The sequence below is a fragment of the Pseudonocardia wallangbongensis genome (assembly GCF_054486945.1).
In genome coordinates, this window is record NZ_JBRERS010000020.1 from 1 (window position 1) to 55605 (window position 55605).

At 73.0% G+C, this 55605-nt stretch carries 55 protein-coding genes and 1 pseudogene (1 of these 56 only partly in view); 18 read left to right on the forward strand and 38 right to left on the reverse strand.

What is annotated here, in order from left to right:
- Positions 1-436: 436 nt before the first annotated feature.
- Positions 437-1303 carry a zinc metalloprotease HtpX gene (gene htpX / locus ACU436_RS39620; protein ID WP_459032288.1) on the reverse strand — a complete coding sequence of 289 codons (867 nt, stop codon included), beginning with the start codon at positions 1301-1303 and terminating at the stop codon, positions 437-439.
- A 126-nt stretch (positions 1304-1429) separates the two neighbouring features.
- Here htpX and ACU436_RS39625 point away from each other — a divergent pair, with 126 nt between their 5' ends.
- The 3 genes from ACU436_RS39625 (at position 1430) to ACU436_RS39635 (ending at position 5287) form a co-directional block, all read left to right on the forward strand.
- Positions 1430-2185: an enoyl-CoA hydratase gene (locus ACU436_RS39625; protein ID WP_459032289.1), complete on the forward strand. Its 756-nt coding sequence runs from the start codon at positions 1430-1432 to the stop codon at positions 2183-2185.
- 130 nt (positions 2186-2315) lie between these two features.
- The gene (locus tag ACU436_RS39630) at positions 2316-4214 is read left to right on the forward strand and encodes a 2-oxoacid:acceptor oxidoreductase subunit alpha (RefSeq protein ID WP_459032290.1); all 1899 of its coding nucleotides are present in this window, start codon (positions 2316-2318) and stop codon (positions 4212-4214) included.
- Positions 4214-5287 (forward strand): 2-oxoacid:ferredoxin oxidoreductase subunit beta, encoded by a 1074-nt coding sequence (locus ACU436_RS39635; RefSeq protein WP_459032291.1) that lies wholly within the window; start codon positions 4214-4216, stop codon positions 5285-5287. The genes ACU436_RS39630 and ACU436_RS39635 overlap by 1 nt, the downstream gene beginning before the upstream one ends.
- A 68-nt stretch (positions 5288-5355) precedes the next feature.
- Here the strand turns inward: ACU436_RS39635 and ACU436_RS39640 are convergent, their stop codons facing one another.
- The 21 genes from ACU436_RS39640 to ACU436_RS39740 all read right to left on the reverse strand — a co-directional run bounded on the left by ACU436_RS39640 (position 5356) and on the right by ACU436_RS39740 (position 27107).
- Complete coding sequence (locus tag ACU436_RS39640; protein ID WP_459032292.1) at positions 5356-5802, reverse strand: hypothetical protein; 447 nt, start codon at positions 5800-5802, stop codon at positions 5356-5358.
- A 177-nt stretch (positions 5803-5979) separates the two neighbouring features.
- Positions 5980-6549: a sunset domain-containing protein gene (locus tag ACU436_RS39645; RefSeq protein ID WP_459032293.1), complete on the reverse strand. Its 570-nt coding sequence runs from the start codon at positions 6547-6549 to the stop codon at positions 5980-5982.
- 101 nt (positions 6550-6650) lie between these two features.
- Entirely contained in the window at positions 6651-7049 is a 399-nt protein-coding gene (locus ACU436_RS39650) for a hypothetical protein (RefSeq protein WP_459032294.1), read from the reverse strand.
- A 152-nt stretch (positions 7050-7201) separates the two neighbouring features.
- A complete protein-coding gene (locus tag ACU436_RS39655) occupies positions 7202-8203 on the reverse strand; it encodes a polyprenyl synthetase family protein (protein WP_459032295.1) in 1002 nt (333 codons plus the stop codon).
- 22 nt (positions 8204-8225) lie between these two features.
- Positions 8226-9818, reverse strand: coding sequence for an NADH-quinone oxidoreductase subunit NuoN (nuoN, locus tag ACU436_RS39660; protein WP_459032296.1), 1593 nt, complete (start codon positions 9816-9818; stop codon positions 8226-8228).
- Positions 9815-11419: an NADH-quinone oxidoreductase subunit M gene (locus ACU436_RS39665; RefSeq protein ID WP_459032298.1), complete on the reverse strand. Its 1605-nt coding sequence runs from the start codon at positions 11417-11419 to the stop codon at positions 9815-9817. The genes nuoN and ACU436_RS39665 overlap by 4 nt, the downstream gene beginning before the upstream one ends.
- Positions 11416-13368: an NADH-quinone oxidoreductase subunit L gene (gene nuoL / locus ACU436_RS39670; protein ID WP_459032370.1), complete on the reverse strand. Its 1953-nt coding sequence runs from the start codon at positions 13366-13368 to the stop codon at positions 11416-11418. Before nuoL ends, ACU436_RS39665 begins: the two co-directional genes overlap by 4 nt.
- Positions 13369-13465: 97 nt before the next feature.
- Positions 13466-13765, reverse strand: coding sequence for an NADH-quinone oxidoreductase subunit NuoK (gene nuoK / locus ACU436_RS39675; protein ID WP_142106723.1), 300 nt, complete (start codon positions 13763-13765; stop codon positions 13466-13468).
- On the reverse strand, positions 13762-14595 hold the full coding sequence (locus ACU436_RS39680; protein WP_459032299.1) for an NADH-quinone oxidoreductase subunit J: 834 nt from the start codon (positions 14593-14595) through the stop codon (positions 13762-13764). The genes nuoK and ACU436_RS39680 overlap by 4 nt, the downstream gene beginning before the upstream one ends.
- Positions 14592-15134 carry an NADH-quinone oxidoreductase subunit NuoI gene (nuoI, locus tag ACU436_RS39685; RefSeq protein ID WP_459032300.1) on the reverse strand — a complete coding sequence of 181 codons (543 nt, stop codon included), beginning with the start codon at positions 15132-15134 and terminating at the stop codon, positions 14592-14594. The genes ACU436_RS39680 and nuoI overlap by 4 nt, the downstream gene beginning before the upstream one ends.
- Entirely contained in the window at positions 15135-16415 is a 1281-nt protein-coding gene (gene nuoH, locus ACU436_RS39690; RefSeq protein ID WP_459032371.1) for an NADH-quinone oxidoreductase subunit NuoH, read from the reverse strand.
- 23 nt (positions 16416-16438) lie between these two features.
- On the reverse strand, positions 16439-18892 hold the full coding sequence (locus tag ACU436_RS39695) for an NADH-quinone oxidoreductase subunit G (protein WP_459032301.1): 2454 nt from the start codon (positions 18890-18892) through the stop codon (positions 16439-16441).
- Positions 18889-20214 carry an NADH-quinone oxidoreductase subunit NuoF gene (nuoF, locus tag ACU436_RS39700; RefSeq protein WP_459032302.1) on the reverse strand — a complete coding sequence of 442 codons (1326 nt, stop codon included), beginning with the start codon at positions 20212-20214 and terminating at the stop codon, positions 18889-18891. The genes ACU436_RS39695 and nuoF overlap by 4 nt, the downstream gene beginning before the upstream one ends.
- A 5-nt stretch (positions 20215-20219) precedes the next feature.
- Entirely contained in the window at positions 20220-20975 is a 756-nt protein-coding gene (nuoE, locus tag ACU436_RS39705; protein ID WP_459032372.1) for an NADH-quinone oxidoreductase subunit NuoE, read from the reverse strand.
- 14 nt (positions 20976-20989) lie between these two features.
- Positions 20990-22309, reverse strand: coding sequence for an NADH-quinone oxidoreductase subunit D (locus ACU436_RS39710; RefSeq protein WP_459032303.1), 1320 nt, complete (start codon positions 22307-22309; stop codon positions 20990-20992).
- On the reverse strand, positions 22306-23142 hold the full coding sequence (locus ACU436_RS39715; RefSeq protein ID WP_459032304.1) for an NADH-quinone oxidoreductase subunit C: 837 nt from the start codon (positions 23140-23142) through the stop codon (positions 22306-22308). Before ACU436_RS39715 ends, ACU436_RS39710 begins: the two co-directional genes overlap by 4 nt.
- Positions 23143-23148: 6 nt before the next feature.
- Positions 23149-23697, reverse strand: a complete 549-nt coding sequence (locus ACU436_RS39720; protein ID WP_459032305.1) for a NuoB/complex I 20 kDa subunit family protein — start codon at positions 23695-23697, stop codon at positions 23149-23151.
- A gap of 1 nt (position 23698) precedes the next feature.
- A complete protein-coding gene (locus tag ACU436_RS39725) occupies positions 23699-24064 on the reverse strand; it encodes an NADH-quinone oxidoreductase subunit A (protein WP_345605953.1) in 366 nt (121 codons plus the stop codon).
- Positions 24065-24167: 103 nt separating this feature from the next.
- The gene (locus ACU436_RS39730) at positions 24168-25463 is read right to left on the reverse strand and encodes a geranylgeranyl reductase family protein (RefSeq protein WP_459032307.1); all 1296 of its coding nucleotides are present in this window, start codon (positions 25461-25463) and stop codon (positions 24168-24170) included.
- 93 nt (positions 25464-25556) lie between these two features.
- The gene (locus ACU436_RS39735) at positions 25557-26243 is read right to left on the reverse strand and encodes a demethylmenaquinone methyltransferase (protein WP_459032308.1); all 687 of its coding nucleotides are present in this window, start codon (positions 26241-26243) and stop codon (positions 25557-25559) included.
- A gap of 126 nt (positions 26244-26369) precedes the next feature.
- The gene (locus tag ACU436_RS39740) at positions 26370-27107 is read right to left on the reverse strand and encodes an SDR family oxidoreductase (RefSeq protein WP_459032309.1); all 738 of its coding nucleotides are present in this window, start codon (positions 27105-27107) and stop codon (positions 26370-26372) included.
- A 152-nt stretch (positions 27108-27259) separates the two neighbouring features.
- Here ACU436_RS39740 and ACU436_RS39745 point away from each other — a divergent pair, with 152 nt between their 5' ends.
- Complete coding sequence (locus ACU436_RS39745) at positions 27260-27946, forward strand: TetR/AcrR family transcriptional regulator (protein ID WP_459032373.1); 687 nt, start codon at positions 27260-27262, stop codon at positions 27944-27946.
- An 11-nt stretch (positions 27947-27957) separates the two neighbouring features.
- Here ACU436_RS39745 and ACU436_RS39750 read toward each other — a convergent pair whose 3' ends face one another.
- Both ACU436_RS39750 and ACU436_RS39755 read right to left on the reverse strand, forming a co-directional pair.
- A complete protein-coding gene (locus ACU436_RS39750; protein ID WP_459032310.1) occupies positions 27958-29064 on the reverse strand; it encodes a glycosyltransferase in 1107 nt (368 codons plus the stop codon).
- Between the two features lies 1 nt (position 29065).
- Positions 29066-30220: a glycosyltransferase family 4 protein gene (locus ACU436_RS39755; protein ID WP_459032311.1), complete on the reverse strand. Its 1155-nt coding sequence runs from the start codon at positions 30218-30220 to the stop codon at positions 29066-29068.
- Positions 30221-30374: 154 nt separating this feature from the next.
- Between ACU436_RS39755 and ACU436_RS39760 the strand changes: the two genes are divergently transcribed.
- From ACU436_RS39760 to ACU436_RS39770, 3 genes are all read left to right on the forward strand, one after another.
- Complete coding sequence (locus tag ACU436_RS39760; protein ID WP_459032312.1) at positions 30375-31208, forward strand: inositol monophosphatase family protein; 834 nt, start codon at positions 30375-30377, stop codon at positions 31206-31208.
- A gap of 86 nt (positions 31209-31294) precedes the next feature.
- Positions 31295-32143, forward strand: coding sequence for a DMT family transporter (locus ACU436_RS39765; protein WP_459032313.1), 849 nt, complete (start codon positions 31295-31297; stop codon positions 32141-32143).
- 10 nt (positions 32144-32153) lie between these two features.
- Entirely contained in the window at positions 32154-32558 is a 405-nt protein-coding gene (locus ACU436_RS39770) for an MmcQ/YjbR family DNA-binding protein (protein WP_459032314.1), read from the forward strand.
- Between the two features lie 12 nt (positions 32559-32570).
- Here ACU436_RS39770 and ACU436_RS39775 read toward each other — a convergent pair whose 3' ends face one another.
- A complete protein-coding gene (locus ACU436_RS39775; protein WP_459032315.1) occupies positions 32571-33059 on the reverse strand; it encodes a DUF3592 domain-containing protein in 489 nt (162 codons plus the stop codon).
- 97 nt (positions 33060-33156) lie between these two features.
- Here ACU436_RS39775 and ACU436_RS39780 point away from each other — a divergent pair, with 97 nt between their 5' ends.
- Genes ACU436_RS39780 through ACU436_RS39800 form a run of 5 tightly spaced genes read left to right on the forward strand, consistent with a single transcriptional unit; the run spans position 33157 to position 38502 of the window.
- The gene (locus tag ACU436_RS39780; RefSeq protein WP_459032316.1) at positions 33157-34398 is read left to right on the forward strand and encodes an isochorismate synthase; all 1242 of its coding nucleotides are present in this window, start codon (positions 33157-33159) and stop codon (positions 34396-34398) included.
- Between the two features lie 36 nt (positions 34399-34434).
- A complete protein-coding gene (locus ACU436_RS39785; RefSeq protein WP_459032317.1) occupies positions 34435-35142 on the forward strand; it encodes a GntR family transcriptional regulator in 708 nt (235 codons plus the stop codon).
- Positions 35139-36146, forward strand: coding sequence for an ADP-ribosylglycohydrolase family protein (locus ACU436_RS39790; protein ID WP_459032318.1), 1008 nt, complete (start codon positions 35139-35141; stop codon positions 36144-36146). Before ACU436_RS39785 ends, ACU436_RS39790 begins: the two co-directional genes overlap by 4 nt.
- Positions 36143-37588 (forward strand): purine-cytosine permease family protein, encoded by a 1446-nt coding sequence (locus ACU436_RS39795; RefSeq protein ID WP_459032319.1) that lies wholly within the window; start codon positions 36143-36145, stop codon positions 37586-37588. The genes ACU436_RS39790 and ACU436_RS39795 overlap by 4 nt, the downstream gene beginning before the upstream one ends.
- On the forward strand, positions 37585-38502 hold the full coding sequence (locus ACU436_RS39800) for a PfkB family carbohydrate kinase (RefSeq protein ID WP_459032320.1): 918 nt from the start codon (positions 37585-37587) through the stop codon (positions 38500-38502). The genes ACU436_RS39795 and ACU436_RS39800 overlap by 4 nt, the downstream gene beginning before the upstream one ends.
- Positions 38503-38581: 79 nt before the next feature.
- On the opposite strand, the gene ACU436_RS39805 is transcribed toward ACU436_RS39800, so the two are convergent.
- On the reverse strand, positions 38582-39241 hold the full coding sequence (locus tag ACU436_RS39805) for a VC0807 family protein (protein ID WP_459032321.1): 660 nt from the start codon (positions 39239-39241) through the stop codon (positions 38582-38584).
- Positions 39238-40605, reverse strand: a complete 1368-nt coding sequence (locus ACU436_RS39810) for a carotenoid oxygenase family protein (RefSeq protein WP_459032322.1) — start codon at positions 40603-40605, stop codon at positions 39238-39240. Before ACU436_RS39810 ends, ACU436_RS39805 begins: the two co-directional genes overlap by 4 nt.
- A 73-nt stretch (positions 40606-40678) precedes the next feature.
- On the opposite strand from ACU436_RS39810, the gene ACU436_RS39815 reads away from it, so the two are divergent.
- Positions 40679-41209, forward strand: coding sequence for a PadR family transcriptional regulator (locus ACU436_RS39815; RefSeq protein WP_459032323.1), 531 nt, complete (start codon positions 40679-40681; stop codon positions 41207-41209).
- Here ACU436_RS39815 and menD read toward each other — a convergent pair.
- Together menD and ACU436_RS39825 are read right to left on the reverse strand one after the other, a co-directional pair.
- Positions 41206-42834, reverse strand: coding sequence for a 2-succinyl-5-enolpyruvyl-6-hydroxy-3-cyclohexene-1-carboxylic-acid synthase (gene menD, locus ACU436_RS39820; RefSeq protein ID WP_459032324.1), 1629 nt, complete (start codon positions 42832-42834; stop codon positions 41206-41208). The two genes, ACU436_RS39815 and menD, sit on opposite strands and share 4 nt — an antisense overlap.
- A gap of 115 nt (positions 42835-42949) precedes the next feature.
- Positions 42950-43666, reverse strand: coding sequence for a PIG-L deacetylase family protein (locus ACU436_RS39825; protein WP_459032325.1), 717 nt, complete (start codon positions 43664-43666; stop codon positions 42950-42952).
- Between the two features lie 101 nt (positions 43667-43767).
- Between ACU436_RS39825 and ACU436_RS39830 the strand changes: the two genes are divergently transcribed.
- Complete coding sequence (locus tag ACU436_RS39830; RefSeq protein ID WP_459032326.1) at positions 43768-45087, forward strand: MGH1-like glycoside hydrolase domain-containing protein; 1320 nt, start codon at positions 43768-43770, stop codon at positions 45085-45087.
- Between the two features lie 633 nt (positions 45088-45720).
- Here ACU436_RS39830 and ACU436_RS39835 read toward each other — a convergent pair.
- From ACU436_RS39835 to ACU436_RS39850, 4 genes are read right to left on the reverse strand one after another with little or no spacing between them, the layout of a single operon-like run.
- The gene (locus tag ACU436_RS39835) at positions 45721-46542 is read right to left on the reverse strand and encodes an alpha/beta fold hydrolase (RefSeq protein ID WP_459032327.1); all 822 of its coding nucleotides are present in this window, start codon (positions 46540-46542) and stop codon (positions 45721-45723) included.
- Entirely contained in the window at positions 46529-46930 is a 402-nt protein-coding gene (locus ACU436_RS39840; RefSeq protein ID WP_459032328.1) for a MerR family transcriptional regulator, read from the reverse strand. The genes ACU436_RS39835 and ACU436_RS39840 overlap by 14 nt, the downstream gene beginning before the upstream one ends.
- Complete coding sequence (locus ACU436_RS39845) at positions 46927-48135, reverse strand: MFS transporter (protein ID WP_459032329.1); 1209 nt, start codon at positions 48133-48135, stop codon at positions 46927-46929. The genes ACU436_RS39840 and ACU436_RS39845 overlap by 4 nt, the downstream gene beginning before the upstream one ends.
- A gap of 36 nt (positions 48136-48171) precedes the next feature.
- A complete protein-coding gene (locus ACU436_RS39850; RefSeq protein WP_459032330.1) occupies positions 48172-48717 on the reverse strand; it encodes a hypothetical protein in 546 nt (181 codons plus the stop codon).
- A 91-nt stretch (positions 48718-48808) separates the two neighbouring features.
- Here ACU436_RS39850 and ACU436_RS39855 point away from each other — a divergent pair, with 91 nt between their 5' ends.
- Genes ACU436_RS39855 through ACU436_RS39865 form a run of 3 tightly spaced genes read left to right on the forward strand, consistent with a single transcriptional unit; the run spans position 48809 to position 52227 of the window.
- Positions 48809-50062 (forward strand): SLC13 family permease, encoded by a 1254-nt coding sequence (locus ACU436_RS39855; RefSeq protein WP_459032374.1) that lies wholly within the window; start codon positions 48809-48811, stop codon positions 50060-50062.
- Positions 50063-50066: 4 nt separating this feature from the next.
- On the forward strand, positions 50067-50576 hold the full coding sequence (locus ACU436_RS39860) for a universal stress protein (protein ID WP_459032331.1): 510 nt from the start codon (positions 50067-50069) through the stop codon (positions 50574-50576).
- A 13-nt stretch (positions 50577-50589) separates the two neighbouring features.
- Complete coding sequence (locus tag ACU436_RS39865) at positions 50590-52227, forward strand: ABC-F family ATP-binding cassette domain-containing protein (protein ID WP_459032332.1); 1638 nt, start codon at positions 50590-50592, stop codon at positions 52225-52227.
- A 95-nt stretch (positions 52228-52322) separates the two neighbouring features.
- Here ACU436_RS39865 and ACU436_RS39870 read toward each other — a convergent pair whose 3' ends face one another.
- The 3 genes from ACU436_RS39870 to ACU436_RS39880 form a co-directional block, all read right to left on the reverse strand.
- Positions 52323-53327 carry an aldo/keto reductase family protein gene (locus tag ACU436_RS39870; protein ID WP_459032333.1) on the reverse strand — a complete coding sequence of 335 codons (1005 nt, stop codon included), beginning with the start codon at positions 53325-53327 and terminating at the stop codon, positions 52323-52325.
- A 90-nt stretch (positions 53328-53417) separates the two neighbouring features.
- On the reverse strand, positions 53418-53723 hold the full coding sequence (locus ACU436_RS39875) for an adhesin (protein WP_459032334.1): 306 nt from the start codon (positions 53721-53723) through the stop codon (positions 53418-53420).
- Between the two features lie 45 nt (positions 53724-53768).
- A complete protein-coding gene (locus ACU436_RS39880) occupies positions 53769-54596 on the reverse strand; it encodes an aldo/keto reductase (RefSeq protein ID WP_459032335.1) in 828 nt (275 codons plus the stop codon).
- Between ACU436_RS39880 and ACU436_RS39885 the strand changes: the two genes are divergently transcribed.
- Entirely contained in the window at positions 54595-54921 is a 327-nt protein-coding gene (locus ACU436_RS39885; protein ID WP_459032336.1) for a hypothetical protein, read from the forward strand. The two genes, ACU436_RS39880 and ACU436_RS39885, sit on opposite strands and share 2 nt — an antisense overlap.
- Positions 54922-54957: 36 nt before the next feature.
- Here ACU436_RS39885 and ACU436_RS39890 read toward each other — a convergent pair.
- Positions 54958-55326 (reverse strand): annotated as a pseudogene (locus ACU436_RS39890) (hypothetical protein); the annotation flags it as partial.
- Positions 55253-55605, reverse strand: the 3' portion of a protein-coding gene (locus tag ACU436_RS39895; RefSeq protein WP_459032337.1) for an FmdB family zinc ribbon protein. The gene runs 82 nt beyond the window's last position; only the last 353 of its 435 coding nucleotides appear in the window; the start codon falls outside the window, past its right edge; the stop codon is at positions 55253-55255. The pseudogene ACU436_RS39890 and the gene ACU436_RS39895, both read right to left, overlap by 74 nt.

Sequence of the window (55605 nt, forward strand, 5' to 3'; positions counted from 1 at the left end):
GCCCGACAGGGCGCCCTTGAACTGTGAGAAGCGGCCCCACACACTGCGGGGCGTCCTGCTCACCACTGTCACCGATGTCCCAAGACATCGGTGTCACCGATGTGGTCGGACATGACACCGCACCCGGGCGGCACTGTGACCGCACTCGACGATCACGGTCGCCGCGCCTCGGAACGCAGCGCCCCCGCCCGCCGGCCGGGTCGGCTGCGGTGAGCAGTACGCCACGGTCGCGGTTCTCGCGCTGGTGTGCGGCTCGGGCCGATCACACGCCGCGAGAAGCACCTCAGCGTCGCTGCGGCCGCAGCGGGGTGCTGGTCGCATCGATCATGGGTCGCTGCGGTGGGCGCGCCGTACCCCGCCGGCGAGACCAGGTATCGCGTCGCCGAGCGCTGCTCGCTGCGAGGCCGCGCCGGCGACCTGGGTATCGGCCCGACGCTCACGGCCTGCGCAGGTGCATCTGCTCCAGCCGCCGGATCCGCTCCCTCAGGGGCGGGTGGGTGGAGAACAGGCGCGTGAGCTGCTCCCCCGCCCGGAACGGGCTGGCGATCATCAGGTGGGACTGCGACACCAGCTGCGGGTCGGGCGGCAGCGGCGCGAGCTGGGTGCCCCGCTCCAGCTTGCGCAGCGCGGACGCCAGCGCGAGGGGGTCGCCGGTGAGCTGTGCCCCGCTCGCGTCGGCCTGGTACTCCCGCGACCGGCTCACGGCCATCTGCACGACCCCGGCCGCGATCGGACCGAGCAGCGCGATCAGCAGCACGGCGATGGGGTTGGGCCGGTCCTCGTCGCCTCCGCCGAACAGGCCTGCGAACATCGCGATGTTGGCCAGGAAGCTCACCATCGAGGCGAGCGCCCCCGCCACCGACGAGATGAGGATGTCGCGGTTGTAGACGTGGGAGAGCTCGTGGCCGAGCACGGCGCGCAGCTCGCGCTCGTCGAGCAGCTGGAGCAGGCCGGTGGTGGCGCACACGGCGGCGTGGCGGGGGCTGCGGCCGGTGGCGAAGGCGTTGGGCGCCGCCGTGGGGCTCACGTAGAGCCGCGGCATCGGCTGGCGGGCGGTCCGTGACAGCTCCGCCACGATCCGGTACATGACCGGGTGCTCCGGCTCGGTGGTCGGCCGGGCGTGCATCGCGCGCAGCGCGAGCTTGTCGGAGTTGAAGTACGCGTAGCCGTTGACGCCCAGGGCCAGGAACAAGGCGATCACGAGGCCCGTGCGCCCTCCGAGGAGCGAACCGACGAGCAGGACGAGCGCCGACAGACCGCCCAGCAGCACGGCGGTCTTCAGCCCGTTCATCGACTTGTGCACGTCCCGGGTCCTTCCTCCCCCGAGTACTCGAACGAGCAACCCTCTGGCCGTGTTCCGCGCCCAGCGCCCGTGGACCGTGAGCGACGCCTCTGCGCGGGGTTGCGCCATCCGGGGCAGGATGCGGGCATGGCCACCGACGTCCGCACCGAGACCACCGACGGCGTCGCCGTCCTCACGCTCTCCTACCCGGAGCGGCGCAACGCGTTGAACATCGAGCTGTCGGCGAAGCTGGCCGCGGCCGTGCGCGCCGCGGCCGCCGACGACGCGGTCGGCGCGATCGTCGTGACCGGCGAGGACCCGGCGTTCTGCGCGGGTGGCGATCTCGGCGAGCTCGCCACCGCCGACCCCGAGACGCTGAACACCGTGTACGCCGGCTTCCTCGCCGTCGCCGAATGCCCGCTGCCCACGATCGCGGCGGTGAACGGCGCGGCGGTCGGCGCGGGGCTGAACCTCGCACTGGCCTGCGACCTGCGGCTGGCCGGTCCGCGGGCGCGGTTCGAGTCCCGGTTCCTGCCGCTCGGGCTGCACCCGGGCGGGGGCTACACCTGGATGGCGCAGCGGGTGCTGGGCGCACAGGGCGCTGCCGCGCTCACGCTCTTCGGCGAGGTCGTCGACGCCGCCGAGGCCGAGCGGATCGGCCTGGTGCACCGGCAGGTCGACGACGTGGTGGCCGCCGCCGTCGAGGTCGCGGGCCGGGCCGCGGCCGCGCCGCGCGACCTCGTGCGCACCACGAAGGCCACGCTGCGGCTCACCGCGGGGATGGCCTCCCAGGCCGAGGCCGTCGAGGTCGAGGTGCGGGCCCAGGCCGAGTCGGTGCGCTCCCCGGCGTTCCGCGACCGCCTCGCCGCCCTGCAGAAGACGATCAGCAGGTCGGGCCGGTAACGCGATGTTTCCACCAGGCGAGGAGTTCGGGTGTGACGTGGACCGGGTGGCGACGACACCCCGACACAGGGCGAGCTAACGTGGCAATGCAACACAAAGCACGCCCCGTCGACCCGAGGACCGACCTCGAATGACTTCTGACACCGCCGTCGACCAGCTACCAGCACCGTCCGGCGGCGGACGTGAGGTGGTGGAGCGCGACCGCGTCGTCATCCGTTTCGCCGGCGACTCCGGCGACGGCATGCAGCTCACCGGAGACCGCTTCACCTCCGAGACCGCGGCGTTCGGCAACGACCTCTCCACGCTCCCGAACTTCCCCGCCGAGATCCGGGCGCCCGCGGGCACCCTGCCCGGCGTGTCGTCGTTCCAGCTGCACTTCGCGAACTACGACATCCTCACGCCGGGCGACCGCCCCGACGTGCTCGTCGCGATGAACCCGGCCGCGCTCAGGTCGAACGTCGGCGACCTGCCTCCGGGCGGCATCCTCATCGTCAACACCGACGAGTTCACCAAGCGCAACCTCACCAAGGTCGGCTACGAGGCCAACCCGCTCGAGGACGGCTCGCTCGAGCAGTACGCGGTGCACCCGGTGGCGATGGCCACGCTCACCCGGGGGGCGCTGGAGGAGACCGGGCTGTCGAAGAAGGACGCGGAGCGGGCGAAGAACATGTTCGCCCTCGGCCTGCTGTCCTGGATGTACCACCGCCCGAGCGAGAGCACCGAGCGGTTCCTGCGGGAGAAGTTCGCCCGCCGCCCCGACCTCGCCGAGGCCAACATCCTCGCCTTCCGCGCCGGGCACGCCTACGGCGAGACCACCGAGGCGTTCGCGGTCACCTACGAGGTGGCCCCGGCCAAGCTCGATGTCGGCACCTACCGCCAGATCACCGGCAACACCGCGCTCGCATACGGGATCGTCACCGCCGGGCGGCTGTCCGGGCTCCCGGTGTTCCTCGGGTCGTACCCGATCACCCCGGCCTCGGACATCCTGCACGAGCTGTCCAAGCACAAGGCGTTCGGCGTCACCACGTTCCAGGCCGAGGACGAGATCGCCGGAGTCGGCGCGGCGCTCGGTGCGGCGTTCGGCGGGGCGCTGGGCGTCACCACCACCTCCGGCCCGGGCATCTCGCTCAAGTCCGAGACGATCGGGCTCGCGGTGGCGCTCGAGCTTCCCCTGCTGGTCGTCGACGTGCAGCGGGGCGGGCCGTCCACCGGCCTGCCCACCAAGACGGAGCAGGCCGACCTGCTGCAGGCCCTGCACGGCCGCAACGGCGAGGCGCCGCTGCCGGTCATCGCGCCGCGCTCGCCCGGCGACTGCTTCGACGCAGTGCTCGAGGCCGTGCGGCTCGCCGTCACCTACCGCACGCCGGTGATCCTGCTGTCGGACGGCTCGCTGGCCAACGGGTCGGAGCCGTGGCGGGTGCCGGACGCCGCCGACCTCCCGGCCTTCGAGCCCGGCTTCGCCACCGAACCCAACGCCACCGACGGTTCCGGCGAGTTCTGGCCCTACCTGCGGGACGCCGACACCCTCGCCCGCCCGTGGGCCGTGCCCGGCACGCCGGGGCTCGAGCACCGCATCGGCGGCCTGGAGAAGGCCGACGGCCACGGCGGCATCTCCTACGACCCGGACAACCACGACCGGATGGTCCGGCTGCGCGCCGCCAAGATCGACGGCATCACCGTGCCGGACATCGAGGTGGACGACCCCGACGGCGACGCCGAGCTGCTCGTGCTGGGCTGGGGCTCCACCTACGGACCGATCGGCGCGGGTGCCCGCCGGGTGCGTGCGCTCGGCCGCAAGGTGGCGCAGGCACACCTGCGGCACCTCAACCCGCTCCCGGCCAACCTCGGCGACGTGCTCGCCCGCTACCGCACCGTGGTGGTGCCGGAGATGAACCTCGGGCAGCTCGCCACGGTGCTGCGGGCCCGCTACCTCGTCGACGTCAAGAGCTACACCAAGGTCGCCGGCGTGCCGTTCCGGGCCGAAGAGCTGCAGGACCTGTTCCTGGACTACCTCAACGGGGTGCGTTAATGACTGCCATCGACCTCGGGCTCCCCTCCCTGGGCGGGCTCGACGGGGTCCCGACAACCGACGAGAAGCAGACCGCCAAGGACTTCACCTCGGACCAGGAGGTGCGCTGGTGCCCGGGCTGCGGCGACTACGCCGTGCTCGCCGCCGTGCGCCAGTTCCTCCCGTCCCTGGGGATCAAGCGCGAGAACACCGTGTTCGTCTCGGGCATCGGGTGCTCGTCGCGGTTCCCGTACTACCTCAACACCTACGGGATGCACTCGATCCACGGGCGTGCCCCGGCGATCGCCACCGGCCTCGCCACCTCGCGCCCCGACCTCTCGGTCTGGGTCGTCACCGGTGACGGCGACGCGCTGTCCATCGGCGGCAACCACCTGATCCACTCGTTGCGCCGCAACGTCAACCTGAAGATCCTGCTGTTCAACAACCGGATCTACGGCCTGACGAAGGGCCAGTACTCGCCCACCAGCGAGGAGGGCAAGGTCACGAAGTCCACTCCGATGGGCTCGCTCGACCACCCGTTCAACCCGATCTCGCTCGCGCTCGGCGCCGAGGCCACCTTCATCGGGCGCGCCCTCGACTCCGACCGCAAGAGCCTCACCGAGGTGCTCGGCGCGGCCGCCGCCCACCGCGGCAGCGCGCTCGTCGAGATCTACCAGGACTGCCCGATCTTCAACGACGGCAGCTTCGACGTCCTGCGCAAGGGCGAGGAGGCCGAGGAGCGGGTCATCCCGGTCCGCCACGGCGAGCCCATCCGCTTCGGCCCGGCCGCCGACGACGGGCTGGGTAGCTACGCCGTCGTGCGCGAGGGCTTCGGGCTCACCGTCGCGAAGATGAACGAGGTGGACGCCGACCAGGTCGTCGTCCACGACGCCACCGACATCAACCTGGCGTTCGCCCTGTCCCGCTTGTCGGACCAGGACCTCAACCACACGGTCACCGGCATCTTCCGCAACGCCCACCGCATCGCCTACGACGACGCCGTGCGCGCTCAGGTGGCCGATGCCAAGGCGAAGGGCACTGCCGACCTGCAGGCCCTGCTCACCGGACGCGACACCTGGACGATCGCCGGCTGAGACCGCGGCCGACGCGGACGGGCCCCACCGGTATCCACCGGCGGGGCCCGTCCGCATTCAGGCGCCGATCAGCCGAACAGCGACGTCACCAGCGACTCGATCAGGCCGAGCGGGCCCGCGGCCGGCTCGTCCTCGACCGGGGCCGGAACGGTCTCGGCCGGGTCCGTCTCCTCGTCGGAGTCGGTCGTGGAGTCCGAATCCGAGTCGTTGTTGGCGTCCTCCGAGTCGTTCGTGGAGTCCGACTCCTCGTTCGTGGAGTCCGACTCCTCGTTGGTGGAGTCCGAGTCCGACTCGTTGGTCGTGTCCGACTCGGGCTCCGAGGTCGAGTCGGCGTCCGAGGTGGAGTCCGAGTCGTCGTCCGGGGCCGGCAGGGTGGTCGTCGCCGGCCCGGCGAGCGACGCGATCGGGGGGAGCGGGGCGATCTGCGCGTCGGCCTCGGAGGCCGACGCGACGCCGGCCGAAGCCAGAACCGCGAGAACCGCGGTCGCACCAACAGTCAGGGTCTTCTTCAGCATCGTTTCCTCACCATCACAGACAGCGTCTGCGATTGCGGTTGTCACCTGTTCGGGGAGCTGGGGAGCCGCGGGAGAGGCTAGGGGGAACTCACTGGCAGTGACACGCGAGTCACTCGATCGAGTGGCGATCCATATCTGAAGCGGATCTTGCTTCGTTTACGGTGCGATTCGCGTGACTCACGCGTCCCACCCGGTGAAGCCGGCAGCGCGGGCTTCACCCGCCGTGTGGAACCAGGCGTCCCCGCGGGTGCGCACGTAGTAGGGCGAGTCCGGGGTGTGGTAGCGCCGGGACCCCTCGTTCGCCTTGACCTGGTGGTCCGGGGACGGGCTGGAGCCGTCCGCCGCCGGGAGCAGCGAGCCGGGGTAGGGGCCGGGACGTGCGGCGGCGGCCGACACCGCGGCGGCTGCCGCCGCGAACGAGCCCCCCTTGCCGACGAGACCGGAGTCGATGGCCGCCAGCGCCGAGCCCGCCGGCTCGGGTGCCCGCGGCCCCGGAGGTGTGCTCTCACCGGGTCCGGGCGGCGGCTGCTCCTCCCGGGGAGCCGGGATGCTCACCGCCGCATCACGGGACCCATCCGCGTCCTCCCGGGCTGCTGCGCGCTCGCCTGCCGCTGCGGGAGCAGCGGCCCCGGTGTTCGCCGACGCCGCGCCGGCGTCCCGGTTGCGCCGGGAGCGCAGCCGGGCCATCGCGACGAACAGCGCGACGAGGACGACGGCCAGCACCACCCACCACCAGTTCTGACCCACGTTCGCACCCCTTCCTGCGAGCGGCCGGACCGGTGCATATCACGATCCGTAGGGGCTGCGCAGGGGCCTGCGGCACCCGACCACCCGGCCGGGTGCCGCGATCACCTGCTTTCCCCCGCCGGAGGATCGTCGACGGGGCCGCCCTGGGCGGGGATCTCGGGAGCCGGCCGGGCGTCCGGGAGAGGCGCTCCACCGGCCACCCCGAGGCGGTCCAACGCCCCGGCGGCGCTCGAGCCGGCGCGCGGGGCCGCTTGCTCGTTCCGGTGCGTGTCGAGGTTCGCCAGTGCCGGCTCCACCGGAGAGGGCAGCGGCTCGGGCCGCCCGGAAGGTTCGAGCCGGGGCAGGCGGGCGGCCCGGTGGTGGATCCGGGGCGGGGCGGGTCGGAACAGCGGGTGGACGGGGGGCCGCGAGCGCCCCCGGACGAACAGCCACGTGACCGTGGACCCGGCGAGGAACGCGACCGCGCAGGGGAACCAGACCTGCGCGAACGTCTCGACCATGGAGCCTCCTACCCGATGGTGCTCTCGGAGGGCGTCGAGGCGCGTGCCACGGCCACTCCCTACTCTCCGCAGTTGTCCCCTTACGGTGACACGAACATGCGATGCAGGGCCAGTGCCCGTCGTGAAGCGGATGTGCCGCTCGCGGGTGGGAGCTACGCCGTGCGGTCCACCACGTACGTCGTGAGGGACGCCAGGGCCTCCGTGGCCGGGCAGGACGGCAGCTTGCCCAGCTCCGCGCGGGCGGTGGCCGCCTGGTCGGCCAGGACGTCGCGGGCGCGGGCCAGGCCACGACCGGTGCGCAGCAGCTCCAGCGCCTCGTCCACCTCGGCGTCGTCGGTGATCGGGCGGGAGAGCAGCGTGCCGAGGCGGTCGACGTCCGGGCCGGTGTCCTGGAGGGCGTAGAGCATGGGGAGGGTGTGGACGCCCTCGCGCAGGTCGGTGCCGGGGATCTTGCCGGAGCTGTCGGACGGCGAGGCGATGTCGATGACGTCGTCGGAGATCTGGAAGGCGGTGCCGATGGCGGAGCCGAAGCGGCGCAACGCCTCCACGTGCTCCGGCGCGCACCCGGAGAACATGCCGCCGTACCGCCCGGAGGTGGCGATCAGCGAGCCGGTCTTCTCCGCGATGACAGCGAGGTAGTGCCGCACCGGGTCCTCACCCGCGCGCGGGCCGCGCGTCTCGCGCATCTGGCCGGTGACGAGCTCCGCGAAGGTCTCGGCGATGATCCGCACGGCCGCCGGCCCGAGGTCGGCCACGAGCCGCGACGCGTGGGCGAACAGGAAGTCGCCGGTGAGGATGGCCACCGAGTTGTCCCAGCGGAAGTTCGCGCTCTCCGCCCCGCGCCGCATCGTGGCCGAGTCCATGACGTCGTCGTGGTACAGCGTGGCGAGGTGGATCAGCTCGACCACGGCAGCGGCCGTGAGCACGTCCTCGTCATCGGGCCGGGGCCCGACCTGCGCCGCGAGCAGCGTGAAGAGCGGGCGGAACCGCTTGCCCCCCGCGTCGATGAGATGCATCGACGTCTCGCTGACGAACTGGTAGTCGCTGTGCACCTCCCGGTGCAGCAAGTCCTCCACGCGGGACAGCCCCTCCGCCGTGGCGGCGGCGAGCGCCGGGTCTGCGAGCTCGACGCCCGCGATCGCGTTCGCGTTCACACCCTCCAGCTTTTCACGCTCCTCAGCCGACGAGGCCGCCGCCTGCAGCCCAGTTCAGTGCCAGGGTCGGCGCGATACCGAGGAGTAGCGTGACGATCACACCGAGCGTGATGGCCGCGGTGGTGAACGCACCGGGCACGGTGACGGTCGGGCCGTCCGCGGCCGGCTCGCTGAAGTACATCAGCACGATCACGCGGATGTAGAAGAACGCGGCCACGGCGCTCGCCACCAGCGCGATCACCACGAGGGGCACCATGCCGTCGCCCAGCGCCGCGGCGAACACCGCGAACTTGGCGGTGAACCCGCTCGTGAGGGGGATCCCGGCGAGCGCGAGCAGCAGGAACGTCATCACGCCTGCGACGACCGGTGAGCGCTTCGCGAGGCCGGCCCACTGCGAGAGGTGGGTGGCCTCACCGTCGGAGTTGCGCACGAGGCTGATGACGGCGAACACCGCGATGGTCGTGAAGCCGTAGGCGAGCAGGTAGAACAGCGTGCTCGAGACGCCCGCTTCGGTGATGGCCATGGCGCCCAGCAGCAGGAAGCCCGCGTGGGCCACGGACGAGTAGGCGATCATGCGCTTGATGTCGGTCTGGGTGAGCCCGAGCACGGCACCGATCACCATCGACGCGATCGCGACGGCCCACAGCACGCCCCGCCACTCCCACCGGGTGTCGCCGAACGCGACCTGCAGCACGCGCAGGATCGCCCCGAAGGCGGCGACCTTGGTGCAGGCCGCCATGAACGCCGTGACCGGCGTGGGGGCACCCTGGTAGACGTCCGGGGTCCAGGTGTGGAACGGCCCGACCGAGCCCTTGAACATGAGGCCGACCACGAGCAGCGCGAGCCCGCCGAACAGCAGCGCGTCGGACGCGGCCGAGCCGGCCGATGCCTCCGCGATCTCGGAGAGCCGCACCGAGCCGGCGTACCCGTAGATCAGCGCGAGCCCGTACAGGAAGAACGCCGACGCGAACGCGCCCAGCAGGAAGTACTTGACGGCCGCCTCCTGCGAGATCAGCCGGCGGCGCCGGGCGAGCCCGCACATCAGGTAGAGCGGCAGGGACAGCACCTCGAGCGCCACGAACATCGTGAGCAGGTCGTTCGCCGCGACGAACGTCATCATCCCGGCGAGCGCGAAGAGCGTGAACGGGAAGACCTCGGTCTGCATCGTCGGCGGGAGCCCCGGCGCACCGTAGGAGCGGTCCTCCGGCAGCTCGGGGAAGCCTCCCGTGCCACCACCGACCGCCGCGCGCGAGGCCGCCGACGCGAGGAAGGCCCCGCCCGGCTCCACCGAGCGGTCCGCGATCAGCAGCACGCTGGCCAGCCCGAGCGCCAGCAGCGCGCCCCACAGGAACAGCGTCGGCCGGTCCACGGCGAGCGCGTCGGCGATCGTGGTGATGCCGTCGGGCCCGCTGCCCGCGTACAGGCCGAGGGCGAGCCCGGCACCGCCGAGCGCGGCGATGCTGAGCACCACCTGTGCCGGCCACCGCTGGTGGCGGGGCAGGAACGCCTCCACGAGCACGGCCAGGCAGGCCGCGGCGAGCACGATCAGCAAGGGCGCGACCGCGGCGTAGTCGATGGGGGGCACGCTGAGCGCGCCCTGGGCGAGCGGGGTCACCGGATTCCTCCCACCGGGTCGGGGAGACCCACCTCGTTCATGGTGGCCACCACCGACGGGTTGATGACGTCGAGCACCGGGCCCGGGAAGAAGCCGAGCGCGATGATCAGCACGATCAGCGGCGTGAGCACGGCGATCTCCCGGCCGGACAGGTCGGGGAACGCGCCCCTCTTCGCCGCGGCCTCCGGGGCGATCATCGTGCCGGGGCCGCTCCCACGCTCGAGCGCTCCCAGCACCGCGGCGCCGCGCACCGGGCCCTGCATGGTCTGCTGGTAGACCCACAGCACGTACAGCGCCGCGAAGATGATCCCGACGGTGGCCACGATCGTGTAGACCGGCTCCCGCGGGAACGAGCCGACGAGCACCAGGAACTCGCTGACGAACGAGTTGGTGCCGGGCAGGGCGAGCGACGCGAGCCCCGCGAGCAGGAACGTGCCCGCGAGCAGCGGCGCGAGCTTGTGCACGCCGCCGTAGTCACCGATCAGCCGGGACCCGCCGCGGGCGATGAGGAAGCCGATCACGATGAACAGCATCCCGGTGGTGATCCCGTGGTTGACCATGTACAGCGTGGCCCCGGCGAACGCCTGGCTGGAGAACGCGAAGATGCCCAGCGCGATGAAGCCGAAGTGGGCGATCGACGTGTAGGACACGAACCGCTTCAGGTCGGTCTGCGCCACGGCCAGCAGCGCGGCGTAGATGATCCCGATCACCGCGAGCACGAGCACGAGCGGGGCGAGCCGCTGCGACGCGAGCGGGAACAGCGGCAGGCAGTACCGCAGGAAGCCGAACGTGCCGACCTTGTCCAGCACGCCGACGAGCAGCACACCCGCCCCGATCGGGGCCTCGGCACCGGCGTCGGGGAGCCAGGTGTGGAACGGCACCAGCGGCGCCTTGATCGCGAACGCGACGAAGAACCCGAGGAAGAGCCAGATCTGCGTGGACTCCGGCACCGTGGCGGCGATCGACTGCAGCTCGACCCAGGAGAAGGTGGCCTCGCCGAGCTGGGTGCCGCTCACGACGTACAGCCCGATCACCGAGGCCAGCATGATCAGCCCGCCGAACAGCGAGTACAGGAAGAACTTCACCGCGGCGTACTGCCGGCGCGGCCCGCCGAAGCGCCCGATGAGGAAGTACATCGGGATCAGCATGGCCTCGAAGAACACGTAGAACAGGAACACGTCGGTGGCGGCGAACACCCCGACGAGCAGGCACTGCGTGGACAGCAGCAGCGCGAAGAAGCCGGACTCCGTGCGGCCCTCGGGGATCTCCTGGTTCCAGGAGAAGCCCATGACGATCGGGATGAGCACCGCGATCAGCGCCAGCATCACCAGCGCGATGCCGTCGATGCCGAGGGCGAAGTCCGTGCCGAACGCCGGGATCCACGGCACGGACAGCTTCAGCTGGAACCGCGAGCCGGTCCCGACCGCCGCGGGCGAGTACGCGAGCCAGGCGATGGCGGTGAGCACCAGCGACGCCAGCGCGAAGACCATCGCGGTGACCTTGGCGCCACGCGGGTTGCCCGTCATCGGCGCCACGACCAGCGCGCCGACGAGCGGCACCACCAGCAGGATCAGGAGAAGCACGCTTCCTCCGTCGTTCATGCGAACCGCACCGCCAACAGCGCCGCGACGACGAGCACCCCGCCGCCGAGCATGGACAGGGCGTACGAGCGGACGAAGCCGGTCTGCAGCCTTCGCAGCCGCCCCGAGCTGCCCCCGAGCAGGGCGGCGGTGCCGTTGACCACCCCGTCGACGCCGCGGTTGTCCAGGTAGACCAGCGCCCGCGCGAGCCAGGTGCCCGGCCGCGCGATGAGCGCCTCGTTGATCGCGTTGGCGTACAGGTCCCTGCGGGCCGCACGCACCGGCAGCGACACCGGCTCGGGCCGCTCCACCGGGGTGGGCCTGCGGCCCACCGCCAGCCAGGCGATCAGCACACCGAGTGCGGAGAACCCGACCACCAGCCACGGCACGTACTCGTGCGCGATCGCGCCGCCGTGCGGCTCCTCGAGCTCACCCAGCGTCGGGGCGAGCCAGTCGACGAGCAGGTGGCCGTTGGAGAGCACGTAGCCTGCGCCGACCGATCCCAGCGCCAGCACGATCATCGGGATCGTCATGACGGCGGGCGACTCGTGCGGGTGGTAGTCCTCGCCGTCGGCGCTCTTCAGCTTCTCCCAGCGCTTCTCGCCGAAGAACGTCATGAACATGAGCCGCGTCATGTAGAACGCGGTGAGGCCGGCCGCGAGGGTGGCCGCGCCGCCGAACACCCAGCCCTGCCAGCCGGGCTGCCCGAACGCCGCGCCGATGATCTCGTCCTTCGAGAAGTACCCGGACAGGAACGGGAAGCCGATCAGCGCGAGGTAGCCCAGGCCGAACGTCACGAACGTGACCGGCATGTAGCGGTAGAGCCCGCCGTAGCGGCGCATGTCGACGTCGTCGTGCATCGCGTGCATCACCGAGCCGGCCCCGAGGAAGAGCCCTGCCTTGAAGAAGCCGTGGGTGAGCAGGTGGAAGATGCCCAGCGCGTAGCCGGCCGGGCCGAGCCCGACGGCGAGGATCATGTAGCCGATCTGGCTCACCGTGGAGTAGGCGAGCACCTTCTTGATGTCGTCGTAGGCGCAGCCGATGATCGCCCCGATCAGCAGGGTGATCACGCCGACCAGTGCGACGATCAGTCGCCCCGTCTCGGTGAGGTCGTAGATCGGGTTCGTGCGCGCGATGAGGTAGACGCCCGCCGTGACCATCGTTGCCGCGTGGATCAGCGCCGAGACCGGCGTGGGGCCCTCCATCGCGTCCGGGAGCCAGGACTGGAGCGGGAACTGGCCGGACTTGCCGCACGCGCCGAGCAGCAGCAGCACGGTGATCGCCAGGATCGTGCCGGCGGAGAGCTCACCGATCCGCTCGAAGACCTCGGTGTACTGCAGCGTTCCCAGGTTCGCCCACAGGATGAAGATCGCGATCGCGAGCCCGACGTCGCCGACGCGGTTCATGAGGAACGCCTTCTTCGCCGCGGTGGCCGCGGACGGGCGGTCCTGGTAGAAGCCGATCAGCAGGTAGGACGCCAGGCCGACGCCCTCCCAGCCGAGGTAGAGCATCACGAAGTTGTTGCCGAGGACGAGCAGCAGCATCGCCGCGACGAACAGGTTCAGCTGCGCGAAGAAGCGCCGCCGGCCCGGGTCGTGGTTCATGTAGCCCACCGAGTAGAGGTGGATCAGGCCACCGACACCGGTGATGAGCAGCACGAACGTCAGCGACAGCGGGTCGAGCCGCAGCCCGAAGTCGATCGACAGGTCGCCGACGCCGATCCACTCGAAGAGCGACAGCTCCCGGGTGCGCTCCTCGGGGGCGAGGTTCGTGGTCTCCAGGAAGATCAGCAGGCCGATGACGAACGACGCGACGATCGTGAGCACGCCCAGCCAGTGGCCCCACGCATCCGCGCGGCGCCCGGCGACGAACAGCACGAGCGCCCCTGCGGCCGGGAGCACGAACAGCAGCCAGGCCAGCGAGGCCGTGCCGGTTGCCGCCGCGACGTGGGGCAGCTCGGCGGCGAGCAGCCCGGTGGCCGATGTCGGGGTCACCGGGACACCTCGGGTTGCCGGCAATGGCGTTGGCTGAGCACGGGGAGCACTCCTTGGTTCTGCACTTCGGGGCCTAGTACTTGAGCAGGTTCGCGTCGTCGACCGACGCGGTCCGGCGGGTACGGAAGATCGACATGATGATCGCGAGGCCGACGACTACCTCCGCAGCGGCCACGACCATCACGAAGAACGCCATGACCTGGCCGTCGAGCTCGCCGTGGATGCGGGCGAACGTGACGAGCGACAGGTTGACGGCGTTCAGCATCAGCTCGATGCACATGAACACGACGATCGCGTTGCGCCGCACCAGCACACCGACCGCGCCGATCGAGAACAGCAGCGCGGAGAGCAGCAGGTAGTACGTGGGGGTCACTTGGACTCCTCCGCGGTGTCGTCGTGCCGCCCGCCGGTGAGGGCGTGCGCGTCGGTACCGGGCTCGTCCTCGACCTCGCGCACCGGCGTGGCGTCGATGATCGCCGAGATCGACTCCGGCGCGATCGAGCCGTCGGGCAGCACGGCCGGCACCGCCACCGAGTTGCCGGTGGCGTAGACACCGGGACCGGGCAGCGGGGAGATGCGGTCGTGCTCGCCGCGCAGCCGCGCCTCGACGGTGGCCCGCTGGCCGCGCTTGGCGTGGCCGCTGCCCTGCGCGTACGCGAGCACCATCGCCCCGAGCGCCGCCGTGATGAGCAGCGCCGAGGTGAGCTCGAACGCGAACAGGTAGTCGGTGAAGATCTTCGCGCCGAGCCCGGTGACGTTGCCCGAGTAGCCCGGTCCGTCCGCCGGCAGGCCGGTCGGGGTGACGGAGGTGAGCGAGCTCCCGACGGCGCCCACGAGGAGCACCGCCAGCCCGAGGCCGAAGACGAGCGCGGCCATGCGCTGCCCGCGCAGCACCTCGACGACCGAGTCGGAGCTGTCCCGGCCGACGAGCATCAGCACGAAGAGGAACAGCATCATGATCGCGCCGGTGTAGACGATGATCTGCACGAAGCCGAGGAACGGCGCCTGCTGCACGATGTAGAAGATCGCGAGGCTGAACATCGTGCCCACCAGCGCGAGCGCCGAGTGCACCGCGTTGCGGGCGAACACCATGCCCAGCGCGCCGAGCAGCGAGATCGGGCCGAGGATCCAGAAGACGACGGCCTCGCCGGTGCTGACGGCGCCGGGGTCGGGCGCGGCCTGCGCGAGGAGATCGAGAGTCACTTGACCTGCTCCCCCACCGGGTCGTTCTCGGCTCCCTTACGCGCCAGAACGGGCCCCTGCACGTAGTAGTCCTGCTCGTTGTCGCCGAGGCGCATCGGGTGCGGCGGCTGTTCCATCCCGGGCAGCAGCGGCGCCATCAGCTGTTCCTTGGTGTAGATCAGGTCCTGCCGGTTGTCGTCGGCCAGCTCGTAGAAGTTGGTCATGGTGAGCGACCGGGTGGGGCAGGCCTCGATGCACAGGCCGCAGCCGATGCAGCGCAGGTAGTTGATCTGGTAGATCGCGCCGTAGCGCTCACCGGGCGAGTAGCGCTCCTCCTCGGTGTTGTCGCCGCCCTCGACGTAGATCGCGTCGGCGGGACACGCCCAGGCGCACAGCTCGCAGCCCACGCACTTCTCCAGCCCGTCCGGGTGCCGGTTGAGCTGGTGCCTGCCGTGGTAGCGCGGCGCGGCAGGCGGGAAGTTCTCGGGGTACTCCTCGGTGACGACCTTCTTGAACATCGTCCCGAAGGTGACGCCGAAGCCCTTGAAGAAGTCGAACATCTACTCGGTCTCCTTCCCACTGAGAGCGGGCGTGCGCTCCTCCGTGGTGTTCTCCACCCGGCGGGGACGCAGCTTGTGCCGCGGTGGGGTGGGCACCACGAGGTCCAGCGGCGGCACCGGGTAGTCCGAGGCCGGCTCGATCGGCGCGGGCCCCTCCACCTTGCGGTCCGGCACCAGGAACGCCACCAGCACCACCACCGCCAGCGCGATCCCCAACCCGATCATCAGCGCCGCCACCTGACCACCGCTGGTGCGCCAGGTGCGGATCGCGAAGATCGCCAGGATCCACAGCAGCGAGCCGGGCACCAGCACCTTCCAGCCCAACCGCATGAACTGGTCGTAGCGCAGCCGCGGCAGCGTGCCCCGCAGCCAGATGAAGATGAACAGGAACACGAACGTCTTGATCAGGAACGCCACGAACTGCAGCCAGCCGCTGGAGTTCAGGAACGACAGCGGCCACGGCCACATCCCGCCACCCAGGAACAGCGTGGTGGCCATCGCCGAGACCGTCACCATGTTCACGTACTCGGCCAGGAAGAACAGTGCGAACTTCAGCGACGAGTACTCGGTGTGGAACCCGCCCACCAGCTCCGACTCCGCCTCCGGCAGGTCGAACGGGGCCCGGTTGGTCTCCCCCACCATCGAGATCGTGAACACCACGAAGCTCGGCGCCAGCAGCAACAGGTACCAGCCACTGGCCTGGGAGGCCACGATGTCCGCGGTGGACAGCGACCCCGCGTACAGGATCACCCCCACGATCGACAGGCCCAGCGCGATCTCGTAGGAGATCACCTGCGCCGCGCTGCGCAACGCCGCCAGCAGCGGGTACGGCGAGCCCGAGGCCCAGCCGCCCAGCACGATCCCGTACACCCCGATCGAGGAGCAGGCCAGCACCACCAGCACGCCGACCGGCAGGTCCACCAGCTGCAGCACCGTCGGCTCGCCGAAGATCGACACCTCGCCGCCGAACGGGATCACCGAGAACGCCACGAACGCGGGGATCGTCGAGATGACCGGGGCGATGAAGTACACCCGCTTGTCGGCCATCACCGGCATGATGTCTTCCTTGAAGGCGAGCTTGAGCCCGTCCGCCAAGGACTGCAGCCAGCCACCGGGGCCGGTGCGGTTCGGGCCGGGACGCTGCTGCATCCGGCCCACCACCTTGCGCTCCCAGTTGATCATGAAGAGCGTCAGCACCACACCGATCGCGAACAGGGCCACGACCTTCAGCAGGATCAGCCACAGCGGGTCGTCCGCCAGCAGCTCCTGCGTGTGGGTCAAGCCCTGCGCCAGCACCTCGCCGGTCACGCCGTCACCCCCACCACGTCGCCGTGCCCGGCACCGAGGACGGCGCGGACGCGGGAGTCACCCGAGTTGCCCGGCAGCCAGACCACGCCGTCGGGCAGGTCGGCCAGCGCCACCGGAAGCGTGATCTCGCCGCGGTCGGTGCTCACCGTGGCCGGGTTGCCCTCCGTCACCCCGAGCCGCTCGGCCGTGGCGGCGTTGAGCCGCACGTAGGCCGGGCGGGCGGTGCCGGCCAGCGCCGGCTCGTCGATCGTCAGGGTCGAGCCGTCGAGCAGCTGGCGCCAGCTGCCGAGCACCGCCTGCCCGTACGAGGGCCGGAGCGGCTCGCCCGCCGGGAGCTTCGGTGCGGCCGGGGCGGCACCCGCCCAGCTGCCGAGCCGGAAGAGCTCGCCCGCGGCGGCCGCGGGCGTCTGCGTGAACAGGTCGATGTCCATCTCGACGGCGAGGGTGTCGAGCACCCGGCAGTCCGGGAGCACGCCGCTAGGGTCGAGAGCCGGGCCGAACTCGCGGCGCCGCCCCTCCCAGTTGAGGTAGCTGCCTGCGCGCTGGGCGTCCGGGGCCACCGGCAGCACCACGTCGGCCAGCTCGGTGACGGCCGACTCGTGCAGCTCCAGGCTCACGAGGAACCCGACGTCGCGCAGCGCGGCCAGCGCCGACTCGGGGTCTGCGAGGTCGTACGGGTCGACACCGCCGACGACCAGCGCCGCGAGCTCACCGGACGCGGCGGCGGCGAGGATCTCGTCGGTGTCACGGCCCGGGGCGGCCGGCAGCGTCCCGGCCGGGAGGCCCCACACCTTCTCGACCTCGGCCCGCGCGGCGGCGTCGGCCACCGGGCGGCCACCGGGCAGCAGCGAGGGCACCGCGCCCCCGTCGACGGCGCCACGGTCGCCCGCGCGGCGCGGCACCCAGCCGATCGCCGCGCCGGTGCGCTCGCCGAGCGCCGCGACCGCCGAGTACAGCCCCGGCACCTCGGCGGCCCGCTCGCCGACGAGGATCACTCCCCCACCGCGCAGCGCCTCGACGACGTGGTCCGGCAGGTCGGCCAGCACCGCGGCCTCGGCCCCCGGAACCGCCGGGATCAGGTTGTCCTTCGCGGCCGGGGACGCCGCGCCCGTCTCGAGCGAGGTGCGCTCGACCGCGGGAGTGGTCCACTGACCGAGGTGGAACACCCGCTGGCCGTGCTTGCGGGCCGCCTTGCGCAGCCGCAGGTAGACGACCGGCGCCTCCTCCTCCGGCTCCAGCGCGACGCAGAGCACGCCGGGCGCGGCCTCGAGGCGGGTGTAGCTGAGGGTCTCGGGGCCCTTCCCGACCACCTGCGAGGCCAGGAACTCCAGCTCCTCCGCCGAGTTCGCCCTGGCCCGGAAGTCGATGTCGTTGGTGCCTGCGGCGACGCGCGCGAACTTGCCGTACGCGTAGGCGTCCTCGAGGGTGAGCCGGCCGCCGGCCAGCACGCCGATCCCGCCGTCACGGGCCGCCAACAGGCCCTGCGCCGCGACCCGAAGCGCCTCGGTCCACGACGACTCGGCCAGCTGCCCGTCGGCACCGCGGACCAGCGGGCGGGTGATGCGGCCCTTCGACTTCAGGTACCGGAACCCGAACCGGGTCTTGTCGTCGATCCACTCCTCGTTGACCTCGGGGTCGTTGCCCGACAGCCGGCGCAGCACCGTGCCGCGGCGGGTGTCGACGCGGATGGCCGCGCCACTCGAGGTGTGCTCGTCGACGCCCGTCGTGGACACGAGGTCGAACGGGCGGGAGCGGAACCGGTAGGCGGCGCTGGTGAGCGCACCGACCGGGCAGATCTGGATCGTGTTGCCGGAGAAGTAGCTCTGGAACGGCTTGTCCTGCGCCACCCCGATCTGCTGCTCGGAGCCGCGCTCCAGCAGGTCGATGAACGGGTCTCCCGCGATCTCCTCGGAGAAGCGGGTGCAGCGCTGGCACAGCACGCAGCGCTCCCGGTCGAGCAGCACCTGCGTGGAGATCGGCAGCGGCTTCGGGAACGTCCGCTTCGTGTCGACGAAGCGGGAGTCGGTGCGGCCCGTGCTCATCGCCTGGTTCTGCAGGGGGCACTCGCCGCCCTTGTCGCAGATCGGGCAGTCGAGCGGGTGGTTGATGAGCAGCAGCTCCATCACCCCCTCCTGGGCCTTCTGGGCCACCGGAGAGGAGTGCTGGGTCTTGACGACCATGCCGTCGGCCACCGTCATGGTGCAGCTGGCCTGCGGCTTCGGCATCGGCCGGCCGCCCATCTCCACCTCGACGAGGCACTGGCGGCACGCGCCGGCCGGGTCGAGCAGCGGGTGGTCGCAGAACCGCGGGACGATGATCCCGAGCCGCTCGCACGTGCGGATGAGCAGCTCACCCTTGGGGGCGTCGACCTCCCGGCCGTCGATCGTGAGGCGGACGTGGCCCTCGGGGACGGGCCGCGCCTCCTTCTTCTCCTCGGGGGCGATCGTCATGCCTTGGCTCCAACCAGATCGTCCAGCTGTTCCGGACGCTGCACCCCGGGCTGCTCCGCGATGAGGTCCAGGAACTCCTGGCGGAAGTACTTGATGGCGCTCGTGATCGGGCTCGTCGCGCCGTCACCGAGGGCGCAGAACGAACGACCGAGGATGTTGTCGCAGATGTCGAGCATCGTCTCGACGTCGGCCTCGGTGCCCTCGCCGTGCACCATCCGTTCGAGGATCTGCACCAGCCAGAACGTGCCCTCGCGGCACGGCGTGCACTTCCCGCACGACTCGTGCTTGTAGAACTCGGTCCACTTCATCACGGCCCACGGCACCGAGACGGTCTCGTTGAAGACCTGCACGGCCGTGGTGCCCAGCATCGAGCCCGCCGCGGCGGCGCCCTCGAAGTCGAGCGGGACGTCCAGGTGCTCGGCGGTGAAGATCGGGGTGGACGAGCCGCCCGGCGTCCAGAACTTGAGCGGAACGCCGTCCTTCATGCCGCCCGCCAGCTCCAGGAGCTGGCGCAGCGTGATACCCAGCGGCGCCTCGTACTGGCCGGGCCGCTCGACGTGGCCGGACACCGAGTAGATCTTCGGGCCGGGGCTCTTCTCCGAGCCCATCGTGCGGAACCAGTCGCTGCCGCCCATCACGATGGCGGGAACCGAGGCGATGGTCTCGACGTTGTTCACCACTGTCGGCGAGGCGTAGAGCCCCGACGTGGCAGGGAAGGGAGGCTTGAGCCGAGGTTGGCCGCGACGTCCCTCCAGCGAGTCGAGCAGTGCCGTCTCCTCGCCGCAGATGTAGGCGCCGGCGCCGGCGTGCACCACGATCTCGAGGTCGAAGCCCGAGCCGAGGATGTCCTGGCCGAGGTAGCCCTTGGCGCGGGCCTCGTCGACGGCGCGCCGCAGGCGGCGGATGCAGTGCAGCGCCTCTCCACGCACGTAGATCGCGCAGAAGTTCGAGCGGATCGCGAAGCAGGTGATGATGCAGCCCTCGATGAGCGAGTGCGGGTCCGCCATCATCGTCGGGATGTCCTTGCAGGTGCCCGGCTCACCCTCGTCGGCGTTCACCACGAGGTACTTGGGCTTGGCTCCCGGCCCGGTGGCGCCCTGGGGGATGAACCCCCACTTCAGGCCGGTGGGGAAGCCCGCGCCGCCGCGGCCACGCAGCCCGGAGTCCTTCACCAGCTGGATGAGCTGGTCGGGCTGGGCGGTGAGCGCGTGGCGGAGGGCCTGGTAGCCCTCGAGCTGCTCGTAGGTGTCGATCGACCACGAGCGCGGCGACTGCCAGCGCCTGGTCAGCACCGGTGTCAGTTGGTCCACAACAGCTTCCATCCGGGCTACTTCCCCTCCGGCAGAACAGGGAACGCGGGCGGGTTGTCGGGCATCGCGGGAGCCACCCAGCCGCGCTCCGAGGCGAGTTGCGCGCCGCGCACCGACTCCGGCGCGACCGACGGGCCCTCCACGCTCGCGACGAGGTCCGGGAAGACCCCGGCGAGCTCCAGCTCCACCGTGCGGAAGTCGGTGAGCGGGGCACCCCGGGTGGGGTGGGGCTTCTCGCCCTTCCGCAGCGCGTCCACGAGCTCCTCGGCCGACTCCGGCGTCTGGTTGTCGTAGTACTCGTAGTTGACCTGCAGCACCGGCGCGAGGTCGCAGGCCGCGAGGCACTCGGCGTGTTCGAGCGTGATGGAACCGGTGGTGCCCGGCTCGCCCGCGGTCTCCTCGTGGCCGACGCCGAGCTTCTCCGCCAGCCGCTCGTAGATGTCGTCGCCGCCCAGCGCCGCGCACAGGGTGTTGGTGCAGACGCTCACGATGTGCTCGCCGCACGGAGTGCGCTTGTACATCGTGTAGAAGGTGGCCACCGCCGAGACCTCGGCCGTGCTCAGCTCCAGCGCGTCCGCGCAGTAGCGGATGCCGTCCTGGCTGACGTGGCCCTCGACGGACTGCACCAGGTGCAGCAGCGGCAGCAGCGCCGACCGCGACTGCGGGTACCGCGCGATGATCTCCTTGGTGCGCTGGCGGGTGAGCTCGTCGAACCTCTCGACGACCGGCCCGGCGTCCTCGACCACGGACTCGAAGACGACCTCCTCCGGCATGCCCTCTGGCAACGTCACCGGTCCACACCTCCCATGACGGGGTCGATCGACGCGACGGACGCGATGACGTCCGCGACCATGCCGCCCTCGCTCATCGCCGGCATCGTCTGCAGGTTCACGAAGCTGGGGTCCCGCAGGTGGACGCGCACCGGCCTGGTGCCGCCGTCCGACACCAGGTGGACGCCGAGCTCGCCGCGCGGCGACTCGACCGCCGTGTACACCTGGCCCGCCGGCACCGAGAAGCCCTCGGTGACCAGCTTGAAGTGGTGGATCAGCGACTCCATGGACTGGCCCATGATCTTGCGGACGTGCTCGAGGCTGTTGCCCATGCCGTCGGCGCCGATGGACAGCTGCGCGGGCCAGGCGATCTTGCGGTCCTCGACCATCACCGGGCCCGGCTCCATCTTTGCCGCCGCCTGCTCGATGATCCTCAGCGACTGGCGGATCTCCTCGACCCGCAGCCGGTAGCGCGCGTAGCAGTCGGCCTCCGTGGCCACCGGGACGTCGAAGTCGTACTCCTCGTAGCCGCAGTACGGCTCGGTCTTGCGCAGGTCCCACGGCAGGCCGGCCGCGCGCAGGATCGGGCCGGTGGCGCCGAGCGCGAGGCAACCGTCCACCGGCAGGTAGCCGACGTTCTCCAGGCGCTGACGCCAGATCGGCTGGCCCGTGAGGAGGTTGTCGTAGTCGGGCAGCCGCTCACGCATGATCTTCACGAAGTCGGCGACCCGCTCCTCCCAGCCGTCCGGGAGGTCCTGGGCGAGCCCCCCGGGGCGGACGAACGCGTGGTTCATGCGCAGGCCGGTCAGGAACTCCAGCAGGTGGAGCACCTCCTCGCGCTCCCGGAACCCGGCCGTCATGCCGGTGAGCGCACCGAGCTCCATACCACCGGTGGCGAGCGCGACCAGGTGCGAGCCGATGCGGTTGATCTCCATCAGCAGCACGCGGGCCACCTGGGCCCGCCGCGGGGCCTCGACGCCGAGCAGCTTCTCCACGGCGAGGCAGTAGCCGACCTCGGTGAAGATCGGCGACAGGTAGTCGGCGCGGGTCACGAACGTCACGCCCTGGGTCCAGGTGCGGTACTCGCAGTTCTTCTCGATGCCGGTGTGCAGGTAGCCGATCACCGACCGGGCCTGCTGCACCGTCTCGCCCTCGAGCTCCAGCACCAACCGCAGCACGCCGTGCGTCGACGGGTGCTGCGGACCCATGTTGATGACGATGCGATCGTCGTGCTCCTCGTCGAGGAGCGTGTCCCAGTCGCCACCGGTGACCGTGTAGACGGTGCCTTCGGTGGTCTCGCGCTCCGCGGCGTACGCGTCGAATGTGTCGTTGCTCATGTGTACGCCCTCCGCTCATCGGGCGGAGGGATCTCCGCGCCCTTGTACTCCACCGGGATCCCGCCGAGCGGGTAGTCCTTGCGCTGCGGGTGGCCGTCCCAGTCGTCCGGCATGAGGATCCGGGTCAGGGCCGGGTGGCCGTCGAAGACGATCCCGTACATGTCCCAGGTCTCGCGCTCGTGCCAGTCGGCCGTGGGGTAGACCTCGACGACGCTCGGCACGTGCGCGTCCTCGACGTCGACCGACACCTCGAGGCGGATGCGGCGGCGGTAGGTCATCGACGTCAGGTGGTAGGTGACGTGCAGCCGCTGCGGCACGTCCTCGCCGTAGTCGACGCCGGAGACCGAGGAGCACAGCTCGAAGCGCAGGGCGTCCTCGTCGCGCAGCGTGCGGCAGATCTCGAGGATCGACTCCCGCCGCACGTAGAAGGTGATCTCGCCGCGGTCGATGGTGATCTGCTGCACGGCGTCCCGCGGGATGCTGTGCTCGTCCAGCGCCTCGGCGAACTCGTCGGCGAAGTCGTCGAACCAGCCGCCGAAGGGCCGCTCGGCCGGGGCGGGCACGTGCGCGGGGAGCCGGAGACCGCCGAACCCGGACGTGTCGCCCGAGCCGGAGACGCCGAACATGCCGCTCCGCTCGCGGGTGGGCCCGATGCGGGTGCCGCCCTCCGGGGCGGCCTCATCGCCGGTCCGCTCGACCTCGCCGCCGCGGGCGGTCTCGGCCCCGCCGGCGCGCGTTGCGGCCTCGTCCGCGCCGCTGCGCTCAGCCGAGGACTGCGGTCCGCCGGTGCGCTCGGCGTCGTCCTTGGACGTTCCGGTGTTCTCGTCAGGCATGACCCGTCACTTCTTCGCGTACTTGATCGACGACGGGACCAGCTCGGTCTTGTGGCCGCTCGCGGCCAGCTCAGCAGCCCGCCGGTGGCCGAGCGGCTCGTCCATGATCTTTGCGTGGATCTTGAGGATCGCGTCCATCAGCATCTCCGGCCGCGGCGGGCAGCCCGGCAGGTACATGTCGACGGGCACGACGTGGTCGACGCCCTGCACGACCGCGTAGTTGTTGAACATCCCGCCGGACGACGCGCAGACGCCCATCGCGAGCACCCAGCGGGGCTCGGGCATCTGGTCGTAGATCTGGCGCAGGACCGGCGCCATCTTGTTGCTCACCCGGCCCGCGACGATCATCAGGTCGGCCTGGCGCGGCGAGGCGCGGAAGACCTCCATCCCGAAGCGGGCGAGGTCGTAGCGGGGCGCGCCGGTGGTCATCATCTCGATGGCGCAGCAGGCGAGCCCGAACGTGGCGGGCCACAGCGACGACTTGCGCGTCCAGTTGACCAGCTTCTCGACGCTGGTCAGCAGCACGCCGCTGGGCAGGTGCTCTTCGAGACCCATCTCAGTTCCAATCCAGCCCGCCACGCCGCCACACGTAGACGTAGGCGAAGCCGACCGTGACGATGAACAACACGATCTCCACCAGCCCGAACAGGCCGAGCGCGTCGGCGCTCACCGCGAACGGGTAGAGGAAGACCATCTCGATGTCGAACAGGATGAACAGCATCGCCGTGATGTAGTAGGCGACCGGCATCCGGCCCCCACCCACCACGGGCTGTGGCGACGGCTCGATGCCGCACTCGTAGGCGTCGAGCTTGGCGCGGTTGTAGCGGCGGGGGCCGACGTAGGGGGCCGCCGTCACCGAGAACAGGGCGAACGCACCTGCCAGGGCGAACAGCAGCACCAGCGGGAGGTAGGGATCGAGCATCCGTTCACCCTCGTCGTTGTCGTCTCGTTGTTGTCGAATCGCTCTATTGATTCCGCCGGGGACCCTAGGTCGGGCGTTGCGCCGATCCGGACCCAGGCGAGCCTTACTTCAAGCTCGGTGTGAGCCTGGTCATCGCCGTGATCACGCGGTCGCCGACCGCGCCGTCACTCGGGTCGTACAGGTTGGCGAGCAGCTTCAGGATGAACCGCATGAGCGTGACTCGCGGAAGGCCGTACTTCGTGGCCATTCCCATGATCGTCGGGTTGCCGATGAGCTTCGAGAACAGGTTGCCGATCCGGTAGTAGCTGCCCAGCGCCTGGCTCATCGCCACCGGGTAGCCGGCGAGCGCCGCCTCCGCGGACGCGCCGGAGCGCGCGTGGGCCTGCACCGCGCAGCGGGCCGCGATGGCCGCCGACTCCATCGCGTAGGCGATGCCCTCCCCGTTGAACGGGTTGACCGTGCCGCCCGCGTCGCCGACCAGCAGCAGGCCGGGCCGGTAGTGCGGGGTGCGGTTGAAGCCCATGGGCAGCGCGGCGCCGCCGACGGTGCCGACCGCGTTCTCGTCGCGGTAGCCCCACTCCGCAGGCGTGCCGTCCAGCCACGACTTGAGCAGCGCGCGGTAGTCGGTGTTGCCGTACGCCTTCGAGGTGGACAGGATCCCGAGCCCCACGTTCGACGTGCCGTCGCCCATCCCGAAGATCCAGCCGTAGCCGGGCAGCAGCTTCGGGTTCGCCGGGTCGGAACGGTCCCACAGCTCGAGGTGGCTCTCGAGGTGGTCGTCGTGGGTGCGCGGCGAGTTGTAGTAGCGCCGCACGGCCACGCCCATCGGGCGGTCCTCGCGCTTGGCCATACCCAGTGAGAGGGCGAGCCGGGCGCTCACACCGTCGCAGGCGAGCGTGAGCGGTGCGCGGAAGGAGACCGGCCGCTTGCCCTTGCCCTTCCCGACGGTGCCGGTGACGCCGACGATCCGCCCGGTGCGCTGGTCGGTGACCGCCTCGGTGACCGTGGTGTCCTCGTGCAGCCGGGCGCCGAGCTTCTCCGCGTGGCGCACGAGCAGCTCGTCGAAGTCCTGGCGGGGCCGCACGGCGCCGAAGTCGGGGAAGTTCGCGAGCGTGGGCCAGGCCAGCTCCAGCGTGGTGCCGCCGCCCACCACGCGCAGGCCCTTGTTGTGCAGCCAGCCGTTCGCCTCGGAGCAGTCGATCCCGAGGTCGATGATCTGCTTCATGCCGCGCGGGGTGAAGCCGTCGCCGCACACCTTCGGCCGGGGGAACGTCGACTTCTCCAGCAGCAGGACGTCCAAACCGGCCCTGGCGAGGTACGCGGCGGCGGTGGATCCGGCGGGACCCGCGCCGACGACGATGACGTCGGCGTCCGATGTGGTGGGTTCGGGGACGGCCATTCGGCTCCTTGTGAACGGATTCACGAAGTCGTAGCCGAGTCTAAGCACCCTGGTCCGGGGACGCGCCCCCAGGTCGGTCCGGAATGCCGGATGTCACGGCCGAGTGGCGCGGTGGAGGGCCACGGCGCCCAGCGCGAGGTCCCTCCAGGCGACGCCGGTCCAGCCCGCCCTCGCGATGCGGCGGGCCAGCTCGGGCTGGGCCGACCAGTCCCGGATCGACTCGCCCAGGTACGCGTACGCCTCCGGGTTGCTGGACACCCGCCGGGCGATCGCGGGCAGCACGTGCGCGAGGCCCACGTGGTAGGCCACCCGGAACGGCGCGACGGTCGGCCGCCCGAACTCGCACACCACCAGGCGCCCGCCGGGACGCGTGACGCGCGCGAGCTCGGCGAGGGCGGCGTCGGGTCCGGCGACGTTGCGCAGCCCGAAGGAGATCGTGACGGCGTCGAAGGCGCCGTCGCGGAACGGCAGGTGCAGCGCGTCGGCCGCGACCTTGGGCACCGGCCGGTGGGCGCCCGCCCGCAGCATCCCGAGCGAGAAGTCGGCCGCCACGCACCACGCGCCTGAGCGCCGCAGCTCCACGGTCGAGACGGCGGTCCCGGCGGCGAGGTCGAGCACCCGCTCCCCCGGGCGCAGGGCGAGCGCCTCCCGCGTGATGCGCCGCCACCGCCGGTCCTGACCCGCCGTGAGCACGGTGTTGGTCAGGTCGTAGCGGCGCGCGACGCCGTCGAACATCGTGGCGACGTCGCGCGGGTCCTTGTCGAGGTCGGCCCTGCTCACGCCGGGAACGCTACGCGGGGCGCGGGAGGTCCCCGAGCCCGATGCGCCGGTAGAACTCCGCGCGGATGCGGTCGCCGCTGGACGCCCCGGTGACGACGATGTTCTTCGACATGATCGATCTCCTGTTCAGATGATTCCGCCGTTGGCGTAGAGGACCTGTCCGTTGACCCAGCGGGCCGGGCCGGCGAGGAACGCCGCGGCCTCGGCGATGTCGGCGGGGACGCCGAGCCGCTCCAACGGGGCCATCGACGCCATGTGGTCGACCACCGACTGCTCCTTGCCGTCCAGGAACAGCGGGGTGGCGGTCGGGCCGGGCGCGACGGCGTTGACGGTGATGTCGCGGCCGCGCAGCTCCCTCGCGAGGATCAGGGTCATCGCGTCGACGGCGCCCTTGCTGGCGGCGTAGGCGGTGTACGAAGGCAGCGCGATCTTCGTCACGGACGTGGAGAAGTTGATGATCGCTCCACCGCGGCGCACCCGGCGGGCGGCCTGCTGGTCCACCACGAAGGTCCCGCGGATGTTGGTCCGGTGCATCCGGTCGAGGTCGTCGAGGTCGAGCTCGGTGAGCGGGGAGAGCAGCATGATCCCGGCCGTGTGCACGACCACGTCGACGCCCCCGTAGCGCCGTTCCGCCTCGTCGAAGAGGGCCGCCACCTCGGCCTCGTCCGCGACGTCGGCCCGGGCCGCGCTCGCGGTGCCCCCGGCGGCGACGATCGCGTCCACCGTCTCCTCGGCCCGTCCCGGGTTGCCCGCGTAGTGCACCAGCGCGCTCATCCCGTCCGCGGCGAGGCGCTCGGCGACCGCTCGCCCGATGCCGCCGGAACCGCCGGTCACGATCGCGACGCGCGGAGTGCTGTCCGTCATGGTCCCGCTCCTTCGTAGCAGTGTTCCGTTCGAACGAGATCGACGCTAACACCACCGTCGTATCCGCGCTACGCTTTCGGAGGACTGCCGCTATGACGCGCGTAACACTCATACGGATCCGCTGTTAGTAACGCTACGATCAAGCCGTGGACATGCGCGCACGGATGCTCGAGGCGGCCGAGGAACTGCTGAACGCCTCACCGGACCGCGACATCGCCACGCGGGCGGTGTGCGAGGCGGTGGGCGTCGGCGCACCCGTCCTCTACCGGCTCTTCGGGGACAAGAACGGGCTGCTCAGCGCCCTGGTGGACCACGGGTTCGACCGCTACCTGGCCACGAAGCGGGCCGCCGAGCCGTCCGCGGACCCGGTCGAGGACCTGCGCAACGGGTGGGACACCCACGTCGAGTTCGCGAGGTCGCACCCGGCCGTCTACCGGCTGATGTTCTCGCCCGGCTTCGCCACGGTGCCCACCGCCGCCCAGGAGGCGATGCGCCTGCTGCGCGAGGTCCTCGACCGGTGCGCCGCAGCGGGCAGGCTGCACGTCGAGCCCGGGACGGCCGCCCAGATGATCATGTCCGCGAACATCGGGGTGGCGCTCAACCTGGTGACGCAGCCCGAGAACTACCCCGACCCGGACCTGTCCCGGCGGGTGCGCGACGCCGTCCACGCCGCGGTGCTCGTGCCGGACCACCCGGACCCCGGAGACGGCCCCGACGCGCTCGTGGTCGCCGCCCTGCAGCTGGCCGCCGTCCTGCGCAACCGCCCGACCGAGCTGGGTGAGCCCGAGACCGCGCTCCTGCTGCACTGGCTCGACACCCTGGCCGGCGCGACGGCATGAGGGCGCGGACGTCAGGACGCCGCGAGCATCCCCAGCATCCCGGCCACCGACGCCGGCCAGCCGAACTGCTCCGCGCGCGCCCGCGCCGCCGCACGCCGGGCGGCCTCGTCGGCGGCGAGCAGGGTCGTGACGCCCGCGGCGAACGCGTCCGGCCGGTCCAGCGCCGCAGCACCCGACGGGCCGACGATCTCCGGCAAGGCGGACGACGCCGACACCACCACGGGCGTGCCGCTCGCGAGGGCCTCCAGCGCGGACAGCCCGAACGTCTCGTGCGGGCCGGGGGCGAGCGAGACGTCCGCCGACGCCAGCAGCCGGGCGAGCCGGGTGCGGTCGCGGACGAAGCCGACGAACGTCACCGGCAGCCTGGCGGCCCGCCGCTCCAGGGCGGGGCGGCGGGGCCCGTCACCCGCGACGACCAGCCGCACCCGGTGCCCCGCGGCGCGGAGGGCGGCCACCGTGTCGATGCTGCGCTCGGGGTGCTTCTCCGGCGAGAGCCGCCCGCAGTGCACGAGGAGGGTGTCGGCGCCGTCGGCGAGACCGGAGCGCAGGCCCGGGTCGTGGTGCCGGGGCGAGAACGCCGTGAGGTCGACGCCGAGCGGGACCTGGGCGACGTTGCACGCGCCGATGCGGTCGAACTCCGCCCGGGCGAACGACGTCGTGCAGACGACGGTGTCGTAGGCGGCGGCCATCCGGGCGTTCGCCACATCGGCGACGTGCCGGGCCGCGGCCCCGGGTAACAGGAACTGCGCGAGCAGCCGGTCGAGGCGCTCGTGGGAGATCACCACGCTCGGCACGCCGTGGCGCGCCGCCCACGCCCCCAGGCCGCGCAGCGTCAGCCGGTCGGACACCTCGATCGCGCCGGGGCGCAGCCGCTCGAGCAGCCGCTGCACCCGCCACGGGTCGACCGCCCGGTAGCCGCCGGTGCCGGGCAGCCCGGGCGCGGCGATCGTGATCCGCCGGATCCCGCTGGGCAGGAGCTCGTCCGCGGACCGCCGGCCCGGCACCACGAGCACGACCTCGTGCCCCTGCGCGCCGTAGCCCGCGCCGAGGTGGTGCAGCGCGGTGCGCAGGCCACCGGAGCGCGGGCCGTAGAAGTTCGCGAGCTGGACTATTCGCAACTCAGGCCGCCGCGGCGGTGCGCCCGCCGACGACCTCGGCGTAGTGGGCCACCAGCTCGTCGCACACCGCCGACCAGGTGCGCCGCAGCACCGACGGCCGGGCGGCGGCGCCGAACCGGCGGCGCAGCTGCGGGTCGGCGAGGGCCTCGACGGCCGCGCGCAGCTCGGCGTCCGCGGCCCGTGACACCCCGTCGTCCGGGCCGGCCCCCTCGGGGTGCGGTGGGACGAGGAAGCCGGTGCGGCCGGGCAGCACGAGGTCCCGCGGGCCGCCGGCGTCCGGGGCCACCACGGGCAGCCCGGACGCGAGCGCCTCCTGCACCGCCTGGCAGAACGTCTCGGACGGGCCGGTGTGCACGAACACGTCGAGCGAGGCGTAGATGCGGGCGAGCTCGTCGCCCTCCCGGAAGCCGAGGAACGCCGCGGCCGGGAGGGCCGCCCGCAACCGCTCCTCGCTGGGCCCGCCGCCCACGACGACGAGCCGGGCGCCGGGCAGCCCGTGCAGCGCCGCGAGCCGCTCCACCTGCTTCTCCGGCGCCAGCCGCCCCACGTAACCGACCAGCAGCTCACCCGCGGGAGCCAGCTCGGCGCGCAACCCGTCGTCGCGCTTGGACGGGGTGAACCGCCGGGTGTCGACGCCGCGCGCCCACTGGTGCACCCGCGGCACCCCGCGCGCCCGCAGCGCGGCGGTGGCCCAGCTCGACGGCGCCAAGGTGCGGTCGGCCTGCCCGTGCAGCCGGCACGTCCAGAGCCACGCCGCACGGGCGGTGAGACCGAGGCCGTAGGAGGAGGCGAAGCCGGCCACGTCGGTCTGGTAGACCGCGACCGTCGGGATGCCCAGCCGGCGCGCCGCCGCGAGCCCCCGGTACCCGACGACGAACGGCGCCGCGAGGTGCACGACGTCCGGCCCGAACTCGCGCAGGGCGGTCAGCACCCGCCTGCTCGGCACGCCGACCGGCATCGACGACACCACCGGCAGGTTCAGCTCCCTGATCCGCACGACCGGGGCGCCCGCGTACTCGGTGGGCCCGTCCATGCCCGGCGCCACGACGAGGACCTCGTGCCCGGCTGCGGTGAGGTGCTCGACCACCCGGAGCACGGAGTTGGTGACGCCGTTGACCACTGGGAGGAAGCATTCTGAGACGATCGCGACGCGCACGGTGGCACCGTCTCCCGGTCGGGGATCGCGCCGGTGGCGAGCCACCGAACTGCGCAGGAACAGCCCGTGTCCGTCGCACAGTTGGCCGTGTGATCGTCGGCACGTCACCTGCGGGACGCACCCGGGACACCGGAGCCGGTGACGCTCGGGCCACATGACCGTCCAGCAGGATCCGAGCGCACCCCCGGCCCCGCTCCCGGTCGAGGCAGGACTGATGTCCTGCGCCCTCGAGGTGGCCGGGCGGCTCGCCAACGACGCGGCCGAGGTGATCACGGCCACCGCAGGCCGCGAGCAGCACAGCGGCGCCGCGCACAAGGCCAACCCGTTCGACTGGGTGACCGACACCGACCGGACCCTCGAGCGCCACACCCGCCGGGTGCTCGCCGCCGAGTTCCCCGGCGTGCCCGTGGTCGGGGAGGAGTATGGCGCCGACCCGGACGCGCACCGCGCGCCGTACCGGTGGGTCGTGGACCCCGTGGACGGCACCGCGAACTACGTCGCGGGATTCCCGTGGTGCGCATACAGTCTCGCGCTGGTGGACGCCTCCGGTCCGGTCGTGGGGGTGATCGCCGACCCGAGCCGGGCTCAGATCTACGCCGCCGCCCGCGGACGAGGGGTGCGGGCGAACGGCGTCCCGGTCCGGGTCGTTCCCCGGGCACCGGCGGGCGGGCTGATCTGCGTCGAGCTCGGACCCGACCGCACAGCCGGCTTCACCCGGCGAGCCGCCGCGGGCCACGCCGCGATCCGTTCCCTCGGCTCCTCGGCGCTCGCCATCACGCAGGTGGCGCTCGGCCACGCCGTCGCCGCCGTGCTCGAGGGCCACCGCGAGTGGGACGTCGCGGGCGCCGCCTGCCTCGCCACCGAGGCCGGCGCCACGATCGTCGACGGGAGCGGGCGCCCCGACCCGCTGCCCGGCGAGGCGATGATCGTCGCCGTGCCGGGCGCGCTCGACGCCGTGCTCGGCTGGTGGCGGGCTTCCAGGGGATGACGCCGCGCGCCGAATACGGCTGAGCAGGGCCGGAACGCCGGTTAGGGTCGGGCATCAGCACCACCGGATCCCGCACCGCCCTCGCCGTGCGCGCCACGCCGTTCGCGTTCGTCGTCATCTGGGCGTCCGGTTTCGTCGTGGCGAAGTACGCCGCCCCGTATGCGGAGCCGCTGAGCTTCCTGGTGCTGCGCTACGCGGGCGTGATCGTGCTGATGCTCGCCCTCGCCCTGGCGGGACACTCGGCATGGCCACGCGGGCGGCAGGCGGTGCACATCGCGGTGGCGGGCGTCGGCATCCAGGCGGGCTACCTCGGCGGGGTGTGGGCCGCCGTCGCCGCCGGGATGCCGGCCGGCGTCGCGGCGCTCGTCGTGAACCTGCAGCCGGTGCTCACCGCGGCGTTCGCCGGGCTGCTCGGCGAGCGACCGGGCAGGCGACAGGTGGTCGGGCTGCTCCTCGGGTTCGCCGGCGTGGCGCTCGTGGTGTCCAACCGGTTGACCGGTGCGGGGCTCTCACCGCTGACGCTCGGGCTCACGGTCATGGCCCTGCTCGCGATCACGGCCGGCACGCTGTACCAGAAGCGGTTCTGCCCGGTGTTCGACCTGCGCACCGGCCAGGTCGTGCAGTTCGCCGCGGCCCTCGCCGTGACGTCGCCGTTCGCGCTCGCGCTCGAGTCGTTCCGGTTCGACTGGACGCCGCAGCTGGTCGGCGCACTGGTCTGGTCGGTGCTGGTGCTGACCGGCGGTGGCATCTCGCTGCTGTTCCTGATGCTCCGCCGCGGCGCGGCCGCCCAGGTCACGAGCTACTTCTACCTCGTCCCCGGGATCACGGCGCTGATGGCGTTCGCGATGTTCGGCGAGACGCTCGGTGTGGTGGCGATCGGCGGGATGGTGGTCACCGTGCTCGGGGTGGCGCTGGCCACGCGGCCCGCGCGGTAGCGTCCCCGGGATGGTGAGCCTCGACGACGTGGCGCGCATGGCCATCGAGCTGCCCGAGATCGTCGAGATCGACCGGCACGGCAACCGGGCCTGGGCGCTGCCGGGTACCACGAAGCGGAGCGGGCCCAAGGTCTTCGCCTGGGAGCGGCCGTTCAGCAAGGCCGACATCCGGCGCTACGGCGCCGAGACGCCTCCGGAAGGCCCGATACTCGCGATCCGCGTCGCCGACCTCCACGAGAAGGAGGCCGTGCTCGCCGCCGGCCCGGGCGCTTTCTTCACGATCCCGCACTTCGACGGGTACGCGGCGGTGCTCGTCCAGCTGGACGAGGCCACCGAGGCGGCGGTGCGGGAGGCCCTCCTCGACGGCTGGCTGGCCTGCGCCCCGCCGGCGCTCGCCGAGAAGTACCACTCCTGACGACAGCGGTGCTCAGCCCCGCCGGCGGCGCAGCCACAGCGCCAGCGGGCCCAGCACCGCCCACACCGCGGCGAGGGCGAGCGAGAGCGGGCCCGCCTCGCCGAACGCGCTGCTCCCGGCCACCCGGACCAGCTCGGGGTTGCCGAGGTCGTACTCGACGGCCACCGACTGGCCCACCTGGAGCCCGGACGGGTTGAAGACCCCGTACTCCGGCACCACGGTCTCCCCGCTGGCCACCGTGAAGCGGACGACCGTGCGTGCGAACGTCGACCCGTCGAGGACCTCGGCCTCCGCGTAGCCGGGGTTGGCCGAGATGGCGCGGTCGTCGACGACGGCGCCGGCCAGCGCGAGCAGGCCGAGCACCGTGGCGAGCACGGCGATGCCGACCACGATCTCGGCGGACCGGGTGACCGCGAAGTGCCGGATCGGGCGCATCAGCGATGCCAGCTCGTCGATCGCGCGGGTGCGCCCGGTGCCTGTCGTCTGGGTGCCACTCGTCACGTCCCCCATCGTAAGAGGCCTGGTGGATGGGCCGGTGTGGCCGGTGCCTCCCGGGTCGAGCGGACACGAACGCGGAGCGCCTCTTACTCTCGGAAACGTGACGATCGCCCCGCTACCGACCGGGTTGGGCGTGCGAACCAGGCGCGTCGACCCGGGTGGCTTGCTCGAGCTCCTCCCGGACGACCGCAACCCGCTGGCGTGGGTCCGCGGATCCGACGGGCTCGTCGGCTGGGGCGAGGTCGCCCGCCTCCCGGTGTCGGGCGAGAACCGGTTCGCCGAGGCCGACGCGTGGTGGCGCACCTTCCGGGCGGGGCTGCGGGTCAGCGACGAGGTCGACCTGCCCGGCACCGGCCCGGTGGCGTTCGTCAGCTTCACGTTCAGCGACACCTCGCAGGGCTCGGTGCTGGTGGTCCCGAGGGTGCTCGTCGGGCGCCGCGACGGGGTCGCGTGGATCACCGAGTTCGCGCACGGCGCCGGCCCGCCGGCGGTGCGCGCCGTCACCCCGGTCCGGCCGAGCGGCGCGCTGCGGTTCGCCGACGGCCTGCTGCCCGTGTCGGGCTACCGGCGGGCGGTGGCGGAGGCCGTGCGCCGGATGCGCGCGGGCGAGCTGGAGAAGGCCGCGCTCGCCCACGACCTGCTCGCGGTCGGCGACATCCCGCTCGACCCGCGGTTCCTGCTCGCCGGCCTGGCGAAGCGCTACCCCACCTGCTGGTCCTACTCCGTCGACGGTCTCGTCGGCGCCACGCCCGAACTGCTGGTGCGCCGCTCCGAGGGCACCGTCTCGTCCCGGGTGCTCGCCGGCACGATCTGGCCCGGCGAGTGCGACGACCTGCCCGGCCAGCTCCTGGGCTCGGCGAAGGACCGCCACGAGCACGCCCTCGCCGTCGACTCGCTCGCCGACGCCCTGCGTCCGATGTGCACCACCCTCGACGTGCCGGACACGCCGTCGGTGATCGCCCTGCGCAACGTCTCCCACCTGTCCAGCGACGTGCACGGGAAGCTCGACCCGCAGTCGCCCGCCTCGCTGTTGCGGCTCGCCGCCGCCGTGCACCCGACGGCCGCCGTCGGCGGTACTCCGCGCGATGCCGCGCTCACCCTCATCGCCGAGCTGGAGGGCATGGACCGCGGCCGCTACGCGGGCCCCGTCGGCTGGATGGACGGCAACGGCGACGGCGAGCTCGGGATCGCCCTGCGGTGCGCTCAGCTGGACGGGCCGGTCGCGCGCCTGTTCGCGGGCTGCGGGATCGTCGCCGACTCCGATCCGGACACCGAGGTGCGGGAGGCCGCGGCGAAGATGCTCGCCGTCCGGGACGCGCTCGAGGACGCCGGGCTGGGCTGAGCAGCTCGACAAACCTCCACGCCATGGCGTACATGTATGTACATGACTGGACAGGTAGGGTTCAGCAAACGGTCCAGGCTGGTCGAGGACCTGGCCGAGCGGATCCGGTCGGGCCGGCTGGCGCGGGGCGAGCGGCTGCCCGGTGAGAACCAGCTCGCGGCGACCTACCAGGTGAGCCGCGGCACCGTGCGCAGCGCGCTCTCCGAGCTGCAGCGCCGCAACCTGATCGCCACCGAGACCGGCGTCGGGTCGTTCGTCACCTTCGACGGGGTGGCGCTCGACCAGAGCGTCGGCTGGGCCCGGGCGCTCGCCGACGCCGGGTCGGACGTCGCCGTCGATCTGCTCGGCATCGAGCACGGCGGACCCGCGGACCTGGAGGAGCGGCACGGTCCGCTCGTCACCGTCCGCCGGCTGCGCCGCACGGCCGCCGGCCCGGTCTCCCTGGAGACGTCCACCCTCCCCACCACCGGCGCCCTCGCCGACCTCCCCGAACGCGGCCTCGTCGACGGCTCGATCACCGCGACGCTGCGCGCGGCCGGGCTCGCCGGCACCGGAGGCGAGCAGTGGATCGCCGCCGTCCCGCTCGACGACGCCGCGGCCGCGTTGCTGGAGCGCTCGCCCGGGGAGCTATTCCTGCAGTCCACCCGCACCACGCTGACCGCGGGCGGCGCGCTCGTCGAGCACGTCGTGAGCCTGCTGGACCCGGCCCGGTTCCGGTTCCACCTCACGTTCGGCGACCGATGACGACCGAGCGGGACCGGGCCATCGGGGCGCTGGCCGGGCTCGCCCTCGGCGACGCGCTCGGCATGCCGACGCAGTCGATGTCGCGAGAGTGGATCGCCGCCCGCTACGGGCGCGTCACCACGTTGCTCGACGCCGCGCCCGACCAGCCGATCGCGCCGGGGATGCGAGCCGGGTCGATCACCGACGACACGGAGCAGGCGCTGCTGCTCGCCCGCCTGCTCATCGACGGGGCCGGCCACGTCGAGGCCACCGCGTTCGCCGAAGCGCTGGAGCGGTGGGAGGCGGACATGGTCCGCCGGGGCTCCGCCGACCTGCTCGGCCCGTCCACGAAGCGCGCCATCCAGCGGCTGCGAGCGGGCGAGCCGCCGGACGAGACCGGCCGGGACGGCACCACCAACGGCGCCGCGATGCGGGTGGCGCCCGTGGGCATCGCCGTTCCCGACGACGACCCGAACGCGCTGCTCGACGCGGTCGTGCGGGCCGGCCGGGTCACCCACAACTCCTCCATCGGGATCGCCGCGGCGGCCGCCGTGGCCGCGGCCGTCTCGGCGGGGGTCGCGGGCGCCGACCTCGGCACCGCGCTCGACTCGGCCGAGCGGGCGGCCGCCGCGGGGGCGCGGCGAGGGCACTGGGCCGCCGGTGGCGACATCGCGGCGCGGATCCGCTGGGCCCGCGGCTTCGTGCGCGGGCGAGCGCGCGCCGACCTCGCCGACGCCGTCGCCGACGTGATCGGCACCTCGGTGGCGGCACAGGAGTCGGTGGTGGCCGCGCTGGCGCTCGCCGAGGCCCGCGGCGACGAGCCCGTGGAAGCCCTCACCCTCGCGGCGGAGATCGGCGGCGACACCGACACCGTCGCCGCGATCTGCGGGGCCGTGCTCGGCGCGCGGCACGGCGTGGGCGGACTGCCCGCCGACCTGCTCGAGACGGTGCTGCGCGTCAACCACCTCGATCCGGCGCCCGTCGCCGACGGGCTGCTCGAACTCCGGCACAGGAGCCAACCATGACCACCACCGGCGAAGGGCTCACCACCGGCACGCTCGAGACGCGCGGCATCGAGCCGGTGCCCGTCGACGAGCGCCACGGCCGTCCCGCCCAGCTGTTCTGGGTGTGGTTCGCCGCCAACATCTCGATCCTCGGCCTGCCGCTCGGCGCCACCCTCGTGGCCCAGGGGCTCACGGTGTGGCAGGCCGTCATCGTCGCCGCGGTCGGCTCCGTGGGGTCGTTCGCGATCGTCGGGGCGGTGTCGATCGCGGGGCGGCGCGGTGGCGCGCCCGGCCTCACGCTGTCCCGCGCCGTCTTCGGGGTGCGCGGCAACATCGGCCCCACGGCCGTCTCGCTCGTCTCGCGGCTGGGCTGGGAGACCGTCAACACGACGACGGCGGCGTTCGCGCTGCTCTCGCTGTGCACGATCCTGTCCGGTGCCGGCGCGGCAGCCACCGACCACCCGCTGCTGACGCTGGCCTGCATCGCGGTGTTCGTGCTGCTCACGGTGGTCGTGTCCGGGCTGGGCCATGCCGTGCTGGTGTCCGTGCAGCGCTGGGCGACGTGGGTCTTCGGTGCGCTCAACGTCGTGGTCGGCGCGTTCCTCATCGCGACCATCGACTGGGCCGCGGTCGGCGCCGCCACCCCGGCACCCGTCGGCGCGATGATCGCGGGCGTCGGCATCATCGCGGCCGGCACCGGCATCGGGTGGGCCAACGCGTCGGCCGACATCTCGCGCTACCAGGCGCCCGGCGTCCGGGCGGGTTCGCTCGTGCTGTCGGCCGCGGCGGGCGCGGGCATCCCGCTCGTGCTCCTGATCTCGCTGGGCAGCATGCTCGCCGCGGGCGACCCGGCATTGGCGGACGCCGGCGACCCGGTGGCCGCCGTCCGCGCGCTGCTGCCCACCTGGATGGCCGTCCCCTACCTGGTCGCGGCGTTCGGCGGGCTCCTGCTGTCCAACCACCTGTCCGTCTACTCCGCAGGCCTCACCACACTGACGCTGGGCCTGCGGATACCGCGGGTGTACGCCGTCGTCGTCGACGTGGTCGTGACGTTCGCGGGCGCGATCTACTTCATCCTCGTCGCCGACGACTTCTACGGCCCGTTCATCGCGTTCATCAGCCTCCTGGCCGTACCGATCACGGCGTGGGTCGGCGTCTTCGCCACCGACATGCTCCGGCGGCAGCACTACGACCCGGTCGCCCTGATGGACGTGCGCCGGACCAGCGCCTACTGGTACCGCGGCGGTGTCGAGTGGCGGGCCGTCACGGCCTGGGGTGCCGCGATCGTCGCGGGCTACCTGTTCGTCACCGCGGGCCCCTCGGACGCGCCGTGGTTCAGCGGGCCGCTGGCCGGCACCTGGTTCGGGGAGAACGGCCTGGGCTGGGTGGTGACGTTCGTCGTGGCCGCCGGGATCTACGGCGCGCTCGGCGGGGCTCCCACGTCGGAAGGGGCGGCGCGATGACCGGGCGGCTCGTGCACACCGGGCAGGTCATCCTCGACCTGGTGATGCGGGTGCCCGGGCTGCCGCCGGTCGGCGGGGACGTGTTCGCCTCGCACACCGACATGCTCCCCGGGGGCGGGTTCAACGTCATGGCCGCGGCCGCGCGGGCCGGGGCCGGCGTCGTCTACGCGGGCGGCCACGGCGGCGGGCGGTTCGGCGACCTCGTGCGCACCGCGCTGGCCGCCGAGGGGATCACCGCGGCGCTCCCGCCCACCGCCGACACGGACACCGGGATCTGCGTCGTGCTCGTCGACGGCACCGGCGAACGCACGTTCGTCACGGGGTCCGGCGCGGAGTCGGGCGTCGACGCCGCCATGCTCGCCGCCGTTCCGGCCGGGGCCGCCGACGTGGTGTACGTGAGCGGCTACAGCCTGCTCGTGCCGGACAAGGCCGGGGTGCTGCTCGACCGGCTCGACGCGCTCGACGGACCGACGGTGCTCGTCGACCCGGGCCCGCTCGTCGGCGAGATCGACCCCTCCACCTGGGCCCGCCTGCTCGCCCGCACCTCGATCCTCTCCACCAACGCCCGGGAGGCGCGCATCCTCACCGGCTCGACCGATCTGCGGGAGGCGTCGGCCGCGATCGCGGGCCGGCTGCGCGGCTCGGCCGCCGTCGTCGTGCGGGACGGCGCCGCCGGGTGCCTGCTGACCCGCGACGGCGAGACGCGGCACGTGCCCGGCTTCCCGGTCGAGGCCGTCGACACGACCGGGGCGGGCGACGCGCACTGCGGCGTGCTCGCCGCCGAACTGCTCCGCGGGGCGGATCTCCCCGCCGCGGCGGCACGGGCGAACGCCGCGGCCGCCATCACCGTGACCCGCTGGGGCCCGGCGACCGCGCCGACCCGGTCCGAGGTGGATGCCCTCTTCAGCGGGTGACCGGATGTTGCAGCAAAGCCGCCTTCATGCAACCACGTGGCATGAAAGTGGCTTTGCTGCAATCGGCGACGCGGGCCCGTCACCCCTCGCGGCGGGCCCGCGCGACGTACCAGACGTTCCAGCCGATCAGGGCGGCGAACGTCGCGATGGTGAGGACGGTGCCCAGGCCGACCATCACCGAGACCGGCAGCAGGTAGATCAGGGGCACGCGCAGCACCGCCAGCGCGAGCAGCCCCGCACCCCACACCGCCGAGCTGAGCCGGACCCCGTGGCGTACGTCGGGGTCCGTGCGGAACGCCTCGGTGAGCGCCTCCGCCTTGCGCGGGCTGAAGCTCTGCATCGCCGCGAGCGTCAGCGGCGTGCCCCACCTGCTGGTGGAAAGGAACACGAGCGCCACGCCGCCGAGGGTGATCGAGTCCTGGGCCAGCAGGAACCGCTCGTCCCCGCTCACGAACGTGAGCACCAGCCCGACACCGAACACCACGAGCATGAGGGTGGCGAACAGGTTGAGCCGGCGGCGGCGCGCGACGTCCCAGCCGATCCGCAGCGCGGCGACGCCCGTGGCGGCCAGCAGCGCGGGCCAGTCCGCCACCCCGGCGAGGTGCAGCACGTAGTACGTGACCAGCGGCAGCCCGACGTCCAACGCGAGTCCGCGGATCATCGCCGCCGGCCGGAACTCGACGTCGGGCGCGACGGCCGGGATCCGCTCGGTGGGCGCGTCCCCGATGGGCGTGTTCATCGCGGCTCGAGGTCGGCGTCGTCGATCCAGGACCCGTGGAAGCCGGCCGGGACACCGCGCGGCAACTGCACGGCGGCCACCGGCGGGCCGGCCACGTCGGTGGCGTCGAGGACGAGCAGCCGCGATGCGCTGCCGTCGCGGCGGGTGGTGATGGACAGCAGCCAGCCGTCGTCCTCGGCGCGCCCCGGCGCTCCGGACGGGACGAACACCGCCTCGCCCGCGACCGCGCCGGCCCCCAGGTCGTGCTCCGCCCGCGTGCCGTGGGCGGCGTCGAACTTGACGATCCCGGCGCGGCCCCGGGCGTCGGCCACCGCGTAGCGGTAGCGGGCGTCCCGGCCGACGCGCTCGTCGTCGACGGTGGGGAACTCGACCGCCCGGTCGTCGAGCGGCGTCTCGGTGACGGCACCCGTGGAGGGGTCCAGCACCCACCGGTGCAGCCGGGCGGACCCGGTGGCCGCCGCGTCGGCGGCGAGCCCGGCCGGGTCGCTGCCCAGGCCGTCCCACATGGCCACGGCGTCGGCCGCGCCGTACCGGGCGGCGTCGAGGACGACCCGGCCGGCGGCGTCGGTGTGGGCGTTGCCGACGTGGAAGACGTAGCCCGGCGCCACGTCGAACCAGCGGACCGTGCCGGGCCGGTCCAGCGGCATGACGCCGATCCGCGCGCCGTAGCCCTCGTCCCACCCGAACGGCATGCCCTTGGCGAGCCGCTCGAGCTGGAACGTCATCGGCAGGTCGAGGAACAGCGCGTGCCGGTCGGTGATGGCGAAGTCGTGCATCATCGTGGCGCCCGGCACCTCGATCTCGGCGCTCGTCACGAGCTCGCCCGCCGCCGAGAGCCGGTGGTAGGTGAGATACGGCGGCCGGATCCCGTAGCCGAAGAAGTGCAGCTCCCCCGTCACGGGGTCGGTCTTCGGGTGGGCCGTCATGGCCGTGGTGAGCCGGCCGTCGAAGTCGTAGGGGCCGACGGTGTCCAGCTCGGGCGTGAGCACGTGCGGGAAGCTGCTCTCGACCAGCGCCATGATCCGGCCCGCGTGCTCGATCACGTGGGTGTTCGCGTGGCCGACGCCGCGGTCGATCGTCCCGTCGGATCCGACCATGGACTCGCCGGCCAGTGCGCGGGTGCGCACCCAGCGGTTGCGGTACCACTCCGCGCGCCCCGCCCGCAGCCGGACGCCGTGCACCATGCCGTGCCCGGTGAACCAGTGCGCCGACGGCTCGCCGGGCAGCGGGTTCGGGCCGTTGCGCAGGTAGCGCCCGACGAGCTCGGGCGGGAGCGCGCCCTCGACCGGGAGGTCGACCGCGTCGATCTCGTCGGCGACGGGCGCGAGATGACCTGCGACGTGCAGGGGCGGGGTGCTGGCCATGGCGAGGAGGATGCACCTGCCGAACACGACATGTCAACACTGGCATGCCATTTCTGACATGTACGATCTCGGCATGTCGCTGTCGCACGCGCTGCTCGGGCTGCTCGCCGTCGAACCGCGCAGCGGGTACGAGCTCACGAAGGCGTTCGCCGCCGACCTCGGCCGCTACGCCTGGCAGGCCGGCCACACGAGCATCTACCCGGAGCTGAACCGGCTGGCCGAACGCGGGCTCGTCACCGTCACCGAGGAGGGCGCGCGCGGCAGCCGCACCTACTCGGTCACCCCCGAGGGCTACGCCGAGCTGCGGACCTGGCTGCTCACGTGGCGGCGGCAGGGCAAGGTGCGCAACGAGGACGTGCTGCGCATGTTCCTGCTCTCCGCGCTCGAGCCGGCCGATGCGCTGGTCGTGCTGCGGAGGATCGTCGAGCACACGGGTGAGGAAGGCGCCAGGCTGCGCAAGATGATGGACGACGCCCCGGCCGTGATCCCCCCGGGCTCCGACGGGTTCGGCTACCTCGCCGCCGAGTTCGGGGCCCGCCAGTTCGAGGCGGTGCACGGTTGGGCGCTGTGGGCGATCGAGAAGCTGGAGGCCGAAGCCGCCTAGAGCGCCTCGGCCACGGCGGTGCCGACGGCTGCGCGCAGCTGCGCGTGTCCCTGCCGCAGCTCGCGGCGCCCGGCACGCACCTCGACCACCCGCAGGCCGGGAGCCGGGGCGAGCGCCCCCGCGACGTCGGGGACGTCCACGAGGACGTGACCGGTGCCGGTCGCGGCGCAGAGCGCGGCGAGGTCGACACCGTGCGGGGTGCCGAAGACCCGCTCGAACGCGGCGGCGTGCTCCGGGGCGCCCTGCTCGAGCAGCTCGAAGATGCCGCCGCCGTCGTCGTTCAGCACCACGATCGCGAGGTCGGGGCGCGGCTCGTCCGGCCCGATGACGAGCCCGGTCGAGTCGTGCAGCAGCGTGAGGTCGCCGAGCACCGCGTACGCGGGCCCGTCGTGCACCAGCGCGGCGCCGGCGGCCGTCGAGACCGTGCCGTCGATGCCGGCCACGCCCCGGTTCGCGAGCAGGGTGAGGTCCGGGCGCGGCACGGCGGCCAGCGCGACGTCGCGCACCGGGTTGGACGAGCCGAGCACCAGCTGCGCGCCGGGCGGCAGCGCCGCCACCAGCTCGCGCGCGAGCCGAAGGCCCCCGGGGGTGGCGGGGTCGTCGAGGGCCTTGTCGAGGGCGTCCGCGGCGGCGGCGTCCGCGGCGCGCCACCGGTCCGTCCACGACCGGTCGGGGCGCAGCGGCGGGAGGCTCCCGATCGCGCGGACGCTGCCCGCGACGTCCGTCCAGGGCATGCCGCGGGGGTCGGCGAGCACGTGGACGGCGACGTCCGGGTCGGCGAGGAGCCGCTGGACGGGGCGGTGCAGCGTGGGCCGGCCCGCCACCACCACCTGGGCCGGCCGCAACGCGGGCGAGGCCCCGAGCAGCCACGGACCGGTGCGGACCGCCGCCGGCCAGGCCGCCGACGCGGGCTCGGCGACCACCGGGACGGGCAGGTCGAGCAGTCCCTCCGGGGCGCCGGAGCCCGCGATGACGAGCGTCGGCGCCGCCGGGTCCAGCGGCAGCGGCACCGCCTGCCGGACGACCGGCGCCACGCGCGTCCTCGGCCCGCCGCCCGGCCGGCCCGCGGGAGCCTCACCGGGACCGTCGGGCACGAGTGGTTCGGCGAAGGGGAGGTTCAGCTGCACGGGGCCGGGCGGCCCGCCGGATGCGCCCGTTGCGGCGGCGACGAGCCGGTCGACGGACGCGCGGCCGCGGGCGGGGTCACCACCGACCCCGGCGATCACGGCCAGCCGCACCGCACCGCCGAACAGGCCCGCCTGCTCGATCGTCTGGCTGGCGCCGGTCCCGATCACGTCCGGCGGCCGGTCGGCGGAGAGCACCAGCAGCGGGACGCCCGCGTGCGACGCCTCCAGCACCGCGGGGTGCAGGTTCGCCACGGCCGTGCCCGACGTCGTGCAGACCGGCACCGGACGGCCCGATCGCAGGGCGATGCCGAGCGCGAGGAAGCCGGCCGTGCGCTCGTCGATCCGGACGTGCAACCGCAGCCGGCCGCCGGCGTCGGCCGCGTGCAAGGCGAACGACAGCGGCGCGTTGCGGGAACCGGGGCAGAGCACGGCGTCGGTGACACCGCACCGGACCAACTCGTCGACGACGAGCCGCGCGCAGGCCGACGACGGATTCACGGACGTGAGCCTAGGCCGACCCCGGCAACCCCACCGCGCACACCGCCGCGGCACCGCACACATGTCCGACCATGTGTGCGGTCCCCGGACGGTGTGCGCCGCCACTCGGGCCTGCCTATGTCTCGATTAGTTGGAAGGCCGTCGCCAGGCGGGCGCCGGGGAGGCGTTTCGCGGCCTCCTCCGCGGCCGTGCGCAGGAACTGCTCCGGGTCGCTCATCGGCCCGCCGAGCGCCTCGAGGTAGGCCTTGTGCGCCCGCAGCGACGCCACGCCGCGGTCGAACGACCCCTCGACGTCGACGGCGTGCCCGCTGAGGGGCGAGGCGAGCACGAGCACCTGCTTCACGCCGGTCCACGGCTCGCCGACCTCCGGGAACAGCCAACGGTTCGCCGCGTCCCGGACGGCGTCGATGGCCGCCCGCCCGACCGCGCGGTGATCGGCCATGTTGAGGTGGCCGCCGGGGAACGTGTCGTGGTGGTTGCTCGTGATCACCACCTCCGGCCGGTGCCGGCGGATCGCGGCCGCGATGTCGCGGCGCAGCGGGATCCCGTAGCCGACCAGGCCGTCCGGGTGGTCGAGGAACTCGACGACGTCGACGCCGACCTCGGCCGCCGCGGCGCGCTGCTCGGCCTCGCGCAGCGGGCCGCACTCCGCAGGCGGGAGGGTGTCGATCCCGGCCTCCCCGCGGGTCGCCAGCAGGTACGCGATGCTGCGCCCCTGGGCCGTCCAGCGCGCGATCGCGGCGGCCCCGCCGTACTCCAGATCATCCGGATGGGCGACAACGGCGAGCCCGCGCGCGAAGTCCTCCGGGAACAGCTCATAGTCCTCGGCCATGGTGTGATCCTCCCCTCCCCGTGGTCCCCGGAGCACGGGCGTAGCGTCCGGCGTGATCATTGTGGGCACGAGCGGTGCCCAGGACCAGGAGCTCCCCACACATGCCCGATGCCGACCTGCGCCGGCGGGCGATCACCGTCCTGAACGGCAACTGGGAACGCGGGCACACCGTGCCGTCGCGCCGCCTCTACCCGCACCAGTGGAGCTGGGACTCCGCGTTCATCGCGATCGGCTGGGCCCACGCCTCGCCCGACCGCGGCCGCCGCGAGCTGGAGTCGCTGCTGGCCGCCCAGTGGACCGACGGGCGCGTGCCACAGATCGTGTTCAACCCCGCCGTCGCCCGCGACGCGTACTTCCCCGGCCCCGACTTCTGGCGATCCCGCGAGGTCCCCGGCGCGCCGCGGCGGGAGACGTCCGGGATCGTGCAGCCCCCGGTGCACGCGGTGGCCGCACTCGAGGTCCACCGCGCCGCGCCCGCCCTCGGGCGGCGGTTCCTGCGGCGCGCGTACCCGCGCCTGAAAGCCCAGCACGACTACCTGCTGCGCGAGCGCACCGGCCCGCACGGCCTCGTGGCGATCGTGCACCCGTGGGAGTCCGGTCAGGACAACTCCCCCGCCTGGGACGCCGAGCTGGCCCGGGTGCCCGCGGACGTCGCGGTGCTGACCGCGCACCGGCGTCGCGACCTCGACCACGTCGACGCCGCCGAACGCCCCACGGCCGCCGACTACGCCCGCTACGTCACGATCGTGGAGACCTACCGCGACCACGGCTACCGCGACGAGCCCGGCTCACACCTCTTCGTCGCGATCGACCCCCTGTTCAACGCCCTGCTGGCGTGGTCGGAGGAGGCCCTCGCCGAGATCGCCGACATCCTGGGCGAGCCGTCCGACCCGCACCGCGAGCGTGCGGCGGCCCTCCGCGACGCCCTGCTCTCCCGGTGCTACGACCGCGGCGCCGGGCATTTCTTCGCCCTCGACCACAGCGGCGAACGCGTCCCCGAGCACTGTGTCGGCGGTCTGGCCCCGCTGGTGCTCGACCTGCCCACCGACGTCGTCGACGCGCTGGTGGCCGGCATGACGGGCCCACGCTTCGCGCTGAACGACCGCGTCCCGCTGCCCAGCTACGACCGCACCGGCCCCGCCTTCGACACCACCCGCTACTGGCGCGGCCCGGCCTGGATCAACACGAGCTGGCTCGTCCTGCACGGGCTGGAACGCCACCGGCGGCACGCCGAGGCCGCCACGCTCCGCGCGGCGCTGCTGAACAGCGTGCGGCAGGAGGGCTTCCGGGAGTACTTCGACCCGTGGACGGGGGCCGGGTGCGGGGTCGCGGACTTCAGCTGGTCGGCGGCGCTCACGCTGGACCTGCTGGCGACCCGCGGGTCCCCGGACGTTGCAGCAAAGCCACTTCCACGCAACTAGTGTCCCCCGCCGGAAGTCCGCCGAATAATTCGGCGGCCCAGCTCCACGCTGCGCGCACCGGTCGACGACCCGAGTACGCCCGGTACGAGGGCCGGTCTCGTCCAGACCGGCGTGCCCGCCAGCCGGGGACGGCCGCCGGAGCGACCACCGGGTTCGGTAGTTGTGCCCACCCAGCCACCACACACACGGGCAGCGGCGGGGGAAGACCGGTGACCGCACGCCCGACCGGGTCGAGGTCGCGGGGCAGCCGGTCACCGGCCGGGTACGGCGCGCCCACCGCAACGTTTCATGGTCACATCGACACCTTGCGTTTCCGATCAAGGAGGGTGTTGCCGAATCGGCCGCGCCGGCGTCCGGCGATCAAGGCGAAATGGTCGCTAGTCGATCTTCAACAGCGGCCATCAGCCCTTGATCGACGCCCTGGCCTGCTGTTATCGGGTGCACATCGTCGTTGCTACGACCATGGACGACCGATACCGCCGATCACGGGCCGGCGCCCGGCGGCTGGATCGGGTCAGCCTCCATTCGCGGCGCCGGAACCGCACCCGGCGATCATCGGAGGGACAGCCGGGGTCGGACTCACTCATCCAGATGGCGTGAAAGTGGCCTTGCTGCAATCCATGGTGCGCGGGCTCAGGCCGGGACGCGGGTCAACCAGGAGCGCAGGGCCGTCGCCAGCGCGACCGGGGCGTCGAGCTGGATGAGGTGCCCCGCACCGTCGACCCGGGTGAGGTCGGCGCCGCGGATCCCCGCGGCGAGCCGCTCCCCGGTGGCCACCGGGATCCAGGTGTCCTCGGTGCCCCAGAGGACGGTCACGGGGATGTCGATCCGGTCGAGCAGCGCCTCGTTCTCGGCGAGGTAGCGCTCGTCGTACGCGGCGATCTGCCGGTAGAACGCGGGCTGCCCCTCCGCGCCCAGCCAGGGAGCGACGAGCGCGGCGAGGTCGTCCTCGCGCAGCTCACGGTGGCTCGCGTTGCCGATGTAGGCCCTGACCAGGGCCTCGTGGATGTACGGCGGCACCTGGGCGAGCACGTCCGGGTGCTGCTTCACGAGCCGGAAGAACGGGGAGCCCGACGGCGGGATCGCCACGACGTCCGCCATCAGCAGCGAGGCGTACGGCACGTCGTGCACCAGGTGGGCGCGCAGCGAGACGGCGCCGCCGAAGTCGTGCGCGACGACGTGCGGGCGGTCGAGGCCCCAGTGCGCGAGCAGCGCCGTGAACGCGTCGGCCTGCGCCCCGAAGTCGACCGGGTGACCCGGCTCCTTCGAGGAGCGGCCGTAGCCGGGCATGTCCCACAGGTACACGGTGAAGTCGGTGCTCAGGGCCTCGGCGAACGGCCGCCACAGCCACGACGACCAGGGCGTCCCGTGGCAGAACACGACGGCGGGCCCCGACCCGGCGCGGCCCCATGCGATCCGCCGCCCCTCCCACGAGAACGTCTCAGCGAGATCCATGTCCGGCACGGTAACCGTCGCCGGGCGAGCGGAGGCGTTCCAGCTGGTTCCGCAGGTTGCGGTGGACGTCCACCAGCGAGTCGATGCGCCGCTCGACCGCCGCGATCCGGTGCTCGTACCGCGCGATCGCGTCGTCGCAGGGCTGTTCGTGCGCCAGATCGCGGTCGAGGCAGCCGCCCAGCTCATGGATGTCGTCGCTGGTCAGCCCGGCCTCCAGGAGCCGGCGGACGTTGCGCACCCGGACGACGGCCTCCGGCCCGTAGTCGCGGTAGCCGTTGGCGCCGCGGCCGGAGCCGAGGAGGCCGCGCTCCTCGTAGTAGCGCAGCGCACGGGTGGTCGCGCCCGTCCGCCGGGCCAGCTCGCCGATCCGCATGCCGCGCCTTCTCACCCGTTCCGATCCTCGCCCACCGCCGCGAGATCGGCACGCGGTTGCCCGGTCAGGTGGCGGACCACCGACACGGCGAGCAGCACGAGCGCCACCGAACCGATCGCGATCGCGGTCAGGAGCACGGCCGGGACGCCCTCGGCCTCCAGTACGACACCGCCCAGCGCACCCCCGGCGGCGATCCCGACGAAGAGCGCGCTGGAGTTGAGCGCCACCGCCTCGGTCCCGGCGTCCCCGGCCAGGGCGAGCAGCCGGGCGTTCATCGGCGGGTTGAACGCCCAGCCCGCCAGTCCCCAGACGGCGTAGCCGAGCGCGATCACGGGCAGCGCCGCCGCCGCGGCGAGCAGACCCGCGGCGACGAGGACGGCGGTCGCCGCCACCTGCACCGCGAGCGCCAGCACGAGGGTGCGTCCGGCACCCCAGCGGTCGGTCGCGCGGCCGCCCAGCACGGTCCCGAGCGCCCCGGCGACGCCGACGCAGGCGATGAGCAGCGCGACGCCGTCCGCGCCGACGCCGGCGAGGTCGCGGGCGATGGGAGCGACGTAGGTGTACGTGATGAAGCTGCCGGTGGCCGCGACCGCGGTCGTGACGACCGCCAGCAGGACGGGAGGGGCGGCGAGCAACCGGATCCGCCGGGCGAGCCCGGGGCGCCCGCTCGCCGGGAGCGCCGGCAGGAGCCCGACCACGGCGACGCATCCGACGACAGCGAACCCGGCGACGAGCCAGAACGTGGACCGCCAGCCGGCGGCGGCGCCGAGCCAGGTGCCCAGCGGCACCCCGACGACGAGGGCCACGGTCATCCCCGCGGCGACCGAGCCGATGGCCCGCCCGACCCGCTCCGGCGGGGCCAGTGCCGCGGCGGCCGCGAACGCGGCGGGCGTCATCGCCGCGGCGACCACGGCCGCGAGCAGGCGCACCACCAGGAGCGCGGCGTACGACGGCGCCAGCGCCGCGGCCGCGTTGAGCAGCGCGAACGCCGCGAGTCCGGTGGCCAGCAGCGTCCGCCGGTCGAGCCGCGCCGTCGCAGTGGCCATCGCCGGTGCGGCGAGCGCGTACGCGATCGAGAAGACCGTCACGAGCTGTCCGGCGGCGGCCTCGGTGACCGCGAGATCCGCCGCGACCGCCGGCAGCACGCCCGCCATCACGAAGTTGTCCGTGCCCGCCACGAACGTCACCAGGACGAGGCACGGGAGCTTGCTCGATCTCATGCCCCGGACGCTAGGAGCTTCACGCCGGCGTCAAGGTCAAGCGGAACGCTCGGGCCAGCCGATGGCGTCGAGGAACTCCTCCATCTCCGAGACCACCCGGCCGAGCACCGCGACCGTGTCGAGCACCGGGCCGGGTACCTGCATGCCGTGCCCGGCACCCTCGACCTCCAGCACGTACGGCGAGAGCCGCCGGGCCAGCGCGCCGTCCCACAGCGCGTCGGCGGTGCCGCCGACGAGGAGGAACGGTGCCGTGGCACGAGCCAGGGCGGCGGCGATCCACGGCACCGTCAGGACCGGGGTGAGCCACACCGCGGGCAGGCCGCGCTCGGCCGCGAGCGCCGCGGCGTTCGCGCCGAGGGACTTCGCGATCAGCAGCGGACGGCCGCCGACCCGGTCGAGCAGCCCCGTGACCTCGGCGCGCACCCAGCCCTCGATCTCCTGCGCGAACGGGTCCGGCGGTTCCCCGGACCACGAGTGCCGATGGACCCCCGCCCCGCGCCTCTCGGCGACGGACCCCGCGTAGAGGAGGAGCCCGGCCGCCGGTCCGAACTTCCCACCCGGAACCACGACGGCGTCGGCCACGCCGGCGACCCTACGGGGCTGCGCGCTCGCCGAACTGCGCGACCATGGACCGTCCGACGACCGCCGCCAGGAGGAGGGCCGGCTGAACCCGCTGCTCGCCGAGGCTCTCTCCGCCGCGCTGCTGCTCGCGGTGCTGGCCTGCGCCGTGATCCGCCCGCGGGGGTGGTCGGAGGCCGTGTTCGCGGTCCCGGCCGCGCTGGTGGTGATGGCCACCGGGGCGATCTCGCTCCAGGCCGTGGTCTCGGAGCTGGAGCTGCTGGGCCCGGTGGTCTGGTTCCTGGCGGCGGTGCTGGTGCTCGCCCAGCTGTGCGACGACGAGGGCCTGTTCCGGGCGTGCGGGGCGTGGATGGCCCGGGCGGCGGCATCGCGGCCGCGCCGGCTGCTGGTCCACGTCTTCGCGACGGCGTCGGTGATCACGGCTGCGTTGAGCCTGGACGCCACGGTGGTGCTGCTCACCCCGGTGGTGTTCGCGACGGCGGCCAGGCTGGGCGTCCGCCCGAAGCCGCACGTGTACGCCTGCACGCACCTGTCCAACACCGCGTCGCTGCTGCTGCCGGTGTCGAACCTGACCAACCTGCTCGCGTTCGCGGCGAGCGGGTTGACCTTCACGCGGTTCGCCGGGCTGATGGCGCTGCCCTGGATAGTGGCCGTTGCGGTCGAGTACGCGGCGTTCCGCTGGTTCTTCGCCGCCGAGCTCGACGTCGCGGCCGACGTGGGCACCGCGGTGGAACGGCCCGAATGGCCGGTGTTCGCCATGGTCGTCGTCGCGGCGACGCTGGCCGGGTTCCTGCTGACGTCCGCGGTGGGCGTGAACCCGGCGTGGGCCGCGACGGCCGGTGCGGTCGTGCTGGGGGTGCGCGCGCTGGCCCGGCGGCGCACGACGCCCGCCGCGATCGGGCGGGCGGCCGCGGTCGGGTTCCTCGCCTTCGTGCTGGCGTTGGGGATCGTCGTGCGCGCCGTGCTGGACAACGGCCTGGCCGCGGGGCTCGACGGGTTCGTGGTCGACGACACGGGGCTGCTGGGGCTGCTGGGCATCGCGGCGGCGGCCGCGGTGCTGGCGAACCTGGTCAACAACCTGCCGGCGGTGCTGGTGCTGCTGCCGCTGGCCGCCCCGGCCGGGCCCGCCGCGGTGCTGGCGGTGCTCCTCGGGGTGAACATCGGCCCGAACCTGACCTACGCCGGTTCCTTGGCCACACTGCTGTGGCGACGCATCGTGCGCGACCACGACAGCGACGTCGACCTCGGCGAGTTCACCCGGCTCGGGTTGCTCACCGTGCCGGCCGGCCTCGTCCTGTCCGTGGCGGCGCTGTGGGTGTCGCTGCACCTGATCGGAACCGGAGGCTGAGCGGATGCGCGTGGTGGTCTGGATCGCCGAGGGGACCTGGCCGGCCTGTGTCGACGCGACCCGCACCCTCGCCCCGGACACAGCCGATGTCGCGTTGCTGCACGTCACCGGCGACGTCCCGGCGGCCGCGCACGGCGCGTTCGCCGGCCTGCTCGGCCGCGGCCGTCCGGAGCGCGACCCGGGCATCGACATGACGCGCCTCGCCGCGGAGTCCGCGGAGCGGCTGCTCGACTCCGCGGCTCACCGGTTGGGCCGGCCGTGTGCACGCTCGGCCCGCACGGGCCGTGTGGAGCGGGAGGTCATCACCGCCGCGCAGGACGCGGACCTCCTCGTGCTCGCCCGTGACGGCGACCGCAGCCACCTCGGGCCCCGCAGCCTCGGCCACGCCACCCGGTTCGTGGTGGACCACGCCCCGTGCCCGGTGCTGCTGGTCTGGCCGGAACATGCTCCGGACATCACGTCGCTCCCGCCGCCGCCCCCGGGACCGCGGAAAGGCGGTCGCGGCGGGCAGTAGCGTGGGCCCGGACATGAGCGCAACGATCCAGGCCACCGGCCTCGCCGCCGGGCACGGCACCCGCGTCCTGTTCTCGGGTCTCGACCTGATCGTCGCCCCCGGGGACGTCGCCGGGCTCGTCGGCGCCAACGGCGCGGGCAAGTCCACGCTCCTGCGGCTCCTCGCGGGCGAGCAGGACCCCGAGGACGGGAAGGTCGTCGTCAGCCCGCCGGACGCCACCGTCGGGCACCTGCCGCAGGAGCCGGACCGGCGCCCGGGCGAGACGGTGACGGCGTTCCTCGCGCGGCGCACCGGCGTGGCCGCGGCGCAGGCGGCGATGGACGCCGCGGCGGAGGCGCTCGGCGGTGGTGCTCCGGGCGCGGACGACACCTACGCCGCGGCGCTGGACCGCTGGCTCGCCCTCGGCGGTGCCGATCTCGACGAGCGCGCCGGCGAGATCGCCGCGGACGTGGGCCTCGGCGTGGATCTCGACGCGGCGATGACCTCGCTGTCGGGCGGGCAGGCCGCCCGGGCCGGGCTCGCCGCGCTGCTGCTCTCGCGCTACGACGTCCTCCTGCTCGACGAGCCCACCAACGACCTGGACCTCGACGGCCTGGAGCGCCTGGAACGGTTCGTGACGGGCCTGCGCAGCCCGGCCGTGATCGTCAGTCACGACCGCGAGTTCCTCGCCCGCACCGTCAACCGCATCGTCGAGCTGGACCTCGCGCAGCAGCAGGTCGAGGTCTACGAAGGCGGCTACGACAGCTACCTCGCCGAGCGCGAGGTCGCCCGCCGGCACGCCCGCGAGGCCTACGAGGAGTACGACGACCGGGTCACCTCGCTCAAGGATCGCGCGCGGACCCAGCGCAACTGGATGGCCCAGGGCGTGCGCAACGCGCGGCGCAAGGCCACCGACAACGACAAGATCGGCCGCAAGATGCGGGCCGAGACCAGCGAGAAGCAGGCCGCGAAGGCCCGCCAGACGCAGCGGCTGATCGAGCGGCTCGACGTGGTCGAGGAGCCGCGCAAGGAGTGGGAGCTGCGGATGACGATCGCCGCGGCGCCGCGCTCCGGCGCCGTCGTGGCGTCGGCCACGGGCGCGGTCGTGCGGCGCGGGTCGTTCGTGCTCGGGCCGATCGACGCCCAGGTCGACTGGGCCGACCGGGTCGTCATCACCGGGGACAACGGCTCGGGCAAGACCACGCTGCTCGGGGCGCTGCTCGGGCGCATCCCCGTCGACGAGGGCAGCGCGGGGCTCGGCTCGGGGGTGCGGGTCGGCGAGATCGACCAGGCCCGCGGGCTGTTCCTCGGCCCCGAGTCCCTGGCGCGGGCGTTCGGCAACGCGGTGCCCGACTGGACCGAGTCGGACGTCCGCACGCTCCTCGCCAAGTTCGGGCTGACGGCCGAGCACGTGCCCCGGCCGGCCGCGTCGCTCTCCCCCGGTGAGCGCACCCGCGCCGCGCTCGCCCTGCTGCAGGCCCGCGAGGTGAACCTGCTCGTGCTCGACGAGCCGACGAACCACCTCGACCTGCCGGCCATCGAGCAGCTGGAGCAGGCCCTCGACTCCTTCCCCGGCACCATGATCCTGGTCACGCACGACCGCCGGATGCTCGACTCGGTGCGCACGACCCGCCACTGGACGCTGGTGGCAGGCCACCTCACCGAGGCCTGACCGGGCCCGGCCTGACCGCAGCATGGTGGCTTTGCTCCGGTTGAACCGGAGTATGGCCACCATGCTGCGATTCGGCGCGTCAGCTGGGGCGGCGCTCAGCTGGGGCGCGTCGGCGGGCTCTGGGTGCGCGCCGGGTCGCGTTCCACCCGGTCGCCCAGGGCCTCGTCGATGCGCTTCAGGACGTCCGGTTCCAGGCGCACCCCGCTCGCCCGGACGTTGGCCGTGACCTGCTCGGGGCGGCTCGCGCCGATGATCGCCGCGGCGACGTTGTCGTTCTGCAGCACCCAGGCCACGGCGAGCTGAGCCATCGTGAGTCCCAGGTCGGAGGCGACCGGCTCCAGTGCCTGGATGCGGGCGAGCGTCTCCTCGCCCATCCAGCGCTGGATGGAGTCGGCCCCGCCCTTCTCGTCGGTCGCGCGGGATCCGGACGGCGGCGCGGCGCCCGGCTTGTACTTGCCGGTGAGCGCACCCTGTGCGATCGGCGAGAACACGACCTGGCTGATGCCCAGCTCCTCCGACGCGGGCACGACCTCGGCCTCGATCACCCGCCACAGCATCGAGTACTGCGGCTGGTTGGACACGAGCGAGAAGCCGAGCTGCTCGGCGAGCGCCTGGCCCGCGCGCAGCTGCTGCGCGGTCCACTCGCTCACGCCGATGTAGAGCGCCTTGCCGGAGCGGACGACGTCGGCGAACGCCTGCATCGTCTCCTCGAGCGGCGTCTCGACGTCGTAGCGATGGGCCTGGTAGAGGTCGACGTAGTCGGTCTGCAGCCGGGCCAGGCTCCCGTCGATCGACTCCATGATGTGCTTGCGGGACAGGCCCGAGTCGTTGGGCCCCTTCGGGCCGGTGGGCCAGTACACCTTGGTCAGGATCTCCAGCGAGGCGCGCCGCTCGCCGGTGAGCGCCTCGCCGAGCACGGACTCGGCCGCGCCGTTCGCGTACGCATCAGCGGTGTCGAAGGTGGTGATCCCGGCATCGAGGGCGGCCCGCACGCATGCGACGGCGGCGGCGTTCTCGACCTGGGAGCCGTGGGTGATCCAGTTGCCGTAGGTGATCTCGGAGACCTTCAGGCCGGACCGGCCGAGGTAGCGATGTTCCACACCCGAACAGTAGTCGCACTTGTCAGATGAGTGGACATGGCTGCGGGCGGCCCCGTTGGCACGGGACCGCCCGCAGCGGGTCGATGTCGGTCAGGCCTCGGGTTCTTCCTGCACGCCGATCGCGAAGCGCAGCTCCTGCCCGCCGTCGGGCCCGGCCACCGGCTGCACGTCCAGCACCTTGTCGTCGAGCACTTGGGCGACCACCGGCTCGAGGAAGACGCTCACCCCGTCGCCTGCCAACACCACGTCGTCGGTGTTCGGCTGCCCTGCCAGCGAGAGCTCAAGGCCCTGCTCGGGATCGGGGGCCGCGATGCGCAGCCCGCCCCCGTCCGGCAGCTCGGCGTCGGTGGTCAGAGTCTTGATGGCTTCTGCCGCCGTATCGGTGATTGCCAACATGCCGCGCCACGGTAGGCGCGAATCCTCCGCCGTGCAGACCGGGGTCTAGCCGAAGGTGTCCGGAGCCGGCCCGAGCCGGGTGCCGGAGTCGAGCTCGTCGATCGTGGCGACGTCGTCGGCGCTCAGCTCGAAGTCGAACACCTCGATGTTCTCCCGGATCCGCGACGGCGTCACCGACTTGGGGAAGACGATGATGTCCTGCTGGATGTGCCAGCGCAGCACGACCTGGGCCGGGCTCTTGCCGTACTTCTCCGCGAGAGCGCCGATCCGCTCGTCCCGCAGCAGGTCACCACCCTTGCCGATGGGGCTCCACGCCTCGGTGGCGATGCCGTGCCTGCGGTGGTAGGCCTGCAGGTCCCGCTGGGCGAGCCACGGGTGCAGCTCGATCTGGTTGACGGCGGGCACGGTGCCCGTCTCGGCGGCGAGCCGCTCCAGGTGCGGCACCTGGAAGTTGGACACGCCGATCGAGCGGGCCTTGCCGTCGGAGAGGATCTTCTCGAACGCGCGCCACGTCTCGACGTACCGGTCGGCGTGCGGCCGCGGCCAGTGGATCAGGAAGAGGTCGACGTGGTCGAGGCCCAGCTTCTGCAGGCTCTCGTCGAGCGCGGCGACGGCTTCGTCGCGACCGTGCCGGCTGTTGTTGAGCTTGGTGGTGACGAACACCTCCTCGCGCGCCAGCCCGGACTCCCGGACCGCCTGCCCGACGCCCTCCTCGTTGCCGTACCCCTGAGCCGTGTCGATGTGCCGGTAGCCGGCTTCGAGGGCCGTGCGCACGGCCTCCGCCGTCCTGGCCGGTTCGATCTGGAAGACGCCGAACCCGAACTGCGGGATCTGCACGCCGTTGTTGAGGCGGATGCTCGGTACCTGCGGCATGGCCCCGTTCTACCCGCTCGCGGCCGTCTTCTACCGGCGACCCCCGGCACCCACCGGGTGCCACCGCCGCGACGCCGTCCACGGCGGCAGCGGCCTGCGCGCGCCCGGCCCGGGCGGCCGCGGCGCGGTGTGCGGGGTCCAGGACGTTGCGCCCGATCGCCGCGACCGCCGCGGCGTCCGGGTTCACGAGCGCGACCTGTGCTCCCCGTGCGCGCAGGGCGGCGGCCTGCGGGCCGACCGCGACCGCCGGGCCGATCCCGCGCACCATCGGCGCCAGCACCACCACCCGCTCGTACCCGGCGGCGAGGTCGGCGTTGGCGGGTGAGTACAGCCCGCCGTCGACGAGCAGGCGCCCGCCCGTGCTCACGGGCGCCCAGATGCCGGGCACCGCACAGCTCGCCGCGACGGCCTCCACGAGGGGCGCCCCCGAGTCCCGGTCGAGCACGACGCGCTCGCCGCTGTGCGCGTCGACCGTTGCGATCCGCAGGTCGCGCTGTGGCCACTCGTGCACGGGCAGCCGCCTGCCGATGACGGCGACGCGCTCGGACGCCGGCCCGGTCGTGGCCCGCCGCGCGAACCGGCCGATCCGCGGAACTCTAGGCCACGCTTGACGGGCGTCCATGAGTTCAGGAAAGCCACATTCCTGTCCTCCAGGTTCAGGAATGTGGCTTTCCTGAACCTCCCTCGGAGGGCTTCTGCGGCGGCGGCCCGTGGCCGTGCCCATGACCATGGCCGGCCCCGGGCACCGGGTCACCCGCCCGCAGCGGCGCCCCGTGGAACCGGCCCTCGTGCGCGATGATCGGCCGCTGGTCGCCCGCCAGCTCCGGGTGCTTCGCCTCCAGCCGCTGCCGCTGCTCCCACTGCCGGCGGAGGCCGGTGGTGTACTCGCGGTTGCCGTTGTGCGTGCCGCGCCACGTCTGGGGCATCTGCTCCTTCGTCAGGCCGGCCCCGGCCTGGCCGAGCAGGCTCGGCCCGGCCGGGATCTTCTGCGGGGTGCCATCACACGCCG

What these genes read in the sequence shown, in the direction of transcription:
- ACU436_RS39625 (WP_459032289.1), top strand. Translation starts at nt 1,430, where the DNA reads ATGGCCACCGACGTCCGCACCGAGACCACCGACGGCGTCGCCGTCCTC.
- ACU436_RS39630 (WP_459032290.1), top strand. Translation starts at nt 2,316, where the DNA reads ATGACTTCTGACACCGCCGTCGACCAGCTACCAGCACCGTCCGGCGGC.
- ACU436_RS39635 (WP_459032291.1), top strand. Translation starts at nt 4,214, where the DNA reads ATGACTGCCATCGACCTCGGGCTCCCCTCCCTGGGCGGGCTCGACGGG.
- ACU436_RS39640 (WP_459032292.1), bottom strand. Translation starts at nt 5,802, where the DNA reads ATGCTGAAGAAGACCCTGACTGTTGGTGCGACCGCGGTTCTCGCGGTT.
- ACU436_RS39650 (WP_459032294.1), bottom strand. Translation starts at nt 7,049, where the DNA reads ATGGTCGAGACGTTCGCGCAGGTCTGGTTCCCCTGCGCGGTCGCGTTC.
- ACU436_RS39665 (WP_459032298.1), bottom strand. Translation starts at nt 11,419, where the DNA reads ATGAACGACGGAGGAAGCGTGCTTCTCCTGATCCTGCTGGTGGTGCCG.
- nuoI (WP_459032300.1), bottom strand. Translation starts at nt 15,134, where the DNA reads ATGTTCGACTTCTTCAAGGGCTTCGGCGTCACCTTCGGGACGATGTTC.
- ACU436_RS39695 (WP_459032301.1), bottom strand. Translation starts at nt 18,892, where the DNA reads ATGACGATCGCCCCCGAGGAGAAGAAGGAGGCGCGGCCCGTCCCCGAG.
- nuoF (WP_459032302.1), bottom strand. Translation starts at nt 20,214, where the DNA reads ATGGAAGCTGTTGTGGACCAACTGACACCGGTGCTGACCAGGCGCTGG.
- nuoE (WP_459032372.1), bottom strand. Translation starts at nt 20,975, where the DNA reads ATGCCGGAGGAGGTCGTCTTCGAGTCCGTGGTCGAGGACGCCGGGCCG.
- ACU436_RS39710 (WP_459032303.1), bottom strand. Translation starts at nt 22,309, where the DNA reads ATGAGCAACGACACATTCGACGCGTACGCCGCGGAGCGCGAGACCACC.
- ACU436_RS39715 (WP_459032304.1), bottom strand. Translation starts at nt 23,142, where the DNA reads ATGCCTGACGAGAACACCGGAACGTCCAAGGACGACGCCGAGCGCACC.
- ACU436_RS39720 (WP_459032305.1), bottom strand. Translation starts at nt 23,697, where the DNA reads ATGGGTCTCGAAGAGCACCTGCCCAGCGGCGTGCTGCTGACCAGCGTC.
- ACU436_RS39725 (WP_345605953.1), bottom strand. Translation starts at nt 24,064, where the DNA reads ATGCTCGATCCCTACCTCCCGCTGGTGCTGCTGTTCGCCCTGGCAGGT.
- ACU436_RS39730 (WP_459032307.1), bottom strand. Translation starts at nt 25,463, where the DNA reads ATGGCCGTCCCCGAACCCACCACATCGGACGCCGACGTCATCGTCGTC.
- ACU436_RS39740 (WP_459032309.1), bottom strand. Translation starts at nt 27,107, where the DNA reads ATGACGGACAGCACTCCGCGCGTCGCGATCGTGACCGGCGGTTCCGGC.
- ACU436_RS39745 (WP_459032373.1), top strand. Translation starts at nt 27,260, where the DNA reads ATGCGCGCACGGATGCTCGAGGCGGCCGAGGAACTGCTGAACGCCTCA.
- ACU436_RS39760 (WP_459032312.1), top strand. Translation starts at nt 30,375, where the DNA reads ATGACCGTCCAGCAGGATCCGAGCGCACCCCCGGCCCCGCTCCCGGTC.
- ACU436_RS39770 (WP_459032314.1), top strand. Translation starts at nt 32,154, where the DNA reads ATGGTGAGCCTCGACGACGTGGCGCGCATGGCCATCGAGCTGCCCGAG.
- ACU436_RS39785 (WP_459032317.1), top strand. Translation starts at nt 34,435, where the DNA reads ATGTACATGACTGGACAGGTAGGGTTCAGCAAACGGTCCAGGCTGGTC.
- ACU436_RS39790 (WP_459032318.1), top strand. Translation starts at nt 35,139, where the DNA reads ATGACGACCGAGCGGGACCGGGCCATCGGGGCGCTGGCCGGGCTCGCC.
- ACU436_RS39795 (WP_459032319.1), top strand. Translation starts at nt 36,143, where the DNA reads ATGACCACCACCGGCGAAGGGCTCACCACCGGCACGCTCGAGACGCGC.
- ACU436_RS39800 (WP_459032320.1), top strand. Translation starts at nt 37,585, where the DNA reads ATGACCGGGCGGCTCGTGCACACCGGGCAGGTCATCCTCGACCTGGTG.
- ACU436_RS39805 (WP_459032321.1), bottom strand. Translation starts at nt 39,241, where the DNA reads ATGAACACGCCCATCGGGGACGCGCCCACCGAGCGGATCCCGGCCGTC.
- ACU436_RS39810 (WP_459032322.1), bottom strand. Translation starts at nt 40,605, where the DNA reads ATGGCCAGCACCCCGCCCCTGCACGTCGCAGGTCATCTCGCGCCCGTC.
- ACU436_RS39815 (WP_459032323.1), top strand. Translation starts at nt 40,679, where the DNA reads ATGTCGCTGTCGCACGCGCTGCTCGGGCTGCTCGCCGTCGAACCGCGC.
- ACU436_RS39825 (WP_459032325.1), bottom strand. Translation starts at nt 43,666, where the DNA reads ATGGCCGAGGACTATGAGCTGTTCCCGGAGGACTTCGCGCGCGGGCTC.
- ACU436_RS39830 (WP_459032326.1), top strand. Translation starts at nt 43,768, where the DNA reads ATGCCCGATGCCGACCTGCGCCGGCGGGCGATCACCGTCCTGAACGGC.
- ACU436_RS39835 (WP_459032327.1), bottom strand. Translation starts at nt 46,542, where the DNA reads ATGGATCTCGCTGAGACGTTCTCGTGGGAGGGGCGGCGGATCGCATGG.
- ACU436_RS39845 (WP_459032329.1), bottom strand. Translation starts at nt 48,135, where the DNA reads ATGAGATCGAGCAAGCTCCCGTGCCTCGTCCTGGTGACGTTCGTGGCG.
- ACU436_RS39860 (WP_459032331.1), top strand. Translation starts at nt 50,067, where the DNA reads ATGCGCGTGGTGGTCTGGATCGCCGAGGGGACCTGGCCGGCCTGTGTC.
- ACU436_RS39865 (WP_459032332.1), top strand. Translation starts at nt 50,590, where the DNA reads ATGAGCGCAACGATCCAGGCCACCGGCCTCGCCGCCGGGCACGGCACC.
- ACU436_RS39875 (WP_459032334.1), bottom strand. Translation starts at nt 53,723, where the DNA reads ATGTTGGCAATCACCGATACGGCGGCAGAAGCCATCAAGACTCTGACC.
- ACU436_RS39885 (WP_459032336.1), top strand. Translation starts at nt 54,595, where the DNA reads ATGGCCCCGTTCTACCCGCTCGCGGCCGTCTTCTACCGGCGACCCCCG.
- ACU436_RS39880 (WP_459032335.1), bottom strand. Translation starts at nt 54,596, where the DNA reads ATGCCGCAGGTACCGAGCATCCGCCTCAACAACGGCGTGCAGATCCCG.